Below are 57,385 nucleotides of genomic sequence, written 5' to 3'. Positions count from 1 at the left end.
GTTGGTGTCCGAGGCGCCCGAGCAGCCGCTGCCGAAACTGAAGCCGCAACCGGAGCGCTCGGCGAAGGCGTCGCTCATCGCCTCTTCGCGGTGCGCGGTCGGGATCACGTAGCGGTCTTCGTAGTTGGCGATGGCCAGGTAGCGGTACATGTCCTCCACCTGGGCCACCGACAGACCGACACTCTCCAGCACCTTGAGGTCCTGCACGCCATCGACCTGCTCGGCGCGCTTGTAGGCGCGCATGGCGAGCATGCGCTTGAGCGCCAGCTTGACCGGCTCCTCGTCACCTGCGGTAAGCAGGTTGGCCAGGTAACGCAGCGGGATGCGCAGGCTGTCGACGTCCGGCAGCACGCCGTCCATGCTGACGTGACCGGCGCTGGCAGCGTTCTGGATCGGCGACAGCGGCGGCACGTACCACACCATCGGCAGCGTGCGGTATTCCGGGTGCAGCGGCAGGGCCAGCTTCCAGTCGACCGCCATCTTGTAGACCGGCGACTTCTGCGCAGCTTCGATCACCGACATCGGTACGCCGTCGTTGAGCGCCTGCTCGATGACCTTCGGATCGAACGGATCGAGGAAGATCTCCAGTTGCTTGGCGTACAGGTCCTGCTCGTTGACGGTGCTGGCCACTTCATGGATGCGGTCGGCGTCGTACAGCAGCACGCCGAGGTAGCGGATGCGGCCTACGCAGGTCTCGGCACAGACGGTCGGCATGCCGGCCTCGATGCGCGGGAAGCAGAAGATGCACTTCTCGGATTTGCCGCTCTTCCAGTTGAAGTAGATCTTCTTGTACGGGCAGCCGCTGATGCACATGCGCCAGCCGCGGCACTTCTCCTGGTCGATGAGGACGATGCCGTCCTCCTCGCGCTTGTAGATCGCACCGCTCGGGCAGGACGCGGCGCAGGTCGGGTTCAGGCAGTGCTCGCACAGGCGCGGCAGGTACATCATGAAGGTGTTTTCGTACTGCCCGTAGATGTCCGCCTGGATGTTGTCGAAGTTCTTGTCCTTGCGACGCTTGGCGAACTCGGTACCGAGAATTTCTTCCCAGTTCGGGCCCCACTCGATCTTCTCCATGCGCTGACCGGAGATCAGCGAGCGCGGACGTGCAACCGGCTGGTGATCGGAGATCGGCGCGGTGTGCAGGTTCTGGTAGTCGAAGTCGAACGGCTCGTAGTAGTCATCGATGGTCGGCAGGTCCGGGTTGGCGAAGATGTTCGCCAACACGCGGAACTTGCCACCGATACGCGGATTGATGGTGCCATCGCCATTGCGCACCCAGCCGCCCTTCCACTTGTCCTGGTTCTCCCACTCTTTCGGGTAGCCGATGCCAGGCTTGCTCTCGACGTTGTTGAACCAGGCGTATTCCATGCCTTCGCGGCTGGTCCAGACGTTCTTGCAGGTGATCGAGCAGGTGTGGCAGCCGATGCACTTGTCCAGGTTCAGGACCATGCCCACTTGTGAACGAATCTTCATGGCCTATTCCTCAGATGTCTTGCGGCAGGGGTTGCGGCAGGTCGTTGCCGTTCGGGCCGTCGAGCCAGTCGACCTTGGCCATCTTGCGTACCACGACGAACTCGTCACGGTTGCAACCCACGGTGCCGTAGTAGTTGAAGCCGTACGCCTGCTGGGCGTAACCGCCGATCATGTGGGTGGGCTTGAGCACCACGCGGGTCACCGAGTTGTGGTGGCCGCCGCGGGTCTTGGTGGTCTCGCTGCCGGGCACGTTCACGATGCGTTCCTGGGCGTGGTACATCATCACCATGCCTTCCATCACGCGCTGGCTGACCACCGCACGGGCGGTCAGGGCACCGTTGGCGTTGAAGCACTCGATCCAGTCGTTGTCCTCGATGCCGGCCTTCTTGGCATCGACTTCGGACATCCACACGATCGGGCCACCACGGCTCAGGGTGAGCATGATCAGGTTGTCCGAGTAGGTGCTGTGGATGCCCCACTTCTGGTGCGGGGTGATCCAGTTCAGGACGATCTCGGGGTTGCCGTTGCTCTTCTTGCCCTTCACGTAATCGATGGTGCGGGTGTTGATCGGCGGCCGGTAGCTCATCAGCTGCTCACCGAAGGCCTGCATCCAGGGGTGATCCTGGAAGAACTGCTGGCGACCGGTGATGGTGCGCCACGGGATGTACTCGTGGACGTTGGTGTAGCCGGCGTTGTACGACACATGCTCGTCTTCCAGGCCCGACCAGGTCGGGCTGGAGATGATCTTGCGCGGCTGCGCCTGGATGTCACGGAAGCGGATCGCCTCGTGCTCCTTCGGCAGCGCCAGGTGGCTGTGGTCGCGGCCGGTGAATTCCGACAGCGCGGCCCAGGCCTTCACGGCGACGTGACCGTTGGTTTCCGGAGCCAGGCTGAGGATTACCTCGGCGGCGTCGATGGCCGACTCGATCTGCGGACGCCCTTGGCTGACGCCCTCCTCGCGCACCTTGTAGTTCAGCTCGCCGAGGAAATCGACTTCATCCTGGGTGTTCCAGTTGATGCCCTTGCCGCCGTTGCCGAGCTTGTCGAGCAGCGGGCCGAGGGAGGTGAACTTTTTGTAGGTGGCCGGATAGTCGCGCTCGACCACCGCCATGTTCGGGCAGTTCTTGCCCGGCTGCGGATCGACGCCAGCGGTCTTCCAGTCGGTGCCGCCGAACGGCTGGGCCAGTTCGCCGGGACTGTCGTGCAGCAGCGGCACGGTGACCAGATCCTTCTCCACGCCCAGATGACCTTCGGCCATCTTCGAGAACGCCTTGGCGATGCCCTTGTAGATCTCCCAGTCGGAACGCGCTTCCCAGGCCGGGTCGATGGCTGCCGACAGCGGGTGGATGAAGGGGTGCATGTCCGAGGTGTTCATGTCGTCCTTCTCGTACCAGGTCGCGGTCGGCAGGACGATGTCGGAATACACGCAGGTCGAGGACATACGGAAGTCGAGGGTGGTGACCAGGTCGAGCTTGCCGATGGCGCCCTCGTCCTGCCATTCGGCTTCGAGCGGCTTGAAGCCGTCGCGCTTGCCGAGATCCTCGTTCATCACGCCGTTCTTGGTGCCCAGGAGGTACTTGAGCATGTACTCGTGGCCCTTGCCCGAGCTGCCCAAGAGGTTGGAACGCCAGACGAACATGTTGCGCGGGAAGTTATCCGGGTTGTCCGGCTGCTCGCAGGCGAACTTCAGCGAACCGTCCTTCAGCGACTGGGTGACGTAGTCGACCGGCGACATGCCGGCCGCTTCGGCGTCACGGCAGATCTGCAGCGGGTTGCGGTTGAGCTGCGGTGCGCTCGGCAGCCAGCCGGCGCGCTCGGCGCGGATGTTGTAGTCGAGCATGTGCTCGGGGAACTGCGACTTGTCGGCCAGCGGCGAGAGCACTTCGTGGATGCTCATCTTCTCGTGGCGCCACTGCGAGCTGTGGTTGTAGAAGAAGCTGGTGCCGTTCATCTGGCGCGGCGGACGGCTCCAGTCGAGGCCGAAGGCCAGCGGCAGCCAGCCGCACTGCGGACGCAGCTTTTCCTGACCGACGTAGTGCGCCCAGCCACCACCGGTCTGCCCCACGCAACCGCACAACATCAGCATGTTGATCAGGCCGCGGTAGTTCATGTCCATGTGGTACCAGTGGTTCATCGCCGCACCGACGATGATCATGGAACGGCCATGGGTCTTGTCGGCGTTGTCGGCGAATTCACGGGCGATCTGGATCGCCTTCTCGCGCGAGACGCCAGTGATGACTTCCTGCCAGGCCGGGGTGCCGGGCACGCTGGCGTCGTCGTAGCTGGAGGCGACGTTGCTGCCACCCAGACCACGGTCGATGCCCAGGTTGGCGGCCATCAGGTCGAACACGGTGGCGACCTTGGTGGTGCTGCCATCGGCCAGGGTGATGGTACGGACCGGCACGCGGCGCAACTGGATGCTTTCGCCTTCGGCGTGCTGGAAGTGCTCATGCATGATGCCGCCGAAGTACGGGAAGGCGACCTCGGCCGTTTCGCCACCATCGATCTGGCTCAGGCTCAGGTCTACATCACGGCCGTCCTTGCCTTCGCGGGCTTCGATGTTCCACTTGCCCTTCTCGCCCCAGCGGTAGCCGATCGAACCCAGCGGCGAAACCAGCTCGCCAGTGCTGCCGTCGACGGCGATGGTCTTCCACTCGGGGTTGTTTTCCTGACCGAGGTTGTCGGCCAGATCGGAGGCGCGCAGGAAGCGGTCGGCGATGTAGCTGCCGTCCTTCTCGTTCAGGCGCACCAGCACCGGCAGGTCGGTGTAGCGCTTGGCGTAGTCGCGGAAGTACTCGCTCGGCTTCTCGAGGTGGAATTCCTTGAAGATGACGTGGGCGAAGGCCTGGGCCAGCGCGGCGTCGGTGCCCTGCTTCGGGTTGAGCCAGAGGTCGGTGAGCTTGGCGACTTCGGCGTAGTCCGGGGTGATGGCAACGGTCTTGGTGCCCTTGTAGCGGACCTCGGTGAAGAAGTGCGCATCCGGCGTACGGGTCTGCGGGACGTTGGAGCCCCAGGCGATGATGTAGTTGGAGTTGTACCAGTCGGCCGATTCCGGCACGTCGGTCTGCTCGCCCCAGATCTGCGGCGAGGCCGGCGGCAGGTCGCAGTACCAGTCGTAGAACGACAGGCACACACCACCGATCAGCGACAGGTAACGGGAACCTGCGGCGTAGGAAACCATCGACATGGCCGGGATCGGCGAGAAGCCGATGACGCGGTCCGGACCGTACTGCTTGACCGTGTAAACGTTGGCCGCGGCGATGATCTCGTTGACTTCTTCCCAGCTCGAGCGGATGAAGCCGCCCATGCCGCGCTTGCTCTTGTAGGACTCGGCCTTGGCCTTGTCTTCGACGATGCTGGCCCAGGCGTCCACTGGGGACATGTTGCGCCGCGCTTCGCGCCACAGCTTGAGCAGCGGCTTGCGCACCTTGGGGTACTTCAGGCGGTTGGCGCTGTAGATGTACCAGCTGTAGCTGGCCCCGCGCGGGCAGCCGCGCGGCTCGTGGTTGGGCAGGTCGTTGCGGGTGCGCGGGTAATCGGTCTGCTGGGTTTCCCAGGTGATCAGGCCGTTCTTCACGTAGATCTTCCAGGAGCATGATCCAGTGCAGTTCACCCCGTGGGTGGACCGCACGATCTTGTCGTACTGCCAGCGCGAGCGGTAGACGTTCTCCCAGTCGCGGGATTCGATGCGGGTTTCGCCATGACCATCGGCGAACTCGCCTTGCTTCCTGTTGAAGAAGCGCAGTTGATCGAGCAAGTGGCTCATTGGTTTCTCTCCTCACTCCGGTTGCGAACCACTGGCCCGACCGGTCGGCTTATCAATCTCGGCTTGCGCCAGCCGATGTGGCTGGCGCATTCATTCGTTGAAACGTCAGGACGCGAGCTTCTGGCGGGCCTCCAGCTCCCGGTCGACGCTGGATACGTAGTACTCATCGGAGAACGCGCCCTCGGGCTCCTTCAGCCAGAGCAGGCAGAGCCCGAAGCTGACGAAGGCACCGGCGGCAATCACCATGAAGAACTGCGAGGGGGTCACGAAGGTGAACAGGGTCAGGTAGCAGACGGCACCGACGTTGCCGTAGGCCCCGGCCATGCCGGAGATCTGCCCGGTCACCCGGCGCTTGATCGACGGGATGATCCCGAAGGTCGCGCCCTCGGCACCCTGAACGAAGACCGAGCAGAGCACGGTGATCGCCACGGCGACGATCAGCGGCCACTTGGAGTTCATCAGCCCCATCAGCAGGAAGCCGACGGCGATACCGAACATGTAGGCCAGCATGACGAAGCGGCGATTGCCGAAGCGGTCGGAGACCAGGCCACCCATGGGCCGCGCCACCAGGTTCACGAAGGCGAAGGAGGCGGCGATGATGCCGGCGGTGGTCGGTGTCAGGCCCCAGGTCTGCTCGAAGAACATCGGCAGCATCGAGACCACCGCCAGCTCCGCACCGAAGTTGGCGAAGTAGGTGGAGTTCAGCGCGGCCACGGTGTTGAAGGGGTACTTGTCGTCTTCCGGCACGCCCTTCTTCAGGATCGGCACGTTGACCCGCAGGATCTGCACCACTTGGAAGATCACCACCAGGGCGATCACCGCATAGCAGATCAGCGCGCCGGTGGAGCCCAGGTAGCCCAGGCCCTCGATGCGCCAGACCAGGATGCCGAGCACGCCGACCATGGGGATGGTCCAGATGATCAGCTTGATCATGTCGGCCCAGGTGCTGACTTCCAGCGCGCTGGCCTTGTGCGGCTTGCGGTGGATGGTGCCGACCGGGCCATCGGTGAGCGCGAACCAGTAGTACACGCCGTAGACGGCCATGATGATCGCCGAGCTGGCGATCGCCCAGCGCCAGCCTTCCGGACCGCCGAAGGCGTGGATGGCAATGGCTGGCAGGCTCATGGCAGCGGCCGCGGAACCGAAGTTGCCCCAACCGGCGTAGAAGCCTTCGGCAAAACCGATGTCCTTGGGCTTGAACCACATGGCGGTCATGTGGATACCGACCACGAAGCTGGCACCGATGGAGCTGAGGATCAGGCGCGACACCAGCAGCTGGGTGCGACTGTCACCGAAGGCGAAGAACAGCGCAGGCGCAGCCATCACCACCAGCAGCACCGAGAACACCCGGCGCGGGCCCCAATGGTCGAGCGCCATGCCGACCAGGATGCGCGCCGGGATGGTCAGCGCCACGTTGGCGATGGCAAACAGCTTGAGGTCCTCGGGCGTCAGCCAGTTCACGCTTTTCAGCATGCTCGAGGCCAGCGGCGCCATGCCGAACCAGACGAAGAAGCAGATGTAGAAGGCGATCCAGGTCAGATGCAGGGCACGGATCTCGGGGCGCTTCCATTCGAACAGCGTAGAAACTCTCATGTTGAGCTCCTCACTCAGGGGCAGGCTTGGATCAGGACCGGGCAAGGCGCCCGGCGGGCCAGGAATGCGCTGACGCTGCCGAAGGTCATGTAGTCGAGCTCGTCGACCAACAGATTCAGCGAGCGGGAAATGAAGCCGCCGTCCGGTTCGTTGGAATGCCGCGCAATCACCAGCAGGTCGGGCTTCTTGTGCTCGGCTGCTTTGAGAATCATCTTGCGGGCGTCGCCTTCGGCGAGGATCACGTCGGCATCCAGGCCGAAGGCGCTGACCTTGTCAGCCGCCTCCTGCAGGAAACCGCGGAACTCGTTGCGCTCGCGCTCGTAGAGCTCGACGGCTGAATCGCTGGTGTCGCGGGTTTCTTCCACCACGCCGATGAGCATGATCAGCGGCTTGAGCGGGCCGAACATGTCGAGGGTGGCGTCCAGGGCTTTCCTGGCGTTACGCGAGTTGTCGTAGGCAATCATGATCTTCATGGCGGCACTCCAGACTCAGGGGTTCTTCACGTAGGCGTTGGGGCGTAGGTAGAACCACCAGTTGAGGACCAGGCACAGCGCGTAGAACACCGCGAAGCCGTACATGGCCACCTCGGGGGTGCCGGCCTTGACCTGCTCGCCGATCACGATCGGGGCGACGAAGGAGCCGTAGGCGGCGACAGCGGAAGTCCAGCCGAGTACCGGACCGGCCTTCTCGCGGTCGTAGATCACGCCGATGGTGCGGAAGGTGGAGCCGTTGCCGATGCCGCTGGCGGCGAACAGCACCAGGAACAGCACCAAGAACAGGAAGAAGAACTCTTCAGGCTGGGCCGAAGCGTAGGCCTGATGCATCACATAGCCGGCCGCGACCGAGGCGCCGACCATGACCACCGAGATCACCTGGGTGACGATGGAGCCGCCGACCTTGTCGGAGATCCAGCCGCCCAGCGGACGGATCAGGGCACCGACGAAGGGGCCGATCCAGGCGTATGTCAGGGCGCTCGGCGCATTCTGATTGGCGACACGAGTCACCACGCCATCGGCGCCGACCTCGTTCATGAAGCCGAAGATCACCGTGATCGACAGCGGCAGCGCCATGGAGAAGCCGATGAAGGAGCCGAAGGTCAGGATGTAGAGGATGCTCATCGACCAGGTGTGCTTGTCCCGGAAGATGGTGAACTGGCGCTTGATGTTTGGCTTGATGCTACCTGGCAGCATGCGCAGCATGCCGAGGGTCAGGCCGATGGTGAGCAGCATCACGCCCCACATGTTCAGCACGCCCAGGCCGATGGGCGCCGGCAGGTAGAGGTACAGCCCGACCGCAGCGGCAACGAAGGCCACGGCGTAGAGGCCAAGGATCTTGCCGAAGGCGTTCAGCGGGTAACCCGGAGTCGGCGAAATCACCAGCAGGTTGTTCATGCCCTTCCAACCGGCGAAGGCCAGCGGAATCAGGAACAACAGCCATACCCAACCGGCGTTTTGAATCCAGGTGTCGGTGCCGGCGGGAATCTTGCCGATCAGCGTACCGCTGTCCTTGAGCAGTTCCATCGGCGCTCCGGCCACGGCGCCGAACACGCCGGCGGTCATCACCAGCGGGATCAGGATCTGCATGGTGGTGACGCCGAAGTTGCCCAGGCCGGCGTTCAGGCCTAGAGCCAAGCCCTGCTGATTCTTCGGAAAGAAGGTGCTGATGTTGCTCATGGAGCAGGCGAAGTTGCCGCCGCCGATGCCGGAGAGGAAAGCCAGCAGCTGGAAGACCCACAGCGGCGTGTCCTGGCTCTGCAAGGCGAGACCGGCACCCGCGGCCGGGATCATCAGCAGTGCGGTGGTCAGGAAGATGGTGTTACGTCCGCCGGCGATGCGGATCATGAACGACGCCGGAATGCGCAGCGTGGCGCCCGTGAGGCCGGCGATGGCGGTCAGGGTGAACAGCTCAGCGGGCTCGAAGGGAAAGCCCAGGTTGAGCATCTGCACCGTGACGATGCCCCACATCAGCCAGATGGCGAAGCCCATCAGCAGACTCGGGATGGATATCCAGAGATTGCGATTGGCGATCCGCTTGCCGGTGGTGTCCCAGAACGTCTGGTCCTCCACGTCCCACTTTTCGATATTGCTCATGGTCGATCCTCTTGGCGCCAGGACCCTGCTTGCAAAGGCAGCGGGATCAGGAATGGCTCGCACGCTAAGCGGAGGGGACCGTCCCGAATTTGACTCAGATCAATACACGACCGGTGGCAATTTGCTTTGGGGTGCCTTTCTACCTCTTTCGGGCTATTCCGGTTTACTCAATAAAAAACTCTACTTATCAATAACTTAAGAACTGACAACACTACACGTCAGCCGACCAGACATAGCCCCAAAAGCATTGGGAGTACCCCCCTCACCATGGCAAGCGAATGCCACAAGGCGCAGAATGAGGCACCGCCGACCGACGAGCCGCCCATGCCTCAATCCGATAGCGATCAGCTCTCCACCCGCCACTCGATCGTGTTCAACACGCTGGTAGCGTTCGTCGTGATCATCGGCTTCTCGCTGATCAGCATGCTTGCAAGCCTTTACCTGGCCGATGCACTGGAAGGCGATGCCGAGGCGATCAATCAGGCCGGTAGCTTGCGAATGCAGGCCTACCGGCTGGCATTCACTGCCGAACACGGGCCGCAGACGTTGCTCGCCGAGCGGATCGAAACCCTCGAGAGCACGCTGCGCTCGGCGTCGTTGCGTTCGGCCCTGCATCGTCACGGCAGCTCTGCCCTGCCGGGCCTGCATGCGGGCGTGCTGCAGCACTGGGAAGAGCGCATGCGTCCCCTGCTGGATAGGCAACCGGCACTGGTCGATGATTACCGCCGCGAAGCTCCGGAATTCGTCAGCGAGTTGGACGTCTTCGTGCGCACCCTGCAGGAAGCATCCGAGGGCAAGCTTGGCGTCATCCGCGCGCTGCAGGCCGGCACCCTGTTCATCATCGTGCTGATCGCCTTCGTGCTGGTCTACGGGCTGCACAACAACCTGGCCACGCCGCTGCGCAGCCTGACCAAGATGGCCCGCGATATCGGCAAGGGCGACTTCAGCGGCCAGGTGCAGATACCCGGCGACACCGAGCTGAGCCTGCTGGCCCGCACGCTGAATCAGATGAGCCAGGAGCTGGCCGGGCTTTACGCTGAAATGGAGCAGAAGGTCGACGACAAGACCGCTGCCCTCACCCGCAGCAACGCCACCCTGCAACTGCTGTTCAACAGCGCGCGAATGCTCTACAGCCAGCCGGATGACCCGTCACAGATGATGGGCTCGCTGCTGGCGAAGGTGCAGCAGATCCTCGGCACCGGCCCGATCTCGCTGTGCCTGAACCGCACCGCCGAGACCGGCAGCCACACCGCGATGACCTCGAACGACCTGCAACCGCCGGAGTACTGCAAGCTGCCGCAGTGCGAGGTGTGCCCAGTCAACCAGAGCGGGCTGCTGCCCAGCGGTGAAGAGCTGGTCACTTTCGAGCTGCGCTCCGGGCAGGACGATCTCGGCTCGCTGCGCGTCGCGCATCCGGCCGGCGAGTCGCTGGAGTCCTGGCAGCAGCTGCTGCTGACCACGCTCGCCGACCTCTTCGCCGCGTCGCTGAGCCTGGCGCAGCTGGGCCAGAAGCAGGCGCGTCTGGCGCTGATGGAGGAGCGGGCGGTGATCGCCCGCGAGCTGCACGATTCACTGGCCCAGGCGCTGTCGGCGCAGAAGCTGCAGCTGGCACGCCTCAAGCGGTTGATGCAGAAGGAAAGCAGTCAGGCGCAGCTGGACGACAGCGTGCAGCAAATCGACCGCGGCCTGAATTCGGCATATCGCCAGTTGCGCGAGCTGCTCACCACCTTCCGCATCAAGGTCAACGAGCCGGGGCTGAAACCGGCCCTGCTGGCAACCGTCGAGGAGTTCAGCGCCAACTCCGGCCTGCACATCGAGAACGACTTTCGCCTGGACCACTGCCCGCTCACCCCCAACGAGGAGGTGCATTGCCTGCAGATCATCCGTGAAGCCCTGAGCAACGTGGTCAAGCATGCCGAGGCCGATCACTGCTGGCTGAAGCTGACCCAGGACGAGATCGGTACCATCCATGTGAAGATCGAGGACGACGGCATCGGCATCAGTGCCGAGGAACAGCGCGCCGGCCACTACGGCCTGATCATCCTGCGCGAACGCGCCAACAGCCTGAATGGCAGCATCAGCATCGGATTGCGACCGGGCGGCGGTACCTCCGTCCATCTCCGCTTCCCGCCCGCCTATCGCCACATTCCCCTGATACAGGAGCCTGTCACGCATGAACGAAGGGACAACCACCCGAATCCTGCTGGTCGACGACCATCCCATGATGCGTCGGGGTCTGCGTGACCTGCTGGAGCTGGAAGACGACCTCGAGCTGATCGGCGAGGCCGGTAACGGCGAAGACGCCATCAGCCTGGCGCTGCAGATCGAACCCGACCTGATCCTCATGGATCTCAACATGCCGGGCATCGATGGCCTGGAGACCACCCGGCGCATGCGCGATGCCGATATCGACGCACGCATCGTCATGTTCACCGTGTCCGACGAACAGAGCCATGTGCTCGAAGCCCTGCGCAACGGTGCCGACGGCTACCTGCTCAAGGACATGGACGCCGATCAGCTGATCGAGCAGATCCGCATTGCCGCCACCGGGCGCATGGCCCTGAGTCCGGAACTGACCCAGGTGCTCGCCGAGGCGATCCGGGTGCGCCCGAAGCCATCCGGACAGGTGCAATTCTCCAGCCTGACCAAGCGCGAAAAAGAAGTGCTGCGCCAGATCGCCAAGGGCCAGAGCAACAAGATGATCGCGCGCAAGCTCGGCATCACCGAGGGCACGGTCAAGGTCCACGTAAAGAACCTGCTGCATAAGCTCGGCCTACGGTCGCGGGTCGAGGCGGCAGTCTGGGTACTGGAAAACGAGGCGAAAGGCTGACCCCGCCGCCGCCGACCGCTGCCGCGTTTCTGTGCGCCAAGCCCCAACTCCCGGCAACGGCGGTAAGCCCTTGACGATCATCAATGCCATCGCAGTGAAGCGCTCTATCGTCTCGTCCTCGCCGAGCTGACTGCACAGTCAGCATCGCGCCCCGCCCGGACGTAAGGAGCGCCCATGTTCAAGATCCTGCTACCTGCCTCACTGCTGCTCGGCCTGCTCGCCGGCAGCCTTTCCTGCCAGGCCGCCATTAGCGACGCCGAGGCGGTCAACCGTGCCGGCATGCAACGCATGCTCAGCCAGCGCATCGCCAAGAACTACCTGATGATCGGCACCGATACTCGTGTCGACCTCGCCGCCAGCCAGCTCGACAGCAGCATCGCCAGCATCGAGGAAAACGCTCAGCTGCTGGATGCCTATGCGCCGAATGACGGTATCCGCAAGGCACTCGGCGAGGCCGCCCAGACCTGGAGCCAGTACCGCCAACTGGCGCTCACCCGCCCGGATCGCGAGCAGTCCGCCGAACTGCTGCGCCTTGCCGAGCGTTTTCTCGCCCAGAGCGAAGCCCTGGTTCAGGAGATCGAACGCCACAGTGGCAACCAGGCGGCGCGACTGGTGAACCGCAGCGGACGGCAGCGCATGCTCACCCAGCGCATCGCCATGCTCTACCTGGCCATGAGCTGGAAGCTGCCGGAGCAGCGTCTGCGGGAGGACTTCAACGCCGCCGTCGCGGAATTCGAGCGCGGCCTGGAGGAGCTGAACAAGGCACCGCAGAACAGCGAAACGATCAACCACCAGCTCGAACAGATCGCCGCCCAGTGGCGCTTCGCCCGTGCCGGTTTCAGCCTGGCGGAGGATTCACGCTACGTACCGACGGTAATCGTCACTACCAGCGACTCGCTGCTGCGCAGGATCGAGCAACTGACGCTGGATTACGAACGCCTCGCCGGCAGTGCGCGCTGAGTGCGACTACCCCCCCTGCCCATAAAGAGGTATGGCTTAGGAGAAATGGGATAGAGGCACCGTGCAACCTAGCATGCCCCCATCAAAAGGAAGGGGATGGCCATGCTGACGGGCTCCGCAGTGCTCAACACCTTGCGTCGTCATCATCTGTTCAGTGGGCTGGCAGAAGGGGCTCTGCAGGACATCGCGGCACATACCACGGTCAAGCGTTTGCCCGCCGGCTGCACGCTGTTCCATCAGGGTGATGCGGCTGAACATTTTCACGTGCTGATCAACGGCCAGGTGAAGCTGCACCGGATCACTTGCGACGGCCAGGAAAAGGTCATCGAGGTGGTCCGCCCCGGTGAAGCCTTCGCCGAGGCGTTGCTGTTCAACAAGCTCCCCGAGCATCCGCTGAGCGCCACCACGCTCAAGGAAAGCCTGGTGCTCAACGTGCAGAACAGCCACTACCTGCGCTTGCTGGAAACCCAGCCGCAACTGTGCATGCAGCTGCTCAGCAGCCTGAGCGACCGGCTGGACCAGCGGCTGCACCAGATCGACAACCTGACCTCGTCGAATGTCTGCCAGCGCGTCGTGCGCTACCTGTTTCAGGAGTTGCAGGCGACACGCAGCGGCGTGATCGATCTGGACCTGCCCAAGCGCCTGATCGCCTCACAGCTGGGCATCCAGCCGGAAACCCTGTCACGCATCCTGCATCGCCTGACCGACGCAGGGCTGATCGCAGTGCAGCGTCGGCGCATCGAAATCCTCGACCAGCACAGTCTCTCGGCCTATCTCGAAGCGGCTGCCTGAGCCCTACTCGGACGGATCGCCACGACGAAAGGGTTGGGCTGCCGGTTCGGCCGGTGTTGGTGCGAGTGTCGGCGGCACTTCGCCGAGCTGGAAAGGTTTCGGTGCTTCGCTGACATGTCGGCGCGTGGCAGGCTCGATGCGCTCGGGTTCAGGTTCCGGACGCTCGCGAACGAGGTGCCAGGCGACACCCGCCAGCGCGGCAGCGAAGATCCGGTAGATCAGCGAAGCCAGGTCGAAGCCGACCAGCGCGCCGCCATCCAGCCACAACGACACCAGCCTGCCCAGAACCAGCGCGGTCATGGTGATCATCAACATCATCAACGCGGGTCGCGCTCGCTCCGGCGCCCGCGCTGCCCAGAGCAGAAACAGCGCTAGGCCCAGCTGCAGCCCGCCGTAGTAGACGCGCATATGACTGACCGAGGCGCTCTCCATCAGCAGCATGCCGTTCAGATTGGCCATCTCGTAGGGGCGGAGCCAGTAAGCAAGGCTCAGGCTGGCCATCACCAGCGCCTGCGCAAGCAGAACCAAACGGGCAAAACGCATCGAAAACTCTCCTGATGTGCGACTCGGTATCCCGGTAGGTCAGAGACTGTTTCAAATGCACTTGGTTCGCTCGAATACGGCCGTAGTGGCGCCCCAGCGATGCACTCGGCCTCGCCCAACGACCAGCTTGTTCGCAGCCCCTCCCATCTCTACGAAAGTAGTACCTCATCGGCAGAATCGACCACCTACCGGCCACTTACTAGCATCCGACGCCGGAGGTAACTGATCATGTCCAAACTGTCCACACACCTGGCCGTGCTTTGCAACCATCCTCTTTTCAAAGGGCTGCCGGAATCGGCACTCGACGAACTTGAACAGGCAACCTGCAGCAGACGTCTGCAAGCCGGTCAGACCCTTTATTACCAAGGCGACAGCGCCCAGAACTTCTTCATCCTCGTGCATGGCCAGCTCAAATTGCACCGCCATAGCAGCGACGGCAACGAGCATGTCCTCGGCATCGTGCGTCCTGGCGGCGCACTGGGCGAGACGCTGCTGTACGACAAGCGGCCGAGCCATCTGCTGACCGCCACGGCACTGCGCGATTCGCTGGTAATCCAGATACACAACGCCAGCTACCGCAACTTGCTGAAGCGCTACCCGCAACTGGCACCGGCGTTGCTCACCCGGCTGAGCGAGCGGCTCAACCAGCGCCTGGAAGACATCGACAACCTGGCTACGTCCAGCGCTAACCATCGCGTTGCGCGCTTCCTCATGCTTCGGCAGAAGGGCACCAGCGGCGTGGTCGAGCTGGACATACCCAAGCGGCTGATCGCATCCAAACTGGGCATTCAACCGGAGACGCTTTCGCGCATCCTGCATCGTCTGTCCGATGCCGGGCTGATCAGCATGCAGAGCCGGCGTATCGATATACTCGATCAGCGCAAGCTTGCAGCCTTTTTGCACGACTCGGCCGATCAGAGCTACCGTTCGATGCGTTCGGATAGCCGCGCCGAACTCCGCAAAGCCGGCTGATGCCAGCCGGCGCCGACCGTCGGAACCTGCACACTCTGAAACATGCGGTACGCAGGAATTCCGGGGCGGCTGCCGGTCGAGCGCTATGCTTCCCTCCTCGCCTGCCGGAGTAATCCTATGCGCCGCCTTCTTCTCCTACCCGTCCTGCTCGCCGGCTTTGCCCAGGCGGCCGAGCCCATAGCCATCGATGTCTACCGCGATCCCAACTGCGGCTGCTGCGAAGCCTGGATCGACCACCTGGAAGACAACGGCTTTGCCGTCACCGACCATGTGGTCAACGACATGACCTCGGTGAAAATGGAACATAACGTCCCGCACCGCCTCGGCTCCTGTCACACCGGCGTGATCGACGGCAAGTTCGTCGAAGGCCACGTACCGGCCGCCGACATCCTCAAGCTGCGTGCGCAGCCGGATCTGATCGGCGCCGCGGTGCCGGGCATGCCGGTCGGCTCACCGGGTATGGAAATGGGCGAACGCAAGGACGCCTTCAAGGTCATCGGCGTCAGCAAGCAGGGCAAGGAAAGCGTGCTCTCCGAGTACCCGGGCAACTGATCAATCCGCCCCATCGCCAAGGCCCGCAGTTGCACCTGCAGCTTTTTCGCGCCGAACGGGTCTGAGTGGAAAGCAGCGGCCGCTTCGATGCGGCTGCGATCTACCGCAAAACCGTTAGAGGGGCAACTCATGCGCTGGAATCGAGCCCGACGCAGCGACAACGTAGTGGACGCCCGAGGCCGCAGCGGCATGCGCCTCGGCGGCGGCCTGGGCCTCGGCGGCATCGCCATCGTGGTGATCATCGGCCTGCTCTCCGGCCAGGACCCGCTACAGATTCTCGGTCAGTTGGCCAACCAGAGCGGGCCTGCGGTTACCCAGCAAAGCCAGCGTCCGGCCGGCGATGATCCACAGACCGAATTCGTCCGGGCCATCCTCGGCGACACCGAAGACACCTGGCGTGCCCTGTTCCAGCAACACGGCGCGCAGTATCGCGACCCGACACTGGTGCTGTTTCGCGGAGGGGTTAATTCGGCCTGCGGCTTCGCCAGTTCGGCGGTGGGCCCGTTCTACTGTCCGGGCGACCAGCAGGTCTATCTCGACCTGCAGTTCTTCGACGAAATGGCCCAGCGCTTCTCAGCCGCCGGTGACTTCGCCCAGGCGTACGTGATCGCCCATGAAGTCGGCCATCACGTGCAGACCCTGCTCGGCGTTTCCCAGCAGATGCAGGGCGCCCGCCAGCGCGGCGCGAAGATGGAAGGCGACAACGGCCTGCTGGTGCGCCAGGAACTGCAGGCCGATTGCTTTGCCGGGGTCTGGGCCTATCACGCGCAGCAACGCCACGATTGGCTGGAGGAAGGCGACCTGGAAGAGGCGCTGAACGCTGCCAACGCCATTGGTGACGACAATCTGCAGAAACGCAGCCAGGGCCACGTGGTGCCAGACGCCTTCACCCACGGCACTTCGGCGCAGCGGGTACGCTGGTTCCGCGACGGCTTCGAGCATGGCGACCCGACACGCTGCGACACGTTCAAGGCGGCGCGGCTGTAGGTAACGGGACACGCAAACGCTGGCTGCGAATCGCTGCAGCGCTGCAGTGTCCCACTTGCGCCTAACCCGCCTTCAAGCCGAGGCCAGCATGCCGTGCAGCACCCGGCAATCCGGGGCATAGAGATCGGCCAGCTCCGGCCATTCGTTGTGCGGCACATTCACCAGCACGCCACGCGCGCCAGCCGCCCGGGCGCATTCCAGGTCGAAGCGGTAGTCGCCGACCATCAGCATCGCCGAAGGCGCCACGCCCCAACGTGCGGCCAAATGCAGCAGCCCGCCCGGGTGCGGCTTGGGCGGCGCTTCGTCGCGGCCGAGGATGTCTTCAGGCAGAAAGCAGTCGCCCATGCCGACTGCTTCCAGGGTCACCCTGGCCAACTCGTGGGCATTGCGGGTCAGCACGCCGAGCCGGCAGCCGCGCTCGCGCAAGGCATGCAACAGCTCGCGCGCGCCTTCTGCCGGACGCGCCGCATAGGCCAGTTCACGCTCGTGTTCGAGCAGCCAGGCGTGCTTGGCCGCAGCCTGGTCCGCCGGCAATGCCGCCAGGTGATGCAGGATGTCGTCTTCCTCGGGAATCTCCAGCGCGCGGCGGATGGCAGCGAAATCGTGTACGGCGATGGTTAGGGTGCCGTCCATGTCAAATACCCAGTGACGGACCTCAGCGATCTTCACATCCAGTCCTCGCACACCCGGATCAGCCCTTCCTGCGCCACCGAGGCAACCAGCTGCCCCTGGCGATTGAAGATGCTGCCGCGGGCAAAACCGCGCGCATTGCCGGCCCAGGGGCTGTCGATGGAGTACAGCAGCCAGTCGTCCATCTTCACCTCGCGGTGGAACCAGATAGCGTGATCGAGGCTGGCGAGCTGGATGAACTTGCTCCACGAGCTGACGCCGTGGGGCTGCAGCGCGGTACCGATAAAACTGAAGTCCGAGGCGTAGGCCAGCAAATATTTGTGCAGCGCCGGGCTGTCGGGCAGCGAGCCGTCGGCGCGGAACCACAGGTGGCGTACCGGTTCGATCGGCTGCGGGTTGGCCGGATCGATCAGAGTGACCGGACGAATCTCGATGGGCTTGGGCCGGCGCAGCTTTTCCATCACCCGCTCCGGCACCATCGGCGACAGCTTGTGCAGCAGCTCCCATTCGTTGGGCAGGTCGTCCGGCCCGACCACGTCCGGCATCGGCAACTGATGCTCGTAGCCACTCTCCTCGGCCTGGAAGGAGGCGATACCGGTAAAGATGGTCTGCCCCTTCTGGATCGCGCTGACCCGGCGCGTGGTGAAGCTGCCGCCATCGCGCACGCGATCGACGTCGTACACCACCGGCTGGTGCGAGTCGCCCGGGCGCAGGAAGTAGCCATGCAGCGAATGCACATGGCGCTCCGGCGTCACCGTCTGGCTCGCCGCGGAAATCACCTGGCCGAGTACCTGGCCGCCGAACAGCTGGGGAAAGCCGAGATCCTGGCTGGCGCCGCGGAAGAGGTTCTCCTCGATGCGTTCCAGGGTCAGCAGGTTGACCAGGCCGTCGAGTATCTGAGTCATTTCGGCTTCCTTCATAGGGGGCATGCAGGCGCGCCATGTTACGGATTTCGCCAAAATCGCTCCAGTAACAGTGGTTATTGTCGCCAATCGTCTCGCTGTAGCCGGTACAGCAACTGCGGATGCAGCGGGTGTTCGGGCACGAGGTCCGGATGGCCGAACGCAGTGGCCTGCTCCGGGCGCATGCCAAGCCCCTCCAGTAGCTGCCTGGCCGGCTCGTTGAGCTGCGCGGCGCAGGCCACCACCTCGTCCAGACCCAGCGTATCGAAGGCACACTGCAGCACGGCATTGGCAGCCTCGTGGACCAGCCCCTGCCCCCACTGATCGCAGGTCACAGCCCAGAGCAGTTCGACCGTAGGTGACGGCATAGGCAAAGCGCACGAAGCGAGGCCGCAATAACCGATGAAGGCGTCGCTGTCCTTGCGCTCCAGCGCCCACAGGCCGACACCATGCCGGACAAAGTGCAATCGGCTGCGCACCATCAGCGCCGCACAGTCGTCACGGGACATCAGCGCCGGGTAGTAGCGCATCACCTCCGGGTCGGCACATAGCCGCGCCAACGACTCGAGATCGTCGTCATGCCAGTGGCGCAGCCTGAGCCGCGGCGTCTCGAGTGCGATTCGTTCGACCATCCTTGCTCCCTTGAGCGCTCCGACGGCCAGCCTGCATACTGCGGCGCACATCCATCGAACACGCGTGGTTCATGTCGCTTCCCCTGGTCTTCCACGATGATTACAGCCCGCCGCTGCCACCGGGCCATCGCTTCCCCATGGAGAAGTTTCGTCTGCTGCGCGACCATCTGGTCGCCCTGGGTTTGACCACAGACGCCGCGCTATTGCGCCCCGAACTGTGCAGCCACGACATTCTGGCGCTGGCACACGACCCTGACTACGTCGCGCGCTACTGCAGCGGCGAGATGGGCCGCGACGAGCTGCGCCGCCTCGGCCTGCCCTGGAGCCAGGAGCTCGCCCGGCGTACGGTGCGCGCGGTGGGCGGTTCGCTGCTGGCGGCCGAACAGGCGTTGCAGCATGGCCTGGCCTGTCATCTGGCGGGTGGCACCCACCATGCCCACCGCGACCACGCCTCCGGTTTCTGCATCTTCAACGATCTGGCAGTGATCGCGTTGTATCTGCTGGAAAGCGGACGCGTCGGCCGCGTGCTGATCTTCGATTGCGATGTGCATCAGGGCGACGGCACCGCGCGCATCCTGGAGAACGTGGCGGATGCCGTCACCGTCTCGCTGCACTGCGAGAAGAACTTCCCCACCCGTAAGGCCCACAGCGACTGGGACATTCCACTGCCGCCCGGCATGGGTGATGACGCCTACCTCAAGGTGGTTCATGACACCCTGAACTACCTGCTGCCGATCTATCAGCCTGACCTGGTGCTCTATGACGCCGGCGTCGACGTACACCGCGACGACGCCCTGGGCCTGCTCTCGCTGACCGACGCAGGACTCGCCGCACGCGACCGCGCTGTGCTCGATCACTGCCTCGGCCGCGACATTCCGGTAGTCGGCCTGATCGGCGGTGGCTACGACAAGGACCGCGCCCTGCTCGCCCGCCGCCACGCCACCTTGCACGTCAGTGCCGCCGCGGCCTGGCAGCGCCACGGACTCGGCTGAGCATCCGGCAGCGGCTACAATGCCCGCCCCGTGATGTTCGCCAGGCTACCGCCATGACCCCGCCCGCCCCTTCCTATCGTGTCGCCATCATCGGCGGCGGCCCCGCCGGGCTGATGGCCGCCGAAGTGCTCGGCCAGGCCGGGGTCGCCGTCGATCTGTACGACGCCATGCCTTCGCTGGGTCGCAAGTTCCTCCTCGCTGGGGTCGGTGGCATGAACATCACCCATGCCGAGGACTACCCCGCCTTCGTCAACCGCTACGGAGCACGCGCCGGCGAGCTGCGCCCGCGGCTGGACGCCTTCACCCCGGGCGCGCTACGCGAATGGATTCACGGGCTGGGTATCGACACCTTCGTCGGCAGCTCCGGCCGGGTTTTCCCGACCGACATGAAGGCCGCGCCGCTGCTGCGCGCCTGGCTCAAGCGTCTGCGCGAAAGCGGCGTGCAGCTGCACACCCGCCAGCGTTGGCTGGGCTGGGATGAGCACGGCGCGCTGCGTATCGCCGGCCCGGAAGGCGAAACCCGAGTCGAGGCACACGCCACCCTGCTCGCCCTCGGCGGCGGCAGCTGGGCGCGACTGGGCTCGGATGGCGCCTGGGTGCCGTTGCTGCAAAACCGCGGAATCACCATCGCACCGCTGCAGCCGGCCAACTGTGGCTTCGAGGTAGCAGGCTGGAGCGCCCACCTCATCGAGAAATTCGCCGGAGCGCCGCTGAAGACGGTCAGCCTCGCGCTGCCGGGCGCTGCGCCGCGCAGGGGCGAGTTCGTGCTCACCGCCAGCGGCATCGAGGGCAGCCTGGTCTATGCGCTCTCGTCGCCGATCCGCGAGACGATCAATCGCGACGGTGCCGCCACAGTGCTGCTCGACCTGCTCCCGGATCGCAGCCAGGCGCAGATCGCTGATGCGCTGGCCAAACCGCGGGGTTCGCAGTCGATGGCCAAGCACCTGCACCGCCAACTGAAGCTCGATGGCGTCAAGGCGGCACTGTTGCGCGAGCTGACCGATGCCGCGACCTTTCAGCAGCCGCAGGCCCTGGCGGCGGCGATCAAGGCGCTGCCCATCCGCCTGCTGCGCCCGCGCCCGCTGGACGAGGCCATCAGCAGCGCCGGCGGCGTGCCATTCGAAGTGCTGGATGACAACCTCATGCTGCGCCAGCTGCCCGGCGTGTTCTGCGCCGGCGAGATGCTCGACTGGGAAGCCCCCACCGGCGGCTATCTGCTGACCGCCTGTTTCGCCAGCGGCCGAGCGGCTGCCGAAGGCATGCTGCGCTGGCTGCGCGACCACTAGCCACCTCGCCTTGCCGGCATTGCGCTGCTAGCTTCAGTGGTATCGAGCGCGCCATTGCACCCCCATCGGCGCACCGCACACACGCGAGGCAACCCGATGGCCGTCAACGCAATTCCGGTGGATCAACGCGTCATCGACATCGACTCCCGGCGCTTCGCCTCGATCGAGAAGGCGCTGGTCGAGCTGATCACCAACAGCGACGACAGCTACGCCCGACTGGAGGCGGAGGGTGTGGCAGTTTCCGGGCAGATCCTCGTGCAGTACGAGCGTCACAGGCGCGGCGCTCTGCTGGCCGTCACCGACCAGGCCCAGGGCATGCCGTTTGCCACCGCCTGCTTCATTCTCAGCTATGGCGGCGCGCACAGCCCGCTGGCGAAGGGCACTGGTGGCGGGCGCGGCTATTTCGGCCGCGGCCTGAAACAGGCGATCTTCGGCCTCGGCTACGGTTGGCTGGAAACCATCCATGAAGGGCGGCTGTCGCGGATCGAGCTGTTCCGTGCGGAAAACGGAGGCTACCTCTACGACGACGGCGGCCAGGACCGCGCGGTGACCGAGCGCGACCGCGAACGCCTCGGGATCGCCGGCAATGGCACGCGCGTGGCCATCGTCATCGAAAGCAGCCAGGTCAGCATTTCCCAGTTCGGCGCACTGGTCGACTCGCTGGCCAACAACATCTACCTGCGCGACGTGCTGAACCGCCGGTACCTCGAGCTGGCGCATCTGCGCGATGGTGTGGAGATCGAGCGCAGCGGGCGGATTCGTTTCGAGGAGCCGCCATCGCTGCTGCTGCTCGGCCCCGAGCTGCCATGCGAGTTCCACTGCAACGGGCAGACCTTTCCCTTCAGCCTGACGCTCAAGCGCGCGCTGGATGCGCAACTGGTGCCGCGCGGAGACGAGCGCACCAGCGGCCTGCTGGTGCTGTCGGGCACCGCGGTACTGGACTGCCAGCTGTTCGACCACGAAAACCAGGTCGGCACCGAATACCTGTTCGGCACGCTGAGCTGCCCGGCATTGATCGAACAGCTAGGCCAGGGCGTGGCGGTGATCAGCGACGAGCGCGCCGGGCTGAACCTGAAGACACCTTTGGTGGCCGCGCTCGCCCACGCCGTCAGTCAGCTGATCGCTCCCTTCGTGATGGCCGAGCAGGAAAAGCTCAGGCACCTGGAGCGCGCCACCACTTCCGGGCGCACCGCGCACATGATCGAGCACCTGTTGCAGCGCATGAACCAGGCGGCCATCCACGACTTCGGCATCCTTGCGCCGGCCAGCACGCCGACGGCAAACCTTTCGTCCGCCGACAGCTCGCCAGCCGCGCTGCGCTTCAGTACGCCGTTCTACTACCGCCAGCCGGGTCACCCGTTCCACATCCGCTTGCTGCTCGATCCGCAGCAACTGCCACCGGACGCGATCCTGCAGGTAGACGCTACGCTCAGCGAGGGGCTGAGCATCGATCCGCCACCCGCGGCGATTCCGCTACAGACGGTACGCGACAAGCCTTGCATGGAATGGACGCTCAGCGGCCAGTCGACGGCCGACCACGGTGAGATCGTCGTGCGCGCCGGCAACTACCTGGCCTGGTGCGAAATCGTCATCGCCGAACACGCCTCCGCGCATCCCCATCACCACCGAAACGGGCAACACCCGTCCGCGCAGCAGCGCAAATCGCGCGATCACGGCGAAGCCATGTTCACCGGCTACGAGTTCCGCTATCTGGGCGAGGACGTGGATCGTGCGGTGTACAGCGCGGAAGAACGCAAGATCCTGATCAACACTGCCGCGCCCACTGTACAGCTGTACGTCGACGGCCACGGCAACTTCCGCGATTCCGCCCGCTTGCTGCTCGCCGAGCTGTTCATGGACGTGATCGCCGAGGAACTGGCACGCTGGAAACTCGACAGGATCGGACAGGCCGGCGATGTCGCCGCGTTCCATGCGGCCAAGGGCGAGATCATCCGCCGCTACGGCAGCGACATCCACCTGTCCTTCATGCGCGGCTGAGGCCAACCGCCGGGCGATTGGCCGCGCGGTGCCCTACATCTTCAGCACGATCCGCCCTTCGATGCGGCCGGCGCGCATGTCATCGAGGATCTGGTTGATGTTGTCGAGGCTGTCGGTGTGGATGGTCGCCTTGACCAGTCCCTCGCCCGCGAAGTCCAGTGCCTCCTGCAGGTCGGCGCGGGTGCCGACGATGGAGCCGGTGATGCTGATCGCCTTGAGCACCACATCGAAGATCGGCGTCGGGAAATCTCCCGGCGGCAGGCCGACCAGGGCCACGGTGCCACGCCGGCGGGCCATACCGATGGCCTGGCCGAAGGCGCTGTTGGACACGGCGGTCACCAGCACGCCATGGGCACCGCCGATGTCGCGCTGCACCACTTCCACGGGGTTTTCCGTGCGCGCGTTGATGGTCAGATTGGCGCCCAGGCGCTTGGCCAGCTCGAGCTTGGCATCATCTACATCCACCGCCACCACGTGCAGCCCCATGGCCTTGGCGTACTGCACGGCGACATGGCCAAGGCCGCCGATACCGGAGATCACCACCCATTGCCCGGGTCGGGCCCCGGTGACTTTAAGGCCCTTGTAGACGGTGACCCCAGCACAGAGGATCGGCGCGATCTCGTCGAACTCCACGTTCTTCGGCAGGATGCCTACATAGTTCGGATCAGCCAGCACGTACTCGGCGTAGCCACCGTTCACCGAATAGCCGGTGTTCTGCTGGCCCTCGCAGAGGGTTTCCCAGCCGGTTAGGCAGTGCTCGCAGCAACCGCAGGCGGTATACAGCCAGGGCACACCGACGCGATCACCCTCCTTGACACGTGTTACGCCGGCGCCAACGGCCGCCACATGACCTACACCTTCGTGGCCGGGAATGAACGGCAGGGCTGGCTTGACCGGCCAATCGCCCTCGGCGGCATGCAGGTCGGTGTGGCATACGCCGGAAGCGGCAATCTTCACCAGGATCTGTCCTGGGCCGGGCATCGGCACCTTGACTTCCTCGAGGCGCAGCGGCTCACCGAAGGCGTGAACGACTGCAGCTTTCATGGTTTGGGTCATGGGCTTGCTCCTTGATTCGGGACGTTCGAGTCTGCATTGGGCAGACCGGAGCAAGCCTAGACCCAGATCAATCATCACGCGACGCTCTAGACCGCCCGTCGAGCGGTATCGGCCTCATATCCGACGGCCGCGGCCCGGGGCAGTACCTATTGCTGGCAACCGCCTGCACCTGGCGAACCCGAGATGTGGATGGTGGCTCTGGCAGTGATTGGCGCATTCACCAGCGCCGACGCACAAGCGGGCCCGGCCCGGGCTACGCCGTAACCGGCAGATTCCCGTGTAGCCAACTCAGCGTATCCGCGCCCTACGGGTTACGCTCCATGCGGATTTCAACCAGGCTGCCGTCAATGACGCGCAGATGGTGGTGCGCGCCGTATCGCGGGCCGTAGGCCCAGCGGTCGATCCTGACGGCACCCGGTTGTACGACGCCGTCGCTGCGCAGCGACGGTTCTTCGAAGGTTTGGCTATCGGCGGGCCCGCACTTGGCCTCGACCTGCTCACGTGTGTCACCCAGATGAACCAAGCGCGTGCCACACCTCATGGAAGCCTCTGCAGCCGCGCCAAACAGCGCGCCAGCCAGCAGTATGAGTGCGGCCGTCTTGCTACCCATGCATCGTTATCCCCACATGCAGCGCCTTAGCACCTGGTTCGAAAGAGCTTAGCCCGTGCCTCTACGATGCTCAGCGCTTCTTCGCAGGCTTGCCACCACCCAGGCTCGGCACCTTGCGAATGGGTTTGGCGTTGGGCTTTTCGCTCTCGTCGAACCAGTTGCCGAGATGGATCTTGCCCTTGCCGCCGGCATCCTTGGGCTTTTTCGGTTTCTTCGGCTTCTTGATGATCTGCCCGCCCAGTGTGGTGGTCGGCACACGATGGTCCGGCACGAAGCCCAGCTCGTCGTGGCGCGGCAGCACCTGGTTGATCAGGGTTTCGATGGCGGCGAGCTGATCGACTTCATCGGCACTGACCAGGGAAACCGCTTCGCCCGTGGCGCCGGCGCGACCGGTACGGCCGATGCGGTGCACGTAATCCTCGGCGACGATCGGCAGGTCGAAGTTGACCACCTGCGGCAGATCATGGATGTCCAGCCCGCGCGCGGCGACATCGGTCGCCACCAGCACCTGCACTTCGCCCGCCTTGAAGCGCTCCAGCGCCCGCAGTCGAGAGGCCTGTGGCTTGTCGCCGTGGATCGCATCGCTGGAAATGCCCGCAGCCTGCAGCTCGTCGACCAGCTGATCGACGCCCTTGCGCGTCTTGACGAACACCAGCACCTGGCCCCAGCGCTTATCTGCCAGCAGGTGCAGGAACAGTTCGCTCTTGCGCTTCTTGTCCACCGGCACCAGCCATTGCTTGACCGTCTTCGCCGCGGCATTGCGCGGGCTGACCTCGACTGACAGCGGATCGCGCAGCAGCTCGCGGGCCATCTGCCGGATCGGCTCGGAAAAGGTCGCGGAGAACAGCAGGGTCTGGCGCTTCTTCGGCAGGGCTGAGAACAGCTGGTCCAGCTCATCGGCAAAGCCCAGATCGAGCATGCGATCGGCCTCGTCGAGCACCAGCGCCTGCAGCTGATTGAAGCCCACCGCATTCTGCCGGTACAGATCGAGCAGGCGACCGGGCGTCGCCACCAGCACGTCGATGCCCTTGCGCAGCGCCATCATCTGCGGATTGATGCTGACCCCGCCGTACACCGCGTAGGTGCGCAGCGGCAGATTCTGCCCGTACACGCGAAAGCTCTCGTGGACCTGCTCGGCCAGCTCGCGGGTCGGCACCAGTACCAGCGCGCGCACCGAATTGCTTGCCACCTTGGCGCCGTGCATGGTCAGGCGCTGCAGCAATGGCAGGGCGAAACCGGCGGTCTTGCCGGTGCCGGTCTGCGCCGCCGCCATCAGGTCGCGGCCCTTGAGCACGGCAGGTATGGCTTCGGCCTGAACCGGCGTCGGCTTGCGATAGTCGAGGGTTTCCAGGGTCCGCAGCAGCGGATCGATCAGGCCCAGGGAGGCGAAAGTCATGGCAGGCTCGCAGCGCCGTTTCGGCGGGATGAAAAAAGAGCGGATTCTAGCAGCAGCCCGGCAGCGCTCGCTCAGCCACACCTCATGGGCGAGAAAAACCGCTTGAGCGGATTTACGTTTTGCCACCACCCGACGGTGGCGGCGAACAACGCACTGCCGCAGGATAGGCGCGGCGCCGCGGCGTCAAACAATTACCTTCACGGAGACATCGATGGAAGCGCTGCTCGCCCACGGCCCCTTTGCCGAATTCGCCCTGTTGCTGATCATCTCGGCGGTGGTCGGCGCGATTGCCGTGAGCTTGCGTCAGCCTTTGCTGATCTCCTACATCGTGGTCGGCATCCTGCTGGGCCCGGCGGTGTTCGGCCCGGTCAACGCCACGGATCAGATCCATCTACTGGCCGAAGTCGGCGTTGCCGTGCTGCTGTTCGTCGTCGGCCTCAAGCTCGACCTCGCGCATATCCGCAACATCGGCCCGGTGGCGCTGGCCACCGGGCTCGGGCAGCTGACGTTCACCATTGTGTTCGGCTTCGCGCTGACCCTGCTGATGGGCAAGAGCGCCATGGAGGCGATCTACATCGCAGTGGCGCTGACCTTCTCCAGCACCATCATCATCGTCAAGCTGCTCTCGGATAAACACGAGCTGGACTCGCTGCACGGGCGCATTGCGGTCGGCTTCCTGATCGTTCAGGACCTGGCCGTGGTGCTGGCGATGATGACCATGAGCGCCCTGCGCGGCGCCGGCGATGCCGGCTGGGCCGAGGTGTCCGGCTCGCTGCTGCTGCGCCTGGGCGGTGCGGCCGTGCTGCTCTACCTGCTGATGCGCTACGTGCTGCCGAATCTGGTCAGCCGCATGGCGCGTTCGCAGGAGCTGCTACTGATCTTCGCCATTGCCTGGGGCACCGGGCTGGCCGCGCTGGGCGAGTACAGCGGCTTCAGCAAGGAGGCCGGGGCCTTCGTCGCCGGCTTCTCGCTGGCCTCCACGTCCTACCGTGAAGCGATGAATGCGCGACTGACCGGCATCCGCGATTTCATGCTGCTGTTCTTCTTCATCGACCTGGGCGGAAAACTGGATTTCTCCACCCTCGGCAACGAGATCCTGCCGGCGATAGTGCTGGCGCTATTCGTACTGATCGGCAACCCGCTGATCGTCATGGCGATCATGGGCTACATGGGTTATCGCAAGCGCACCGGCTTTCTCGCCGGGCTGACCGTGGCGCAGATCAGCGAGTTCTCCATCGTCTTCGTCGCCATGGGCATCACCCTTGGCCATGTCGGGCCGGAGGCGCTGGGGCTGACCACTCTGGTCGGGCTGGTCACCATCATGCTCTCGACCTACATGATCCTGTTCTCGCAACCGCTCTACGAACGGCTGGCGCCCTGGCTCGGCGTGTTCGAACGCAAGCGCCCCTATCGCGAACTGGAAGTGGAGGCGCAGGGCAAACCGCAGGGCCATCCGCGCATCATCATCTTCGGTCTGGGCCGTTATGGCTCGCGCCTGCTGCAGCAGCTGGCGGCGGCGCGGATGCCGGTGCTCGGTGTGGACTTCGACCCGGAAGCCGTGCGCACCCTGCGTCGCAGCAGGCTGCCGGTGCGTTTCGGCGATGGCGAGGACCCGAGCTTTCTCGAGTCGCTACCGCTGCAGCATGCCGAATGGGTGGTCACCAGCTTTCCGCAGTGGGAGGCCAATCGTGCCTTTCTGCATGCACTCAAGCATGCCGGCTTCCAGGGCAAGATCGCCGGTGTGGTACGTGATGACCAGCATGGCAAGGCACTGAATGCGGCAGGCGTCGCCCGTGTGCTAAACCCCTTCACCGATGCGGCGGACTTCGCCGCGCGCAGCCTGATCGAGGAGCTGGGGCAGAAGCCAAACCACTGACCCGCGGCGGCAAGGGATTCGAGGCCGTCATGCACACAGTACTGGCAGACCAGTGGCCTTCAGTGATCGAATGCACAGCCGCTAACCTGCTATCAGCCGGTCCAATCGAGTGCGCCCATGAGTTCGAGCAACACCAGCAACAACCCTGCTCCAGCCGGATCTCCGTGCCACGGCGCCGCCGAGCATGGAGCCTGCCCCAGTTGCGCCAGTGGCGAACGCCTGGGCTTCGGCTTCAGCTACGCCTTCCAGCCGATCGTCGACCTGCGCAGCCGGCAGATATTCGCCCATGAGGCACTGGTACGCGGTCTCGGCGGCGAGCCGGCGTCCAGCGTGCTGTCACAGGTCAACGAAGACAATCGGTTCCGCTTCGACCAGGCCGGTCGGGTCAAGGCGATCAAGACCGCTTCCAGGCTGGGCATGCAGAGCAGACTGTCGATCAATTTCATGCCCAACGCGATCTACCGCCCAGAGCTGTGCATCCGCTCCACACTGGAAACCGCCCGCGCCCATGACTTTCCCATCGAGCGGATCATCTTCGAGACCGTCGAAGGCGAGCGCATCAGCGATGGAAGATGGCTGACCGAAGTGTTCCGCGAATACCAGCGCATTGGCTTTCTCACCGCCATCGACGACTTCGGTGCGGGCTTCGCCGGGCTCAACCTGCTGGCCGACTTCCAGCCGGACATCATCAAGCTGGACATGGACCTGATCCGCGGCATCGACCAGAGCCGCACACGCCAGGCCATCGTCAGGGCGACGGTGGCGATGTGCGAAGAACTGGGCATTCAGGTGATCGGCGAGGGTGTCGAAACCGCAGACGAATGCAGCGCCCTGTTCGATCTGGGCATCCATCTGATGCAGGGTTATCTGTTCGGCAGGCCGTTGTTCGAAGCCTGCGGTCAGGCGGAACAGCTCGCCTGGCCGCAGTGAGGCGTCAACCGCGCAGCAGCTTGAGCAGTTCCTGCGCCGCCGCTTCCGATGAGGCTGGGTTCTGCCCGGTCACCAGCAAACCGTCGACCTGCACATAGGGCTTCCAGTCCTCGCCCTTACTGTACTGGCCACCGCGTTCACGCAGGCGGTCTTCCAGCAGAAACGGCACCACTTCGGTCAGCTCCACACCGGCTTCCTCGCCATTGGTGAAGCCGGTGACCCGCTTGCCCTTGACCAGATACTCGCCATCCTTGCCGCGCACCTCGGTCAGCGCCGCCGGTGCATGGCAGACCGCGGCCACCGGCTTGTCGGCCTTGACGAAGGATTCGATCAGCGCGATGGAGGACGGGTTATCCACCAGATCCCACAACGGGCCGTGGCCGCCCGGGTAGAACACCGCATCGAAGTCCTCGGCGGAAACCTGATCCAGACGATAGGTGTTGGCCAGCAACGTCTGCGCCTCGCCATCGCCGTTGAAGCGCTCGGTCGCTTCGGTCTGGGCGTCAGGCTCGTCGCTTTTCGGGTCGAGCGGCGGCTCGCCACCCTTGGGCGAGGCCAGCACCACCTGCGCGCCGGCATCCAGGAAGACGTAATACGGCGCGGCGAATTCCTCCAGCCAGAAGCCGGTCTGTTTGCCGGTGTCACCCAGCTGGTCGTGGGACGTGAGCACGATGAGAATTTTCATGGAGCCTCCTTGTTGAAGCGCGACGTGAACAGTTGAGACTGCCGCCACGAGCACATTGCTCCGCGAGCAAAACACATCCATGAAAAAGGGCGCCGCAGCGCCCTCTAGAACCACCGTTCCGGTCAGATACGGAAGCTGTCCACCAGCTGCTTGAGCCGGCGCGCCTGCTGGTCCAGGTCGCCGCAGGCGCGCAAGGTCGACTGCAGGTTCTCCACGCCCTGCTGGTTCAGCGTGTTGATCTCGGTGATGTCCATGTTCAGCGACTCGATCACCGCGGTTTGTTCCTCGGTGGCGGTGGCCACCGACTGGTTCATGCCGTCGATCTCGCCGATGCGCTGAGTGACCTCGCCGAGGCGCTCGCCGGCGCGGTCGGCGATTGAGACGCTCGACTCGCTCTGGCGCTGGCTTTCGGTCATGGTCTGCACCGAGGCGCCGGCGCCGACCTGCAGCTGTTCGATCATCTGCTGGATTTCCTGCGCCGAACTCTGGGTGCGGTGCGCCAAGTTGCGCACCTCGTCGGCGACCACGGCGAAACCGCGTCCCGCCTCACCGGCCCGTGCCGCCTCGATGGCGGCATTCAGCGCGAGCAGGTTGGTCTGCTCGGAAATGCCCTTGATCACCTCGAGAATCTGGCCAATGTCGACGGTCTTGGCGTTGAGCGCTTCGATCTGCGCACAGGACGCACTGATCTTCGCCGACAGCTCGCGCATCGCGGCAATGTTCTGCTCCACCACCTGGCGACCGTCCTCGGCCTGATGCCGCGCACCGCTGGCCTGCTGCGAGGCATCGGCCGCGTTGCGCGCGATCTCCTGCGCGGCGGCGCCGAGTTCGTTGATCGCTGCCGCCACGCTGTTGGTGCGGCTGGCCTGCTCATCGGAGTTGGCCATCGAGGAGTTGGACGCTGCCAACACCCGGGCGGCAACCTCATTGACCTGCTGCGTCGCGGAGGACACTTCGCGGATGGAGGTATGAATACGCTCGACGAAGCGGTTGAACGCCGAGGCCAGTTCGCCGAATTCGTCCTTCGACTGCACCGCCAGCCGCCGGGTCAGATCGCCCTCACCTTCGGCGATGTTGGCCATGGCGCGGCCCATGTCAGTCAACGGACGCATCAGCACGCGCATCAGCATGCCGAGCAACAGCAAGATGAACGTTACGGCGGCAATGGTAGCGATCAGTGCAGTGGTACGAAAACTGGCCAGCGCGGCATAGGCCTTGTCGCGATCCAGCGATATGCCGACATACCACTGCACCGAAGGTAGGCCCTTGACCGGGCTGAAACTGAGGATGCGCGGCGCCCCATTGAGCTGCACCTCGACATAGCGGCTGTCGAGCGACGGAGTGTTTTGTGGATAGATGTCACGCAGCGACTGCATCACCCGCTTGCTGTCTGGATGGACCAGTACCTTGCCATCGGCACTGATCAGAAAGGCATAACCCAGGCCGTCGAAGTCCAGTGCGTTAAGCATCTCCACCAGCGTCTTCAGTCCAAGATCCCCGCCGACCACGCCCAGCGTACGCCCACCGTTCTTTGCTGGCGTGGCTACTGTTACCACCAGTTCGTCCAGCGTGGCATCTACATAGGGCTCGGTCAGCGTCGTGCCATTTGCGGACAAGGCGTCCTTGTACCAGGGGCGCGTACGCGCATCGTAGTCAGCCGGCATTTCCTCGTAGGGACGCAGGATGTAGCTGCCATCCGCCCCGCCGAGATAGGTAAACATGAAGGTTGAGGCCAGCGCGCGCTGCTCGAACAGATCGCCTGCACGTTCCGTACTACCGTCACTGCCGATGGTCTGCGCCGCGCTTTCCACCAGAAGGATGCGCCCAGACAGCCAGTTCTGGATGTTATGCGCCGTCACCTCACCCATCTCGTCGAGATAGCTTTCCAGATTCGCGCGGATGGCGTTGCGCTGCAGATAATCGTTGTACAGCGTGAAGAGTGCGAAGGTAGTGATAACCACCAGAGAAGCAGCCAACAGAATCTTCTGGCTGAACTTGAGATTTAAGGGCATGGGACGTCCTGTGTGACTTCTAAAACCGGCGTCCTGCAGGTGCTTGCCGTCCCTGTATCAGTTCCCTTCGGCTGCCGCAGAGGAAACTTGAGCATTTGCCTCATCCATCTTTCAGTCCACCACCTTCTCGCAATCGCAGAAACAAAAACGCCAGCCTCGCGGCTGGCGTTTAGCAGGCTTGTGCAGTGGCCTCAGCGCCCGGCCAGCGCCGGCATCACTCGCGGGCGCAGCAGCTCGCCGACCAGGGTGAGTGCACCGATCGCGCCGGCGATCCAGTACCAGCGCTGCAGCGGGTCGAAGCCCAGCCAGCCGAGGGCGTGCAGGAACACCATCAGGATCAGCACCGGGCAGACGTAGCGGACCATGAACAGCCATAGCGCGTAGCCCAGCGGCGGCAGATTGAGCTCGTCGCGCATGATCTCGCTGCGCAGTGCGTAACCGGCCAGCAGCACAGTGAAGATCCCGCCCAGCGGCATCATCCAGCGCGAGGTCAGGTAATCCAGCCAGTCGAAGAAGTTCTTGCCCATCGGCGTCCAGCCGGACATGAGGTTGAACGAGAGCATCGCCAGCATGCTGATCACCAGCAGTACCGCACCCGAGCCCATCGCCGCCTTCAGGCGCGAGATGCCGTGCTTCTCATTGAGATAGGCAACGGTGGCTTCGATCATCGAGATCGCCGAGGTCAGCGCTGCAATCGATACCATGGCGAAGAACAGCACGCCGAACGCAGTGCCGAACGGCATCTGCTGGAAGGCCAGCGGCAGGCTCATGAAGATCAGGCCGGGGCCGGCGGTCGGGTCCATGCCATTGGCGAAGATGATCGGGAAGATCGCCAGGCCCGCCAGCAGCGCCACGCACGTGTCGGCGATGGCGACCATGAAGGTGGTGCGGGCGATGGATTGGTCATCCGGAATATACGAGCCGTAGGTAAGGATCGCCCCGGACGCCAGACTGAGGGTAAAGAAGGCGTGACCGAGCGCGGCCAGCAGCGCCTCGCCGGTGATCTTCGAGGTGTCGAAGCTGAACAGGAAGGCGAAGCCCTGATCGAAGCCGCCACTGGTCACCGCGTAGCCCACCAGGATCAGCAGCAGCACGGCCAGGCCCGGCATCATCCAGCGCACCGCGTTTTCGATGCCCTTCTGCACGCCCTTGGCGACGATCCACAGGGTCAGCAGTGCCACCAACAGGCTCCAGCCGCCGAGCTGCCAGGGGTTGGAGTTGTGCGCCTCGAATACGCCGCCCAATGCCTCGACACTGGTCGCGGCCAGGGAGCCGTCGAGCATCTTCACCGTGTAGGCGAAGGCCCAGCCGGCGACCACGACATAGAAGCAGAGGATCAGGAAGCCGGCCGTCATGGCCATGCCGCCAACCGCCTTCCACAGCGGGTTGCCGTTGTTCTCGCGGACCACCCGGCCGATGGCGTCGATCGGGCTGCCACGGCCGCGGCGACCGATGGCGATCTCGCACATCATTACCGGTACGCCGATGGCGAGGATGCACAGCAGGTACATCAATACGAAGGCACCACCGCCGAACTCGCCGGTGATGTAGGGGAATTTCCAGATGTTGCCCAGGCCCACGGCGGAGCCGGTTGCCGCGAGGATGAAGCCCCAGCGCGACAGCCAGAGGTTCTTCGGTTTTTCACGAGTCATACGTCACCTGTTTGTTGTTATCTGTGACGGGATCGGGACCGTCGCGCAGGGCGCGACGGCGTGCAAGGCGGATTCAGTCGTTCATTGAGCGTCGGGCTGCACCTCCGGCGCGGCCTGCTGGAAGGCCGGAAGCGTCTCGCAGCGGGCAACGATCTCGAGAATGCGTGGATACGCCGCGAGGTCACAGGCAAAACGGCGCGCATTGTATACCTGCGGCACCAGGCATGCCTCCAGATAACCTGGCCGATCGTTCAGGGAAAGCTTGTCACCAAAGGTTTCCAGGCCCTGCTCCACCGCCGCCAGCCCCTGGCTGACCCAATGCCGATACCAGGCATTCTTCGCCTCGTCATCGACGCCCAGTTCGGCGCTGAGGTACTGCAGCACGCGCAGGTTGTTCAGCGGATGGATCTCGCAGGCGATGTGCATGGCCAGCGAGCGCACCTGGGCGCGCTCGACCGGATCGGCCGGCAGCAGCGCCGGTACTGGAAACACCTCGTCGAGGTACTCCAGGATCGCCAGCGACTGGCTGATGCGCGCGCCGCCATTGCCTTCGTCCACCAGCAGCGGCACCAGCTGCTGCGGGTTGAGGGCGCGGTAATCGGCCGCACGCTGCTGGCCGCCATCCTTGACCAGATGCACCGGCACCTGGCGGTAGACCAACCCCTTGAGGTTCAGCGCGATGCGCACCCGGTACGCAGCGCTGGAGCGCCAGTAGCCGTAGAGCGTCAGCTCAGTGCTCATAGCGCTCGACCTGCTGATCGATGGCGCCGAAGATGCTCTGCCCGGCGGCGTCGAACATCTCGATGCGCACCCGGTCGCCGAACTTGAGGAACGGCGTCTTCGCCTCGCCATACTCGATGACCTCGAGCATGCGCTTCTCGGCCAGGCAGGACGAGCCGGCGCTGCGGTCGTAGTTCGACACCGTACCCGAACCGATGATGGTGCCGGCGCCCAGCGGACGGGTGCGCGCGGCGTGGGCGACCAGGGTCGGGAAGTTGAAGGTCATGTCGGTGCCGGCATCCGGCTGGCCGAACAGCTCGCCGTTGATGTGCGAGACCAGCGGCCGATGCACCTTGCCGTCGCGCCAGGTTTCGCCTAACTCGTCCGGCGTCACCGCCACCGGCGAGAAGCTCGACGACGGCTTGCTCTGGTAGAAGCCGAAGCCCTTGGCCAGCTCGCCGGGGATCAGGTTGCGCAGCGACACGTCGTTGACCAGCATCAGCAGCTGGATGTGCGACGCCGCCTCGGCCGGCGTCGCACCCATGGGCACGTCGTCGGTGATCACCGCCAGCTCGCCTTCCAGGTCGATGCCCCAGGCCTCGTCGGCCAGGCTGATCGGGCTGTGCGGCGGGATAAAAGCATCGGCGCCGCCTTGGTACATCAGCGGGTCGTGCCAGAAGGATTCCGGCATCTCCGCACCACGCGCCTTGCGCACCAGCTCGACGTGGTTGACGTAGGCACTGCCGTCGGCCCAGTGATAGGCGCGCGGCAGCGGGCTGTGGCAGGCGGCCTGGTCGAAGGCGAAAGCGCCCTCCTCCAGCCCGTCGTTGAGACGCTGGTAGACCGCCTCCAGCTTCGGCTTGCAATAGTTCCAGTCATCCAGCGCGGCCTGCAGCGTGGCGGCGATCTGCGGCACTTTCACCGCCTGGGCGAGATCACGGGAGACGACGACGAGCACGCCGTCGCGGCCCTGGTTGAGGGTTGCGAGTTTCATCAGGATTCCTTGCCCGGCGCACGCCAGGAGTTGACGTATTCGGGAACATCGACGGCTGCGGCGGCCTCGCCGACTTCCAGCGCGCGGCGGGTGTCGATCATCACCGCCACCTCGTCGGCAAATGTCGCCGGGTCGTCGTGCGCCTTCTTCAGCGCCTTCGGATGCGGCCCGTGGGGGAAGCCGCAAGGGTGGAAGGTCACCATGCCCTGCTCGATGTTGTCGCGACTAAAGAAGTTGCCGCGGTGGTAGAACAGCACTTCGTCGTAGTCATCGTTGTTGTGGAAGAACGGCACCTTCAGCGCACCCGGATCGGATTCCACCGGCCGCGGGGTGAAGGTGCAGACCACGAAACCGTTGGCGACGAAGGTGGTGTGCGCTGACGGCGGCAGGTGGTAGCGATGGCTCATCAGCGGGCGGATGTCGCGCCAGTTGAGCCGTACCACGGTGTTGTCGCCGTGCCAGCCGACCACGTCCAGCGGGTTGTACGGGTAGGTCACGGTGGTGATCTGGTCGCGCCGCTTGATGCGGATCTGCCAGGGGTTCTCGTCCTGCTGCGCGCGAAAGGCATCATCCAGGCGCGGATGGTCGAGCACCGCGGCGTCGAAGATGGCATGCGGGCCCACCAGTCCCTTGTCCGGCAGCTGGTAGGCGCCGTCGGTGTTCTCGATCAACAGCATGAACACCGGCTGCGTCGCCTCAATGCGCCAGGCGGTGCCGCGCGGGATCATCAGGTAGTCGCCGTCGCGGAATTCCAGGTGACCGAAGTCGCAGTAGAAATGCCCGGCGCCTTCGTGGATGAACAGCAGTTCGTCACCGTCACCATTGCGCACCAGATGACGCATGGCGCCGTTGGTCTTCCACAGGCGCAGCTTGACGTCAGCGTTGTGCAGCGCCAGCGGCGCCTGCAGCGGGCAGTCGCCTTCGCTGGGGATCTGATTGAAGTTGAAGGCGTGCGGACGCAGCGGGCCTTCCCAGTCGATCCAGCCGGTCGGCGGATGCTTGTGATGCAGGTGCGAAGCCGGGCCGAAGAAGCCTTCGCGGCCCATTTCGCGCTCGTAGGTGCCCTGCGGAAAATCGCAGTGCGCCTGACGCGAAGTCTCACCCTCGCGGATGGGGAAACTGATCCATTTGCGGCTCATGTGCCTCTCCTCGTGATACCGCGTGATCTCAATGGCGGGGCAGTGGGTGCCGATGCGTAGGGTGGATGTCGCGAAGCACATCCACGCGTTGGTCGGCCCGACACAGACGCGTGGAAGATGCTTCGCAGTCTTCCACCCTACGCTCCGAACTTACTCGTCCGCCTTGATCACGCCGCGGCGCACCTGGTCTTCCTCGATGGATTCGAACAGCGCCTTGAAGTTGCCTTCGCCGAAGCCCTGGTTGCCCTTGCGCTGGATGATCTCGAAGAAGATCGGGCCGATCACCGTGTTGGTGAAAATCTGCAGAAGGATGCCGTCATCGCCCGGCGCGCCGTCAATCAGCAGGCTCAGCTCGCGCAGCTGGTCGAGCGGCTCGCCGTGGCCGGCGACGCGGGTGTCGACCTTCTCGTAGTAGGTGTCCGGGGTGGTCATGAAGTCCACGCCGTTGGCACGCAGGCGGCGCACGGTCTCGTAGATATCGTCGGTGGACAGCGCGATGTGCTGGATGCCCTCGCCGTGGTACTCGCGGATGAATTCCTCGATCTGCGACTTGTCGTCGGCCGACTCATTGATCGGGATGCGGATCTTGCCGCACGGCGCGGTCATGGCACGGGAAAACAGGCCGGTCAGCTTGCCCTCGATGTCGAAGTAGCGAATTTCGCGGAAGTTGGCGATGCGCTCGTAGAAGCCGGACCAGACATCCATCTGCCCGCGCATGACGTTGTGGGTCAGGTGGTCGATGCACATCAGGCCGACGGCGTTGTCGTTCGGCGTGCGCCCTTCGATGTACTCGAAGTCGACGTCGTAGATGCTCTTGTCGCCGTAGCGATCGACGAGATACAGCAGCGAGCCGCCGATGCCTTCGACACAGGGGATGTTCAGCTCGCCGAAGTTGGCGTGGCTGCCGACCAGCTTGGCGCCCTGGGATTCGACGTAGGCGGCGGCCTGGGCGGCATTCTTCACCCGGAAGGCCATGGCGCAGGCGCTCGGGCCGTGCTTTTCGCCGAAGGCGCGCACATGCCCGGTGGGGCTGCCGTTGAGCACGATGTTGATATCGTGCTGCTGGAACAGCCAGACCTCCTTGGAGCGGTGCTTGGCGGTTTCGGTAAAGCCCATCTGGGTGAACAGCGTGCGCAGCTGTTCGATGCCCTCGGCATTCGGCGCGGTGAATTCGACGAACTCGAAGCCGTCGGTACCGATGGGATTGTGCTGTTCGACCTTGTTCACGGCGTTCATATCGCCTCCTGATTATTGTTGTGAGGACTGCCGCTGCACGGCTTGGCTGGCCCCATCACACCCCAGGGCCGAGCGCCGAACAACGCTGTTTACGGGTACGGCAAGCATCCGGCGCCATCCCTGCTGTCAGGTTTTCCTTACAGCGCCTGTTTCGCTGGAAAGCCTGGCCCGGCGGCTTGCCAGGCGTAACGAAAAGCTGACAGAGCGGAGCGACAACCTGCCGCACATGTCATCTCCCGCTTAACCTGGCGCATAAAAAGGTGGGCTGAAGCCCACCCCATGAAGGCTTGCGTTGGCCTGCCTATGGGATGGACCTGAGCCCACCGAAACGGCTTCCTGAGAAGCCCGCAGCATTCTTGTAGGGTGGGCTTCAGCCCACCAGGCGACCCGCTAGATCAAGCCGAGCAGGTTGAGAAACACCAGCACGATGGCCACCGGCGTGCCGTAGCGCAGCAGGTTCCACCAGGCCTGGAACAGCCCGGCGTTGCGAATGCCGATGGCCTCGCTGACCACCTGACGCTGCAGCACCCAGCCGGTGAACAGCACGGTGCCCAGCCCGCCCAACGGCATCAGCCAGTTGGTGGTGAGGTAATCGAGGGTGTCGAAGAACGTCTTGCCGAACAGCTGGTAGTCCGCCCAGTGATTGAAGGAGAACACGCTGCCCAGGCTCAGCAGCCAGAGCACCAGACCACTGCCCAGCACGGCCTTGGTCCGGCTGATACGGAAGCGTTCGGTGAGCCAGGCGATGCTCGGCTCGGAGAGCGAGATGGCCGACGTCAGCGCGGCGATCACCAGCATCACGAAGAACAGCCCTCCGACGATTTGCCCCAGCGGCATCTGGCCGAAAGCTATCGGCAACGTGACAAAGATCAGCCCCGGCCCGGCACCCGGCTCCAGACCGTTGCCGAATACCAGCGGGAAGATCGCCAGGCCGGCCAGCAGCGCCACCGCGGTATCGGCCAGCGCCACCAGAATCGAAGTCTTGGCGATCGAGGTGCCTTCCGGCAGGTAGGAGCCGTAGACCATCATCGCGCCGCAGCCCAGGCTCAGGGTGAAGAAGGCATGACCGAGGGCGATCAGCACGCTCTGCGCGGTCAGCGCGGAGAAATCCGGCACGAAGAGAAACTGCAGCGCCTGGGCGAATTCGCCTTCGATGGCGGCGTAAACGACCAGCACCAGCATCAGCACGAACAGCCCTGGCATCAGAAAGCGCAGCGATCGCTCCAGCCCGCCGCGCACGCCGAAGCCGACGATCAGCATGGTCGCCGCCAGCACCAGCGTGGCGCAGACCACCAGGCGCAGCGGGTCCGCCAGCAGCGCGCCGAACAGCTCGCCGCTGGCCTCGCCGCTGACCCCGGCGAAGCCGCCGCTGAAGGTCGCCGGCACATAGGCCAGCGCCCAGCCAGCCACCACCAGATAGAAACTCAGGATGAGAAAGCCGGTCAGCCCGCCGAGCCAGCCGACCACGCGCCAGCGCGAACTGGCTCCGGCCTCGCGAGCCAGCCGAGCGACGGCGCCATCAGGGTTCGCCCGACCGCGACGGCCGATCATCACCTCGGTCATCAGCAGCGGAATGCCGATCAAGAGGATGCAGGCGAGGTAGACCAGAACGAAGGCGCCGCCGCCGTTCTGCCCGGTCACGTAGGGGAATTTCCAGATATTGCCCAGGCCCACCGCCGAGCCGGTGGCGGCGAGGAAGAACACCCAGCGCGAGGACCACAGGCCGCGGCTGGCGTTGTCTTGGATGCGTGCGCGCGCGCCGGCGAAGGTGCCGGCCGCGAGGCTGGTTTTATCGGTCATTGCGGATTCCTGCTTGTTGTTTTTGTCAGGGATGGTGCGAACGAACGGAGCGGGCGCAGCGCTGGCATTCAGAGCCCGCCGCCCCGCTCAGCGAAGGCCGGCGCACTCAGGCGCCCGGCCGGGATCACTCATGAAGCCTGGCGCTTGAACGCTTCGGTTTGCGGCACGCCACCGGCGTGCAGCCGCTCCAACGCCAGGCGATCGGCGATCACCGAAGTCGGTTCACCGCTGGCAGCGGAGCGGGTGAAGATCTCGCCCAGCGTGTCGCCGATGGCTTTCACATGGGCGTCGATCTGCGCGGCGCTGCCGCCGGTGCGCTGGTAGTAGACGTCGATGATGCCGCCGGCGTTGATCGCGTAGTCCGGCGCGTAGAGCTGGTTGCGCCGCTGCAGTTCGATGCCGATCTCGGCGGTTGCCAGCTGGTTGTTCGCCGCGCCGGCGATCACCGGGGCGCGCAGCACTTCCAGGGTCTGCTCGTTGAGGATGCCGCCCATGGCGCAGGGCGCGAAGACATCTACATCGAGCCCGTAGATGTCCTGCGGGCGCACCACGTTCGCGCCCACTTCCTCCATCGCCTGCTTGACGTTGGCGTCGAAGATATCCGCCACCCACAGTTCGGCACCGGCCGCCTTCAGGTGTCGCGCCAGACCCAGGCCGACATGGCCGACGCCCTGGATCGCCACCTTCAGCCCGGTCAGCTCGTCGCGACCGAGGCGCTGGCGCACCGCTTCCTTGAGGCCGACGAAAACGCCGTAGGCGGTAGACGGCGACGGGTCGCCGCTGGCGACGCTGCCGTCGAGCAGGGTGCGCGGCGTGGCGCCGACCACATGGCGGGTGCGCTGGGCAAAGGCCTGCATTTCGGCATCGCCGGTGCCGGAGTCGGCCGCGGTGATGTAGCGCCCGCCGAGGCTGTCGACGAAGTCGCCCATGGCGTGCAGCAGCGCCTGGCTCTTGCCGGTATGCGGGTCGCCGATGATCACCGCCTTGCCGCCGCCGAGCTTGAGCCCGGCCAGCGAGGATTTCAGCGTCATCCCGCGCGACAGCCGCAGCACATCGCGCAGGGCGTCGTCGTCACTGGCATAGGGGAACATCCGGCAGCCACCCAGCGCCGGCCCGAGGCGCGTGTCGTGGATGGCGATGATGGCTTTCAGACCCGACGCTTGGTCATGGCAGAAGACCACCTGCTCGTGGCGATCGAAGTCGGGGTGAGCGAAGACGGACATTTGGGTTACCTCGTTCATTGTTATTGGATTCAGGGCCTTGCTGTCGGGCCCCTCTGAAAACGGTTCTGGCTGAAAAGCATCGCCCCGAGGGCGGGCCTCCCACAAAAGCGGCCGGTGCACACCGAGCCCTGTGGGAGGCGCGACCTCTCAACGACTGAGAGCGAGGGCCTCTCACAAAAGTGGCCGGCACATACCGAAGCCTGTGGGAGGCGCGCCCCCGCGGCGATTGCAGGCCGCAGGGCTGCCCGAGGCCAATCCACCAGCGGACGTCTCATCACGCCGCAGGCTGGAACAGCCGCACGCTCTGCACCTCGTCGCCCTTGGCCAACTGCTCGCGCAGCAACTTCTCCTGCTGGCGGGCCTTGGCGATGGAGCGCTCCTTCACCGGGCCGTAGCCGCGGATCTGTTCCGGCAGCGCGGCGATGGCCACGGCGGTGCGGTAGTTGGTCGGCTTGAGCTGGGCCAGCAGCTCGTCCACGGTCTTCTCGTACTCGCTGATCAACTGGCGCTCGACGCGGCGGTCGTGGCCATAGCCGAACGGGTCGAGCGGCGTACCGCGCAGGAAGCGGAACTTGGCCAGCACGCCAAACAGGTTCAGCACCCACGGCCCCAGCTCGCGCTTGCGCGGTTCACCGGTGACGGGGTCACGCTTGGCCAGCCAGGCCGGGGCGAGGTGGAACTGCAGCCGGTAGTCGCCCTCGAACTGCGCCTCGAGCTGCTGGCGGAATTCCGGCTCGCTGTAGAGGCGCGCCACCTCGTACTCATCCTTGTAGGCCAGCAGCTTGAAGTAGTAGCGCGCGACGGCCTTGGACAGCGCCAGATCATCGGCGCTATCGGCATCGCGCACGCGCTCGACCAGCTGGCGGTAGCGGCGCGCCAGCCCGGCACTCTGGTAGTGGGTGAGGAAGTCCACGCGCCACTCGACGATCTCTTCCAGCGTCTTGCAGATTGGCTCGACCGCCTCGACCGGGCGCGCCAGTTGTTCCACTGCGTCCCGCTCGACTACGGCGCGACGGCCCCAGCGGAACGCCTGCAGATTCAACTTGGCGGCAACGCCATTGAGCTCGATGGCCTTCTCGATGGCCTCGGCGCTGATCGGCAGCAGCCCCTGCTGATAGGCGAAGCCGAGCAGGAACAGGTTGGTGGCGATGCTGTCGCCCAACAGCCGCGTGGCGAGGCGGGTGGCGTCGACGAAGTGGGTCTTGTCGGCACCGACCGCATCGCTGATCGCCTGGCGCATGGCGCCACCGGGCACCTGGGCATCGGGGTTGCGGGTGAACTCGGCAGTGGCGGACTCGTGGCTGTTCACCACGGCATTGCTGATCTGCTCGTTGAGGCGGGTCAGCGATTCATCGCCAGCGGCGACGATCAGGTCGCATCCGAGCAGCAGGTCGGCTTCACCGGCGGCAATGCGCACGGCGTAGATGTCGCTCTGCTTGGCGGCGATGCGCACGTGGGTGGTCACCGGGCCGAATTTCTGCGCCAGACCGGCCTGGTCGAGCACCGTGCAGCCCTTGCCTTCCAGATGCGCGGCCATGCCGAGCAGCGCGCCAAGGGTGGTCACACCGCTGCCACCGACGCCAGGAATCAGCACATTCCACGGACGATCCAGCGTTGGGTGCTGCGGCTCGGGCAATGTCGCCGCCTCGATACCGCCGGCTACGGCTTCGGGCTTGCGCAACCCGCCGCCATGCACGGTGACGAAACTCGGGCAGAAGCCCTCGACGCAGGAGAAATCCTTGTTGCAGGCGTTCTGGTCGATCTCGCGCTTGCGGCCCAGTTCGGTTTCCAGCGGCAGCACCGCCAGGCAGTTGGACTTCTCACCGCAGTCGCCGCACCCCTCGCACACCGCCGGGTTGATAAAGGCGCGCTTGGCCGGGTCTTCCATCTTGCCGCGCTTGCGCCGGCGACGCTTCTCGGTGGCGCAGGTCTGGTCATAGATGATCACCGAGACGCCCTTGAACTCACGCAGCTCACGCTGCACGGCATCCAGTTCACGGCGGTGGTGGAAGCTGGTGATCGGCGCGAAGGTATCGCGGGATGGGTACTTGTCCGGCTCGTCGCTGACCAGGGCGATGCGCTTGACGCCCTCGTGGAAGATCTGCCGGCTGAGCTGATCGACGCGCAGCTCGCCGTCGATGGGCTGGCCGCCAGTCATGGCCACGGCATCGTTGTAGAGAATCTTGTAGGTAACGTTCACACCGGCCGCGACGGCGGCGCGCACCGCCAGGCTGCCGGAGTGGAAGTAGGTGCCGTCACCGAGGTTCTGGAACATGTGCGGGGTGTCGGTGAACGGCGCCTGGCCGATCCAGTTGACACCCTCGCCGCCCATCTGGGTAAAGGTCTCGGTGCGCCGGTCCATCCACTGCACCATGTAGTGACAGCCGATGCCGGCCGAGGCGCGGCTGCCCTCGGGCACCTTGGTCGAGCTGTTGTGCGGGCAACCGGAGCAGTAGTGCGGAGTGCGCACGGTGGTGTAGCTGCGCGCGGCCAGGGCCTTTTCCTTGGCATCGAGGAAGGCCAGGCGGGTGAGGATGCTTTCGCTGGTGTAGATCGGCGCGAGGCGCTTGGCGATCACCCGGGCGATCATCGCCGGGGTCAGCTCGGAGAGGTTCGGCAGCAGCGAATTGCCCTGTTCGTCGAACTCGCCGACCACCCGCGGGCGCTTGCTGACTGGCCAGTTGTAGAGCTGCCCGGTGAGCTGGTCCTCGATGATGCTGCGCTTCTCCTCGACCACCAGAATCTCGTCCAGCCCTTGGGCGAACTCGTGCACCGAGACCGGCTCCAGCGGCCAGCTCATGCCGACCTTGAGCACGCGCAGGCCGACCGAGGCGCACAGCGCTTCGTCGAGGCCAAGGTCATCCAGCGCCTGACGCACGTCGAGATAGGATTTGCCGGTGGTGATGATGCCAAGCCGCGGATTCGGCGAATCGAGCATCACCCGGTTCAGGTTGTTGGCCCGGGCGAAGGCGCGGGCGGCGTAGATCTTGTACAGGTTGAGGCGTTTTTCCTGAGCCAACGGCGGGTCCGGCCAGCGAATGTGCACGCCGTCCTCGGGCAGTTCGAAGTCGTCCGGGATACGCGTCTGCATACGCAGCGGATCGACTTCCACCACGGCGGAGGAATCGACGTTCTCGGCAATGGTCTTCAGCGCCACCCAGCAGCCTGAGTAGCGCGACAGCTCCCAGCCGATGATGCCGTAGTCGAGGATTTCCTGAACGTTGGCCGGATTCAGCACCGGAATCGAAGCGGCGATAAAGGCATGCTCGCTCTGGTGCGGCAGCGTCGAGGACTTGCAGCCATGGTCGTCACCCGCCAGCAGCAGCACGCCGCCGTTGGGTGCAACGCCTGCCGCATTGCCGTGTTTGAACACGTCGCCGGCACGGTCGACGCCCGGCCCCTTGCCGTACCACATGGCGAACACGCCGTCGTACCTGGCGCCGGGGAACAGGTTGGTTTGCTGGCTGCCCCACACCGCGGTGGCGGCCAACTCTTCGTTGACGCCCGGCTGGAAGTGGATGGCGTGTTGCTTGAGGTAGTCGCGGGCTTCCCAGAGGCTCTTGTCCAGCCCGCCCAATGGCGAGCCGCGATAGCCGGAGATGAAGCCGCCGGTATTCAAACCACGGGCCTGATCACGCTGATGCTGCAGCATCGGCAAGCGGGTCAGCGCCTGGGTGCCGGTGAGGTACAGATGACCGGTTGCAAGCCGGTACTTGTCGTCCAGACGGATCTCGGCCAGAGACATGGGGCGCTCCTAATTTGTTGTTATCGGAGTCAGGGTGGCGTTGTTCGCTACCCGCCTGACGCAGTCATGAAGAAACCGCACGGTTGTCTCTTCATGCCGGCAATCGGCAGGGGATCACCCCACCGTCGCGTGTCGATTAACAGTCTGGCCGTGACGAAGAGAGATTTTCTTTCTACTTTTGCGGTAGAACAGCGCTTCAGTGCATGACCCATTCGCTAACAACAAGAAAACAGGCACGACCATGCAGACTTCGCCTCTAAGCAGCATCGATCGCAAGATTCTCCTGTTGCTGCAACACAACGCCGATCTCTCCGCGGCGGAAATCGCCGAGAAGGTCGAACTGTCGCAATCGCCCTGCTGGCGGCGCATCCATCGCATGCAGGAGGAAGGGCTGATCGAGCGCAAGGTCGCCCTGCTCAACCCAAAGAAGCTCGGGTTGAACATGACGGTGTTCGTCAACATCAAGCTCTCCGCCCACGGGCGCAGCAACCTCGACGAGTTCGAACGAGCGGTGGTGGGTTACCCCGAGGTGCTGGAGTGCCACACCATGGCCGGCGAGTCGGACTACCTGCTCAAGGTGGTAGCCAAGGACATCGACAGCTACGAGCGCTTCCTGCGTGATCAGCTGCTACAGCGCCCCCACGTCCAGGAAGCGCATTCGCATATCGCCATGAGCGAGGTGAAGCGCACCACGGAGTTGCCGCTGGATTGAGTCCGGCGGTTGGCTGGCGAACAGCAGCGCCTCATCCACCGCGGGTTTCGCCACGTTACGCGCGCAACCGACAGCGTGTTCCATAAGAAAAATTTAAGCGCCCGCCTCCGCTGGTCGATATTACGGCTAAGTCTGGAATGCCCCTCCGGCAGCCTCTCCCACACCCCATCATCCATTCCCTATCGGCAGCGAACACCACTGCCGGGAGCCCCAGTGCATGCTCGCCAATATCCGAATCGGACAGCGCATCGCGATCAGTATCGTGCTGTTGCTGATCGTGACCGTCACCACCCTCGCCTCCCTGTTTTTCGGCCGTTTCGAGAGCCTTCTGGCCGATGCCGAACGCCGCGAGCTGCGTAGTATCTTCGATAACGTCAGCACCACGATCGCCGCGGAAAGCCTCACGGCCGAGCGCCTTTCGGCACTGGTGGCGAGCATTCCCGAGGTTCAGCAGGCGATGGCTGAAGGTGACCGGGAGCGCCTATCGATGCTGTTCATGCCCGGCTATACAAAACTGGCGAACGACTATGGCCTGACCCAGTTCCAGTTCCACAAGGCGCCGGCGACATCCTTCCTGCGCGTGCACAAGCCAGCCCAGTACGGTGATGACCTCTCCGCGATCCGCCAGACCATCGTCAAAACCAACACCCAGCGGGCACCGGTGCGCGGAGTTGAATCCGGGGTCGCGGGGCTGGGCATTCGCGGCCTGGTGCCGATCAGTCATCAGGGGCAGCACGTGGGTTCGGTGGAGTTCGGCCTGTCCTTTGGCCAGGCGTTCTTCGACGCCTTCAAGGCGCGCTACGACGTCGACGTCGGCCTGATCCTGCGCGACGAGGCCGGCAGCTTCAAACCCTTCGCCACCACCCTCCGCAATAACGCCGCGATCAGCGAGAGTCAGCGAGCCCAGGCCTTCGCCGGGCAGGACGTGCTGTTTCAGACACAGGCCGACGGCGTGCCGGTGGCGATACTCGTCTCGGCGATTCAGGACTTCTCCGGCAAGCCCCTGGGCGTGCTAGAGGTTGCCATGGATCGCACCCGCTACGCGGACGCGCTCACAGCGATGCGTAATACCGCCCTGATCGTCGCTGGCATCGCCCTCGCCATCGGCCTGCTCGTAGCCGCCCTGGTGGCCCGCGGCATCGTCAGCCCGATCCGCGTCGCGGTCGAGGCCATGCGCGACATCGCAGCCGGCGAAGGCGACCTCACCCGCCGCCTGGACGAACGCGGGCGCAACGAGGTGGCCGAGCTGGCCGGTGCCTTCAACCAGTTCGCCGAGAAGGTCCGCCGACTGGTCAGCGAAGTGGCCGGCTCTACCACTCAGGTCGCCGCCGCAGCCGAGGAAATGTCGGCGATTACCGAAGAGTTCAACCGCGACGTCGCACAGCAGCGCCACGAGATCGAACTGGTAGCCACGGCGATGAATGAAATGACCGCCACCGTGCAGGACGTCGCGCGCAATGCCGCACAGGCCGCGGAGTCAGCCCAGGCGGCCGACCAGCAGGCCCTGCAGGGTCAGCAGATCGTGCAGCAGACGGTCAGCTCGATCGAGAACGTCTCGACCGAGGTCGAACGCACCGCCGCTGCCATCCAGCGCCTGGAAGCAGACAGCCAGAGCATCAGCGCCGTGCTGGATGTGATCCGCGGTGTCGCCGAACAGACCAACCTGCTGGCCCTGAACGCGGCCATCGAAGCGGCCCGGGCTGGCGAACAAGGTCGCGGCTTCGCCGTGGTGGCGGATGAGGTTCGCACGCTCGCCTCGCGCACCCAGCAATCGACTCTGGAGATCCAGCAGGTGATCGAGCAGCTGCAGACTGGTGCGCGGAACTCCGCCGCGGTGATGCACCAGGGTCGTGCCCAGGTGGATGCCAGCGTGCGCCAGGCCCAGCAGGCCGGCGCATCGCTGACCAGCATCACCAGCGCGGTCACCAGCATCAGCGACATGAACACCCAGATCGCCAGCGCGGCCGAGCAGCAGAGTGCGGTGGCCGACGAAATCAGCCAGAACGTGGTGAACATCAACCAGGTGGCCGATCGCGTGACCGAGTCCGCCGGCCAGACCGCCCAGGCCAGCAGCCAGCTCGCTCATCTGGCGGCGGGCTTGCAGACGCTGGTCGGGCAATTCCGATACTAAGGCCAGAGGCGCACCCCGGAGGATGACTGATCCGGGGTCAGCCGCTAGGCCCCGGGCAACCCCGTCACCCGATCCCCCGCGCGGATACCCTGCGCCTCGAACCAGCCCTGGTTGACCTCCAGCGCATAGCGCGCCGGCGCCTGCGAGCAGCGGATCTCGGTGCTCAGCGGCTCCAGGTCGATCACATCGACGATCACCCCGTCCTCGTCAAGGAACGCCGCCGACAGCGGCAGCGGCGTGTTCTTCATCCACAGGCAGTGCCGGCGCACCTCGTCGAAGCGGAACAGCATGCCGCTGTCGGCGGCCAGTTCGCTGCGGCCCATCAGGCCACGTTCACGCTCGGGCGGGGTCTGCGCATATTCGGCGTGCACTTCATGCTCACCCAGACGCAGTAGCAGAGGCCCGGCCGCCTGAACGGTGCTCGCAACCACCAGCAGTGACAGCAAAAGCGCAACACGCATCGACCAACCTCCTCAAGCGAAGCACAGCGGGAACAGCCGGGCCCGGACGCACTCATAAGCGAAGCACCGCACCCGCGCGGCGCACATAACGACAACAAGGGAGAACCCCATCGTGCTCAACAGAATAACTGCCGCCAGCGTCTATCTGGTGCAACGCTTCCTCCCCTCGCCCTTTGTCTTCGCCATCCTGCTCACGCTGATCGTGCTGATCGCCGCCATGCTCAGCACCGGTCAGGGCCTGCCGGCGATGGCGCAGCACTGGGGCAACGGCTTCTGGAACCTGCTGGCCTTCACCATGCAGATGTCGCTGATCCTGGTCACCGGCCATGCCCTGGCACGGGCCCCGGCAATCAATCGCCTGCTCGACCGCATGGCCCGCATCCCGCAGTCCCCGGGCCAGGCCATCGTGCTGGTCACACTGGTGGCGCTGGCCGGCTCCTGGATCAACTGGGGCTTTGGCCTGGTGATCGGCGCGGTGTTCGCCCGCGCGCTGGCGCGCCAGGTGCGCGGCGTTGACTATCCGCTGCTGGTGGCCTCGGCCTACTCAGGCTTCCTGATCTGGCACGGCGGCTTTTCCGGCTCAATTCCGCTGTCGCTGGCCAGCGGCGGCGCCGATCTGGAAAAGATGACCGGTGGCGCACTGACCGAGGCCATCGGCGTCGGCCAGACGCTGTTCGCCTCCTACAACCTGATCATCATCGCCGTGCTGGTGGTCGGCCTGCCGCTGCTGAACTGGGCCATGCAGCCGAAGACGCCGAAAGTGGTCGACCCGGCGCTGCTGGAGGAACCCCAGCCGAGCGACATCCCGCGGGAAACCGCCACCCAGCGCCTGGACGACAGCCGCATCCTCGGCCTGATCATGGTTGCCCTGGCGGTGCTGTTCTTCTACCAGCACTTCAGCAATAACGGTCTGGCACTGAGCCTGAACATCGTGATCTCGATCTTCCTCTTCGCCGGCCTGCTGATGCATGGCACGCCGGAGCGCTACATGCGCGCCATCGAGGAAAGCATTCGCGGCATCGCCGGCATCGTCGTGCAGTTCCCCTTCTACGCCGGGATCATGGGCATGATGGTCGGCGCCAATGCCGCTGGCGTGTCGCTCGGCCGTCAGGTCACCGACACCTTTATCGCCTGGTCGTCGGCCGAGAGCTTCCCGGTGTTGGCCTTCCTAAGCGCCGGACTGGTCAACGTCTTCGTGCCCTCCGGCGGCGGACAATGGGCGGTGCAAGGCCCGATCATGCTGCCGGCAGGTGCGGCTTTGGGCGTAGCGCCAGAGGTGACTGCAATGGCCATCGCCTGGGGCGATGCCTGGACCAACATGATCCAGCCGTTCTGGGCCCTGCCGCTGCTGGGCATCGCCGGGCTCGGCGCCCGGGACATCATGGGCTATTGCCTGCTCAGCCTGGTGTTCTCCGGCGTGGTGATCGCGGGCGGACTGTACTTCCTGACCTGATACGCCTCTGCATTCCGGACGGCGCTGCTGTCCGGAATGCTGGACGGTACTGTCCAGCGCTCCAGACATAAAGGCCGTCCATCATTCTGGACACTTACAACAAACTCCATCTAAATCAGCGAGTTGCGTATCTGGCACGGAACTCGCTAAATCACCGTGCGGCCTGTCCGCAGCCGAAACAAGAAAAACAATGCGCCTGCCGTGCAGCAGCGAGTCCCCGAATGCCCTCGGCAGCGTTCGGTCGTGCCGCACGGGGCCAGGAGATCGTCCCCGATGAGCGTCGTCATCGCCCTTGCTGCATTGGCCCTGCTGATGCTCGCCGCTTACCGCGGCTACAGTGTCATCCTGTTTGCTCCCATCGCCGCCATGGGTGCGGTGCTGCTCACCGACCCGTCCGCCGTGGCGCCAGCCTTCACCGGCATCTTCATGGAGAAGATGGTCGGCTTCATCAAGCTCTATTTTCCGGTGTTCCTGCTCGGTGCGGTGTTCGGCAAGCTGATCGAGATGTCGGGTTTTTCGCGCTCCATCGTCGCCGCGGCGATCCGCCTGCTTGGCACCAGCCAGGCGATGCTGGTGATTGTGCTGGTCTGCGCGCTGCTGACCTACGGCGGCGTATCGCTGTTCGTCGTGGTATTCGCGGTATACCCGTTCGCCGCCGAGATGTTCCGCCAGAGCAACATGCCCAAGCGGCTGATCCCGGCGACCATCGCCCTCGGCGCGTTCACCTTCACCATGACCGCCATTCCCGGCACGCCGCAGATCCAGAACATCATCCCCACCACCTTTTTCAAAACCACCACCTGGGCCGCACCCTGGCTGGGCCTGATCGGCACGATATTCGTCTTTGGCCTGGGCATGCTCTATCTCAAGTGGCAGCTCGGCAAGGCCATTGCCGCCGGCGAAGGCTACGGCACCAACCTGCGCAACGAGCCGGAGACGCCGGCCGATATCGCCATGCCCAACCCCTGGCTGGCGCTGTCGCCGCTGCTGCTGGTGCTGGTCGCCAACCTCCTGTTCACCCGCTGGATTCCCGAGTTCTACGGCACCAGCCACAGCCTGCAGCTGCCCGGCATGAGCGCACCGCTGGTGACCGAAGTGGGCAAGCTCACCGCCATCTGGGCGGTGGAAGCGGCGCTGCTGCTGGGCATCGCCCTGGTACTGGCGACCAGCTTCGGCACCCTGCGCGGCAAGCTCGCCGAGGGCAGCCGCACGGCAGTCGGTGGTTCGCTGCTGGCGGCGATGAACACCGCCTCGGAATTCGGCTTCGGCGCGGTGATCGCCTCGCTGCCGGGCTTCATCGTGGTGGCCGATGCGCTCTCGGCGATCCCCAACCCGCTGCTCAACGAAGCCATCACCGTCAACCTGTTGGCCGGCATCACCGGCTCGGCTTCCGGCGGCATGAGCATCGCCCTGGCCGCGATGGCCGACAGTTTCGTCGCTGCGGCGAATGCCGCGCAGATTCCGCTGGAAGTGCTGCACCGGGTCGCCTCGATGGCCTCCGGCGGGCTCGACACCCTGCCGCACAACGGCGCGGTGATCACCCTGCTGGCGGTCACCGGGCTGACCCACCGCGAATCCTACAAGGACATCTTTGCCATCACCCTGATCGCCACGGCCGCGGCCTTCTTCGTGATCGGCGTGTACTACGCTACCGGCATCGTCTGATGGTGGCGGCCGCTCGCCGTTATCGGCGAAGCACCACGCGATCAGCGATTGCCTTCCGACAACAAAAAAAGCAAAGGCACCGCCCTCGGGCGGTCGCCGCCAAGCGGGAGAAACCATGAACCTCACAGGCAAGACCGCACTGGTCACCGGCTCCACCAGCGGCATTGGCCTCGGGATCGCACTGAAGCTGGCCGAAGCTGGCGCCGACCTGATTCTCAACGGTTTCGGCGATGCCTCGGCAGCGCTGGCCGAAGTCGGCCGCCATGGCCGCAAGGTCGGCCACCACGGTGCTGACGTGTCCGATCCGGCACAGATCGCCGAGCTGTTCGCCTATGCCGAGCGCGACTTCGGTGGCGTCGACATCCTGGTCAACAATGCCGGCATCCAGCATGTGGCGCCGGTGGAGGAATTTCCGGTCGAACGCTGGGACGCCATCATCGCCATCAACCTGTCCTCGGCGTTTCACACCACACGCCTGGCGCTGCCCAGCATGCGCCAGCGCGGCTGGGGGCGGATCATCAATATCGCCTCGGTGCACGGGCTGGTCGGCTCGGAGCAGAAGGCCGCCTATGTCGCCGCCAAGCACGGGCTGGTCGGGCTAACCAAGGTCGTCGCGCTGGAAACCGCCACCACGCCGATCACCTGCAATGCCATCTGCCCCGGTTGGGTGCTGACCCCACTGGTACAGCAGCAGATCGACGAGCGCGCGCGGGAGAGCGGCGACGAACAGCAAGCCCGCCACGACCTGCTGGCCGAGAAGCAACCCTCGCTGGACTTCGTCACCCCTGCACAGCTGGGCGCCTTGGCGCTGTTCCTCTGCAGCGAGGCCGGTGACCAGGTGCGCGGTGCGGCATGGAACATGGACGGCGGCTGGGCGGCGCGCTGAATACGGTTTTTTGCTGACCTGCGGCAACGCACCAGAGCAAAACGCGCGCGGCCGCTTGGCAAGGGACGCCACGCTGAGGCTAGATAGCCATCATCCCTCCAGCGAATGCGCGCGCATGACCACCATCAGCAGTGAAACACCGATCAATGGCAAGTCTCCGGTGCACCTGGCGCTGCGCCGGGTGGCGATCGATACCTACCGGGAAAACGTCGCCTACCTGCACCGCGACTGTGCCGCCTGCCGCGCCGAAGGTTTCCAGGCGCTGGCCAAGGTGGAGATACGGGTCAACGGCAAGCGCATTCTGGCCAGCCTCAACCTGGTGGACGACCCGGCCATCGTCGGCTGTGACGAGCTCGGTTTGTCCGAAGATGCCTTCGCCCAGCTTGGCGCCGAAGCCGGCGTGCCGGCATCGATTTCCCAGGCTGAACCGGCGGCGTCCATTCCCGCCCTGCATCGCAAGATCGCCGGCGAACGCCTGCGCCGCGAGGACTTTCTGGCGATCATGCGCGACATCGCCGAGCACCGTTATTCGAAGATCGAGCTGACCGCCTTCGTGGTCGCCTGCAACCAGGGCGAACTGGACCGCGAGGAGGTGTTCTTCCTTACCGACGCGATGATTCAGGTCGGCCGCCGCCTGGACTGGCGCGAGCACCCTGTGGTGGACAAGCACTGCATCGGCGGCATTCCCGGCAATCGCACCTCGATGCTGGTGGTGCCCATCGTCGCCGCCCACGGCATGCTCTGCCCGAAGACCAGCTCGCGGGCAATCACCTCACCGGCCGGTACCGCCGACACCATGGAGGTGCTGGCCAACGTCGAACTGCCGTTCGAGCGCCTCTGCGAAATGGTCCGCGAAGAACGCGGCTGCCTGGCGTGGGGCGGCAGCAGCGAGCTGTCGCCGGCCGACGATGTGCTGATCGCCGTTGAGCGACCGCTGTCGATCGACTCCCCCGGGCAGATGGTCGCTTCGATCCTGTCGAAAAAGATCGCCGCCGGCTCCACCCATCTGCTGCTCGATATTCCCATCGGCCCGACCGCCAAGGTGCGTTCGATGGCCGAGGCGCAGCGCCTGCGCAAGCTCTTCGAGTTCGTTGCCTCGCGCCTGGGTCTGACGCTGGACGTGGTGATCACCGATGGCCGCCAGCCGATCGGCAACGGCATCGGCCCAGTGCTGGAAGCACGCGACGTCATGCAGGTGCTGCAGAACGACCCTGCGGCGCCGATCGACCTGCGCCAGAAGGCACTGCGCCTCGCCGGACGCATGCTGGAGTTCGATCCCGATGTGCGCGGCGGTGACGGCTATGCCATTGCCCGCGACATCCTCGACTCCGGCCGCGCACTGAAAAAGATGCATTCGATCATCGCCGCCCAGGGCAGCAAGTCCTTCGATCACAACCATCCACCACTCGCCCGCCTCAGCTTCGACGTGCTGGCCGAGCGCAGCGCGGTGGTCATCGGCATCGACAACCTGCAGCTGGCACGCATTGCGCGGCTGGCCGGCGCACCGAAGGTGCAGGGTGCCGGCGTGGACATTCTGCGCAAGCTCGGCGAACCGGTGCAGGCTGGTGACTGTCTGTATCGCGTTTACGCGGATTTTCCCGCCGACCTCGCCTTCGCCCGCCAGGCCACCGAGCGCGCCAGCGGCGTCAGCCTCGGCAGTGCCGACCAGGTTCCCAGTGTTTTCGTGGAGTTCTGATGCAAAGCCAGCTGCTGTATTTCGATGATGAGCGCGCCGCCGCCCTGCGCCTGGCCGAAGCCTCTGGCCTGACCGCCGCCGCAATCGAGCGCCACCGCTTTCCCGATGACGAACTGCGCCTGCGCCTGCCGCTGGCCGACGGCGAAGCGATCGCCGAGCAGCTGGTGCTCTACCGCGGCCTCGATCATCCCAACGAGAAGCTGGTCGAGCTGCTGCTGATCGCGGGCGAGGCGCGCCGTCTGGGTGCCAAGCGCCTGATTCTGGTCACGCCCTATCTGGCCTACATGCGTCAGGATATCGCCTTCAACCCGGGCGAGGTGGTCAGCCAGCGGGTGATCGGCCAGCTGCTGGCCGGGCAGTTCGACGGACTGATCACCGTCGATCCGCACCTGCACCGCGTTGCCACCCTGCAGGAAGCGGTGCCGGTGGAAGATGCCGTCACCCTCTGCGCGGCACCGGCACTGGCACGGCTGGTAGCCGAACGCCATCCCGACGCCCTGCTGATCGGCCCGGACGCCGAGGCGCTGCAATGGATCGAGGCGGCGGCCGCCGAGCACGGTTTCGCCCATGGCGTGTGCAGCAAGGTGCGCCACGGCGACCATGACGTGGACATCGCCCTGCCGTCGCTGGAGTTTGTCGGTCGCCATGTGGTGCTGCTCGATGACGTCGCCAGCTCCGGCCGCACCCTCGCCCAAGCCGCGGAGAAGCTGCTCGCTGCCGGTGCCGCCTCGGTCGACGTGGCCGTGACCCATGCGCTGTTTGCCGGCGATGCGCTGCAGGTTATACGCGACGCCGGCGTCGGCCATGTCTGGAGCACCGACTGCATCGCCCATGAAAGCAACGCGGTCAGCATGGCGGCGCAGCTGGCCGAGGCGCTTCGACCGCTGCTGCGCTGAGGCGATGCGCAACGGCGCATGTCGCGCCGATGCCGTCTCTCCCACCCGGGCGAGGCGCTGCCGCTTCCCACCCCGACCAGAGCAACGTAACGCTGCGCCGCCTGCTAGCTCAGGGGTTCACGCCCCGGCGGCCTGCGCCCGTCCGGCCGCGGCGACTTCCTCGCCAGCGCCTTGCAGCAGTTTCCACAGCCAGCTCGGCAGGGTGTCGGGATCGAGGCTGTCGATCAGATTCTTGATTGCCAGGCCCAGCTCGGTATCGCCCTCGATGACCAGCCGGCGGCGAAAGAACAGCGTATCCGGGTCTTCCTGACGGCTGGCCAACAACAGGAATTCGCGCCAGTTGCCGCGAATGGTCACTTCCACCGGAGCCTGCGCGGCGATGCGCAGCTGCTCGCGTTCGCAGGTCAGGCACCAGGCGAGACCGAGGTCGGCGACCTCCAGTCTCATCCAGTGGCCATCGAGCACATCGAAGGCGCCGTCGCTCAGCGCTTCGGCAAACACCTGATTGAGGCTGCGCTCCAGGGCCAGGCGCTGCAGCAGGAATGGCGTCTTGGCCGCAAGCGGCAGCAGGCGCCCGCCGAGATTCACCAGATGGGCACGTGGGTTCAGCATAAGCCAGCCTCCTCGGCGCGCAGCATGCCCGGCTGGCCATGCCAATAACCATTGCAACCGTCCACCGCCAGCGGCGGCAATGCACCCTTACGCACCGCGTCGAAGGCGCCGATCACCTCTTCCATACCAGCGGCACGCGGGCTCAGGCGCAGCAGATCGGCACCGCTGTCGACCAGCCCCGCGTAGTCGGCAAGCAGGTTGCTGACCGCCGCGGACATGGTCTGAATGCCGTTTATGGTGAACAGCGCCTCGCCTTCCTGGCTCAGCAGCGGAATCCCCTCTGGGTAGTTCTGGCAGCAGAACTGGCAATCGTCCTTGGGCCGGTTCTCGGCGCGCGCGGTGAAGCAGCGCGCCGAATAGGCCAGTGGCAGATGACCGTAGGCGAAGATCTCGATTTCCGGCAGCGCCACGTCCAGCTCCTGCAGCTGCGTGCGAGCGCTCTTGATCAGCTTGCCGGAGGCTTCCACCGGTGGCACCCAGCGAGTCATCCCGCTGGCCACCAACTCGGCCAGCGCATGACCGTTATAGAGGTTGAGCGCCGGACCGCCGACGAAGGGCAGCTTGCGCTCGGACATCAGCTGCACCGCGCCCATGTCGTTGGCTTCGACCAGCAGCTCGCCGTTGTCGCAAAGGCGACGCAGGCTGGACAGCTCGGAAGCAGCCTCGACCAGGGTCAGGCCGGACAGCACCAGTTGCGCCGAGGAGGCTTCCGACAGGTCGCGAGCCAAGCCCAGCCAGTCGTCGAGCATCATCGCGCGGCGCTTGGAGCAAACGGTTTCGCCGAGGTAGATCACGTCCAGCGGCTGCTCCGCCATGTTGGCGTAGAAGTCCAGCGTCTGCTGGCGATCCCAATAGAACAGCACCGGACCCAGAGAAAGTTTCATGCGTGGCTCCTCGTTCATTGCCAGGCCCGGTGGTAGGCACCCAGGGTGGTCTGCGAGCCTTCGGAAAGGCCGTCCAGCACCTGCCGCCAGCCGGGCTCGACCGCATAGCGCTGCGGTGCCTTGAGGTAGCTGTCCAGCGCGGCGCGCCAGACGCGGGTGACCTGTTCGACGTAGGCCGGGCTGCGCTGGCGGCCCTCGATCTTCATCGCGGTGACACCAATGGCGGCGAGCTCGGGGATCAGGTCCAGGGTGTTCAGGCTGGTCGGCTCCTCCAGCGCGTGGAAACGCTGGCCGTTGACCATGAAGCGGCCCTTGCACAGCGTCGGGTAGCCGGCCGACTCGCCTTCGGCGTAGCGGTCGATCAGTACGTTGTTGAGGCGCGAGGTCAGCCCTTCCGGCTCCTCGCTCCAGCGCACCGCCTTGGCCGGCGAGCAGACGCCGCAGAGATTGGGTGATTCACCGGTGAGATAAGAAGACAGATGGCAACGCCCCTCGGCCATGATGCACAGACTGCCGAAGGCAAACACTTCGATCGGCACCGGACTACTGGCGGCGACCTGCTTGACCTGCTTGAGCGAAAGGACCCGCGGCAGCACCGCGCGGTTGATGCCGTAGCGCTCCTGGTAAAAACCCAGCGCCGCTGCATTGGTCGCCGAGCCCTGTACCGACAGATGCAGATTGAGTTTGGGATGACGCTTGCTGGCGTAGCCGAGCACACCCGGGTCGGCGGCGATCAGCGCATCTACGCCCATGTCGGCGGCCTGATCGACGGCGCGCTGCCAGCGGTTCCACCCATCGGGCTGGGCATAGGTATTGACCGCGATATACAGCTGGCGGCCCTTCTCGCGAATCAGCTGCAGCCCCTTTTCGAGCTGCTTTTCATCGAGATTGAGACCGGCGAAATGGCGGGCGTTGGTGTCGTCGCGAAATCCGACGTAGATGGCATCGGCGCCCTGCTGGACGGCGGCTTTGAGCGCAGGCAGGCTTCCTGCCGGGCAGACCAGGTGCATGACAACTCCTAGACATTCGGGTACCCGCGCCACGCACCAGTGGCGCGGCGGTCGTTCGGCTGAACGGAAAACAGCCGGCAGTCTAGGCAGCTGACCAATGGCCAGCATTGATAGGGGTCAAGATTGCTCGGACGTTGCGCCTGCGACGAAACGCAGCAGCAAGGTGCGCGTCAGCAGCGCCGTTCCAGGCAGAGCAACGGGTTCAAATGCCCTCGTCGCCCTCGAACTCCTCGGTGGCACGGGCAACCATCTGCCGCCATGCGCCAGACTCTTCACCCAGCAGGCGAATGGCCTTGAGGCTCGCGGCAAAAGCGTCACGGTAGTGCAGCGGATTGTTCTCGCTGGCGGCGCGCTCGGCAAAAGTCTGCGCCTCGCTCAACAGCGCTTCGAATTGGTTCTGGTCCAGGGCCATTGGGCTCTCCTCGGGTGGTGATGTGAGGTTAGACCATGGCGCGGCGCCGGCGACTCTCGCCGGCCGACGGGCGCTACTTGAGCCTCAGTCGCCGCGCCAGCTTGTGCAGATTGCTCGGATCGACATCCAGCAACCGCGCCGCCTGCGCCCAGTTCTCGCCGCTGGCCTCCAGCGCCCGGATGATGGCCTGACGCTGCGCGGCATCGACGCTCTGCCGCAGCGGCATGACCTCGTCAGTCGGCGCCGGCGTCTCGTCCACGTGGGTCGGCTGCATGCCGGCGGCGTGGTTATCCAGATCCAGAAGGTCGGGCTCGAGGGTGAGAATCTCGCTGCGCGACGCGCCACGGCTGAGCAAACGCAGCGCCGCGCGGCTGACGACGTGCTCCAGCTCGCGCACGTTGCCCGGCCAGGAGTAAGCCAGCAGGGCACGCTCGGCGGCCGGCGACAGACGCATGCTGCGCAGGCCCAGGCGTGCGCGATTGAGTTCGAGGAAGT

47 protein-coding genes (2 of these 47 cut by a window edge) are annotated in these 57,385 nt (G+C 64.9%); 19 read left to right on the top strand and 28 right to left on the bottom strand.

Annotated elements, in window-relative coordinates:
- The 5 genes from narH to UIB01_RS03835 all read right to left on the bottom strand — a co-directional run.
- A protein-coding gene (gene narH, locus UIB01_RS03855) for a nitrate reductase subunit beta (protein ID WP_038657047.1) crosses the window boundary here: on the bottom strand, positions 1-1,473 show its 5' portion. It extends 66 nt beyond the left edge of the window; the window shows 1,473 of its 1,539 coding nt (coding positions 1-1,473); it begins with the start codon at positions 1,471-1,473; its stop codon lies beyond the left edge, outside the window.
- 10 nt (positions 1,474-1,483) lie between these two features.
- The gene (locus tag UIB01_RS03850; protein WP_038657045.1) at positions 1,484-5,239 is read right to left on the bottom strand and encodes a nitrate reductase subunit alpha; all 3,756 of its coding nucleotides are present in this window, start codon (positions 5,237-5,239) and stop codon (positions 1,484-1,486) included.
- Between the two features lie 105 nt (positions 5,240-5,344).
- Positions 5,345-6,832 carry an MFS transporter gene (locus tag UIB01_RS03845; protein ID WP_038657043.1) on the bottom strand — a complete coding sequence of 496 codons (1,488 nt, stop codon included), beginning with the start codon at positions 6,830-6,832 and terminating at the stop codon, positions 5,345-5,347.
- 14 nt (positions 6,833-6,846) lie between these two features.
- A complete protein-coding gene (locus tag UIB01_RS03840) occupies positions 6,847-7,305 on the bottom strand; it encodes a universal stress protein (protein WP_038657041.1) in 459 nt (152 codons plus the stop codon).
- A 15-nt stretch (positions 7,306-7,320) separates the two neighbouring features.
- Positions 7,321-8,922 carry an MFS transporter gene (locus UIB01_RS03835; protein ID WP_038657039.1) on the bottom strand — a complete coding sequence of 534 codons (1,602 nt, stop codon included), beginning with the start codon at positions 8,920-8,922 and terminating at the stop codon, positions 7,321-7,323.
- A 267-nt stretch (positions 8,923-9,189) separates the two neighbouring features.
- On the opposite strand from UIB01_RS03835, the gene UIB01_RS03830 reads away from it, so the two are divergent.
- From UIB01_RS03830 to UIB01_RS03815, 4 genes are all read left to right on the top strand, one after another.
- On the top strand, positions 9,190-11,166 hold the full coding sequence (locus UIB01_RS03830) for an ATP-binding protein (RefSeq protein ID WP_038657037.1): 1,977 nt from the start codon (positions 9,190-9,192) through the stop codon (positions 11,164-11,166).
- The gene (narL, locus tag UIB01_RS03825) at positions 11,144-11,752 is read left to right on the top strand and encodes a two-component system response regulator NarL (protein WP_230585307.1); all 609 of its coding nucleotides are present in this window, start codon (positions 11,144-11,146) and stop codon (positions 11,750-11,752) included. The genes UIB01_RS03830 and narL overlap by 23 nt, the downstream gene beginning before the upstream one ends.
- A 174-nt stretch (positions 11,753-11,926) precedes the next feature.
- The gene (locus UIB01_RS03820; protein WP_038657033.1) at positions 11,927-12,712 is read left to right on the top strand and encodes a type IV pili methyl-accepting chemotaxis transducer N-terminal domain-containing protein; all 786 of its coding nucleotides are present in this window, start codon (positions 11,927-11,929) and stop codon (positions 12,710-12,712) included.
- A 96-nt stretch (positions 12,713-12,808) separates the two neighbouring features.
- Positions 12,809-13,504 (top strand): Crp/Fnr family transcriptional regulator, encoded by a 696-nt coding sequence (locus UIB01_RS03815; RefSeq protein ID WP_080695046.1) that lies wholly within the window; start codon positions 12,809-12,811, stop codon positions 13,502-13,504.
- A 3-nt stretch (positions 13,505-13,507) separates the two neighbouring features.
- Here UIB01_RS03815 and UIB01_RS03810 read toward each other — a convergent pair whose 3' ends face one another.
- Complete coding sequence (locus UIB01_RS03810) at positions 13,508-14,047, bottom strand: DUF4345 domain-containing protein (RefSeq protein ID WP_038657029.1); 540 nt, start codon at positions 14,045-14,047, stop codon at positions 13,508-13,510.
- Between the two features lie 228 nt (positions 14,048-14,275).
- Here UIB01_RS03810 and UIB01_RS03805 point away from each other — a divergent pair, with 228 nt between their 5' ends.
- From UIB01_RS03805 to ypfJ, 3 genes are all read left to right on the top strand, one after another.
- Positions 14,276-15,019: a Crp/Fnr family transcriptional regulator gene (locus UIB01_RS03805; protein WP_038657027.1), complete on the top strand. Its 744-nt coding sequence runs from the start codon at positions 14,276-14,278 to the stop codon at positions 15,017-15,019.
- A gap of 117 nt (positions 15,020-15,136) precedes the next feature.
- The gene (locus UIB01_RS03800; RefSeq protein ID WP_038657025.1) at positions 15,137-15,571 is read left to right on the top strand and encodes a DUF411 domain-containing protein; all 435 of its coding nucleotides are present in this window, start codon (positions 15,137-15,139) and stop codon (positions 15,569-15,571) included.
- A 129-nt stretch (positions 15,572-15,700) separates the two neighbouring features.
- Positions 15,701-16,558: a KPN_02809 family neutral zinc metallopeptidase gene (gene ypfJ / locus UIB01_RS03795; protein ID WP_038657022.1), complete on the top strand. Its 858-nt coding sequence runs from the start codon at positions 15,701-15,703 to the stop codon at positions 16,556-16,558.
- A gap of 72 nt (positions 16,559-16,630) precedes the next feature.
- Here the strand turns inward: ypfJ and UIB01_RS03790 are convergent, their stop codons facing one another.
- From UIB01_RS03790 to UIB01_RS03780, 3 genes are all read right to left on the bottom strand, one after another.
- Positions 16,631-17,227, bottom strand: coding sequence for an HAD family hydrolase (locus tag UIB01_RS03790; RefSeq protein ID WP_038657021.1), 597 nt, complete (start codon positions 17,225-17,227; stop codon positions 16,631-16,633).
- The gene (tesB, locus tag UIB01_RS03785) at positions 17,224-18,093 is read right to left on the bottom strand and encodes an acyl-CoA thioesterase II (RefSeq protein WP_038657019.1); all 870 of its coding nucleotides are present in this window, start codon (positions 18,091-18,093) and stop codon (positions 17,224-17,226) included. The genes UIB01_RS03790 and tesB overlap by 4 nt, the downstream gene beginning before the upstream one ends.
- Before the next feature lie 74 nt (positions 18,094-18,167).
- Positions 18,168-18,722 carry a GNAT family N-acetyltransferase gene (locus UIB01_RS03780; protein ID WP_038657017.1) on the bottom strand — a complete coding sequence of 185 codons (555 nt, stop codon included), beginning with the start codon at positions 18,720-18,722 and terminating at the stop codon, positions 18,168-18,170.
- A 71-nt stretch (positions 18,723-18,793) separates the two neighbouring features.
- On the opposite strand from UIB01_RS03780, the gene UIB01_RS03775 reads away from it, so the two are divergent.
- The 3 genes from UIB01_RS03775 (at position 18,794) to UIB01_RS03765 (ending at position 22,998) form a co-directional block, all read left to right on the top strand.
- Positions 18,794-19,714 (top strand): histone deacetylase family protein, encoded by a 921-nt coding sequence (locus UIB01_RS03775; RefSeq protein ID WP_038657015.1) that lies wholly within the window; start codon positions 18,794-18,796, stop codon positions 19,712-19,714.
- 53 nt (positions 19,715-19,767) lie between these two features.
- A complete protein-coding gene (locus UIB01_RS03770) occupies positions 19,768-21,000 on the top strand; it encodes a TIGR03862 family flavoprotein (RefSeq protein WP_038657013.1) in 1,233 nt (410 codons plus the stop codon).
- Positions 21,001-21,096: 96 nt separating this feature from the next.
- The gene (locus tag UIB01_RS03765) at positions 21,097-22,998 is read left to right on the top strand and encodes an ATP-binding protein (protein ID WP_038657011.1); all 1,902 of its coding nucleotides are present in this window, start codon (positions 21,097-21,099) and stop codon (positions 22,996-22,998) included.
- 33 nt (positions 22,999-23,031) lie between these two features.
- On the opposite strand, the gene adhP is transcribed toward UIB01_RS03765, so the two are convergent.
- From adhP to rhlE1, 3 genes are all read right to left on the bottom strand, one after another.
- Positions 23,032-24,054 (bottom strand): alcohol dehydrogenase AdhP, encoded by a 1,023-nt coding sequence (adhP, locus tag UIB01_RS03760; RefSeq protein WP_038657009.1) that lies wholly within the window; start codon positions 24,052-24,054, stop codon positions 23,032-23,034.
- 304 nt (positions 24,055-24,358) lie between these two features.
- Positions 24,359-24,664: a DUF2845 domain-containing protein gene (locus UIB01_RS03755; RefSeq protein ID WP_038657007.1), complete on the bottom strand. Its 306-nt coding sequence runs from the start codon at positions 24,662-24,664 to the stop codon at positions 24,359-24,361.
- Between the two features lie 70 nt (positions 24,665-24,734).
- A complete protein-coding gene (rhlE1, locus tag UIB01_RS03750) occupies positions 24,735-26,060 on the bottom strand; it encodes an RNA helicase RhlE1 (protein ID WP_038657005.1) in 1,326 nt (441 codons plus the stop codon).
- A 211-nt stretch (positions 26,061-26,271) separates the two neighbouring features.
- Between rhlE1 and UIB01_RS03745 the strand changes: the two genes are divergently transcribed.
- Both UIB01_RS03745 and rimA read left to right on the top strand, forming a co-directional pair.
- The gene (locus UIB01_RS03745) at positions 26,272-27,936 is read left to right on the top strand and encodes a cation:proton antiporter (protein ID WP_038657003.1); all 1,665 of its coding nucleotides are present in this window, start codon (positions 26,272-26,274) and stop codon (positions 27,934-27,936) included.
- Between the two features lie 117 nt (positions 27,937-28,053).
- Positions 28,054-28,866, top strand: a complete 813-nt coding sequence (gene rimA, locus UIB01_RS03740) for a S6 modification regulatory phosphodiesterase RimA (RefSeq protein ID WP_038657002.1) — start codon at positions 28,054-28,056, stop codon at positions 28,864-28,866.
- A 4-nt stretch (positions 28,867-28,870) separates the two neighbouring features.
- On the opposite strand, the gene UIB01_RS03735 is transcribed toward rimA, so the two are convergent.
- From UIB01_RS03735 to UIB01_RS03690, 10 genes are all read right to left on the bottom strand, one after another.
- Positions 28,871-29,551 (bottom strand): type 1 glutamine amidotransferase domain-containing protein, encoded by a 681-nt coding sequence (locus UIB01_RS03735; protein WP_038657000.1) that lies wholly within the window; start codon positions 29,549-29,551, stop codon positions 28,871-28,873.
- Between the two features lie 122 nt (positions 29,552-29,673).
- Positions 29,674-31,563: a methyl-accepting chemotaxis protein gene (locus tag UIB01_RS03730; RefSeq protein ID WP_038656998.1), complete on the bottom strand. Its 1,890-nt coding sequence runs from the start codon at positions 31,561-31,563 to the stop codon at positions 29,674-29,676.
- A 191-nt stretch (positions 31,564-31,754) separates the two neighbouring features.
- Complete coding sequence (locus UIB01_RS03725) at positions 31,755-33,215, bottom strand: sodium-dependent transporter (protein ID WP_015278220.1); 1,461 nt, start codon at positions 33,213-33,215, stop codon at positions 31,755-31,757.
- Between the two features lie 81 nt (positions 33,216-33,296).
- On the bottom strand, positions 33,297-33,956 hold the full coding sequence (gene maiA, locus UIB01_RS03720) for a maleylacetoacetate isomerase (RefSeq protein ID WP_038656994.1): 660 nt from the start codon (positions 33,954-33,956) through the stop codon (positions 33,297-33,299).
- Complete coding sequence (locus UIB01_RS03715; RefSeq protein WP_038656991.1) at positions 33,946-34,929, bottom strand: fumarylacetoacetate hydrolase family protein; 984 nt, start codon at positions 34,927-34,929, stop codon at positions 33,946-33,948. The genes maiA and UIB01_RS03715 overlap by 11 nt, the downstream gene beginning before the upstream one ends.
- Positions 34,929-36,068 (bottom strand): homogentisate 1,2-dioxygenase, encoded by a 1,140-nt coding sequence (locus UIB01_RS03710; protein ID WP_038656989.1) that lies wholly within the window; start codon positions 36,066-36,068, stop codon positions 34,929-34,931. Before UIB01_RS03710 ends, UIB01_RS03715 begins: the two co-directional genes overlap by 1 nt.
- Before the next feature lie 150 nt (positions 36,069-36,218).
- Complete coding sequence (gene hppD, locus UIB01_RS03705) at positions 36,219-37,304, bottom strand: 4-hydroxyphenylpyruvate dioxygenase (RefSeq protein ID WP_038656987.1); 1,086 nt, start codon at positions 37,302-37,304, stop codon at positions 36,219-36,221.
- 390 nt (positions 37,305-37,694) lie between these two features.
- Positions 37,695-39,104, bottom strand: coding sequence for a sodium-dependent transporter (locus UIB01_RS03700; RefSeq protein WP_038656985.1), 1,410 nt, complete (start codon positions 39,102-39,104; stop codon positions 37,695-37,697).
- Between the two features lie 128 nt (positions 39,105-39,232).
- The gene (locus UIB01_RS03695) at positions 39,233-40,327 is read right to left on the bottom strand and encodes a Glu/Leu/Phe/Val dehydrogenase dimerization domain-containing protein (RefSeq protein WP_038656983.1); all 1,095 of its coding nucleotides are present in this window, start codon (positions 40,325-40,327) and stop codon (positions 39,233-39,235) included.
- A gap of 274 nt (positions 40,328-40,601) precedes the next feature.
- A complete protein-coding gene (locus UIB01_RS03690; protein ID WP_038656981.1) occupies positions 40,602-44,072 on the bottom strand; it encodes an indolepyruvate ferredoxin oxidoreductase family protein in 3,471 nt (1,156 codons plus the stop codon).
- A gap of 241 nt (positions 44,073-44,313) precedes the next feature.
- On the opposite strand from UIB01_RS03690, the gene UIB01_RS03685 reads away from it, so the two are divergent.
- Entirely contained in the window at positions 44,314-44,784 is a 471-nt protein-coding gene (locus tag UIB01_RS03685) for an Lrp/AsnC family transcriptional regulator (protein WP_038656979.1), read from the top strand.
- 217 nt (positions 44,785-45,001) lie between these two features.
- Complete coding sequence (locus UIB01_RS03680) at positions 45,002-46,915, top strand: methyl-accepting chemotaxis protein (protein WP_038656977.1); 1,914 nt, start codon at positions 45,002-45,004, stop codon at positions 46,913-46,915.
- Positions 46,916-46,959: 44 nt separating this feature from the next.
- Here the strand turns inward: UIB01_RS03680 and UIB01_RS03675 are convergent, their stop codons facing one another.
- Entirely contained in the window at positions 46,960-47,376 is a 417-nt protein-coding gene (locus UIB01_RS03675; protein WP_038656975.1) for a DUF192 domain-containing protein, read from the bottom strand.
- 112 nt (positions 47,377-47,488) lie between these two features.
- Here UIB01_RS03675 and UIB01_RS03670 point away from each other — a divergent pair, with 112 nt between their 5' ends.
- The 5 genes from UIB01_RS03670 to UIB01_RS03650 all read left to right on the top strand — a co-directional run bounded on the left by UIB01_RS03670 (position 47,489) and on the right by UIB01_RS03650 (position 53,972).
- Positions 47,489-48,829 carry a short-chain fatty acid transporter gene (locus tag UIB01_RS03670; protein ID WP_038656973.1) on the top strand — a complete coding sequence of 447 codons (1,341 nt, stop codon included), beginning with the start codon at positions 47,489-47,491 and terminating at the stop codon, positions 48,827-48,829.
- Positions 48,830-49,102: 273 nt separating this feature from the next.
- On the top strand, positions 49,103-50,494 hold the full coding sequence (locus UIB01_RS03665; RefSeq protein WP_038656971.1) for a GntP family permease: 1,392 nt from the start codon (positions 49,103-49,105) through the stop codon (positions 50,492-50,494).
- Positions 50,495-50,609: 115 nt separating this feature from the next.
- Positions 50,610-51,380 carry a 3-hydroxybutyrate dehydrogenase gene (locus tag UIB01_RS03660; protein WP_038656969.1) on the top strand — a complete coding sequence of 257 codons (771 nt, stop codon included), beginning with the start codon at positions 50,610-50,612 and terminating at the stop codon, positions 51,378-51,380.
- Positions 51,381-51,495: 115 nt separating this feature from the next.
- Positions 51,496-53,076, top strand: coding sequence for a thymidine phosphorylase family protein (locus UIB01_RS03655; RefSeq protein ID WP_038656967.1), 1,581 nt, complete (start codon positions 51,496-51,498; stop codon positions 53,074-53,076).
- Complete coding sequence (locus UIB01_RS03650) at positions 53,076-53,972, top strand: ribose-phosphate diphosphokinase (RefSeq protein WP_038656965.1); 897 nt, start codon at positions 53,076-53,078, stop codon at positions 53,970-53,972. Before UIB01_RS03655 ends, UIB01_RS03650 begins: the two co-directional genes overlap by 1 nt.
- Positions 53,973-54,089: 117 nt before the next feature.
- Here UIB01_RS03650 and ubiT read toward each other — a convergent pair whose 3' ends face one another.
- The 5 genes from ubiT to norR all read right to left on the bottom strand — a co-directional run.
- Positions 54,090-54,584, bottom strand: a complete 495-nt coding sequence (gene ubiT, locus UIB01_RS03645; RefSeq protein WP_038656963.1) for a ubiquinone anaerobic biosynthesis accessory factor UbiT — start codon at positions 54,582-54,584, stop codon at positions 54,090-54,092.
- Positions 54,578-55,468 (bottom strand): U32 family peptidase, encoded by an 891-nt coding sequence (locus UIB01_RS03640; protein ID WP_038656961.1) that lies wholly within the window; start codon positions 55,466-55,468, stop codon positions 54,578-54,580. Before UIB01_RS03640 ends, ubiT begins: the two co-directional genes overlap by 7 nt.
- 14 nt (positions 55,469-55,482) lie before the next feature.
- Positions 55,483-56,478 (bottom strand): ubiquinone anaerobic biosynthesis protein UbiU, encoded by a 996-nt coding sequence (gene ubiU, locus UIB01_RS03635; protein WP_038656959.1) that lies wholly within the window; start codon positions 56,476-56,478, stop codon positions 55,483-55,485.
- A 202-nt stretch (positions 56,479-56,680) separates the two neighbouring features.
- Positions 56,681-56,890 carry a hypothetical protein gene (locus tag UIB01_RS03630; protein WP_038656957.1) on the bottom strand — a complete coding sequence of 70 codons (210 nt, stop codon included), beginning with the start codon at positions 56,888-56,890 and terminating at the stop codon, positions 56,681-56,683.
- 73 nt (positions 56,891-56,963) lie between these two features.
- Positions 56,964-57,385, bottom strand: the end of a protein-coding gene (norR, locus tag UIB01_RS03625; protein WP_038665381.1) for a nitric oxide reductase transcriptional regulator NorR. It continues 1,105 nt past the right edge of the window; only the last 422 of its 1,527 coding nucleotides appear in the window; its start codon lies off the right edge, out of view — the gene reads right to left on this strand; its stop codon occupies positions 56,964-56,966.

The organism is Stutzerimonas decontaminans (assembly GCF_000661915.1).
Taxonomy (GTDB): Bacteria; Pseudomonadota; Gammaproteobacteria; order Pseudomonadales; family Pseudomonadaceae; genus Stutzerimonas; species Stutzerimonas decontaminans.
The sequence above is the reverse complement of the archived record's forward strand: the minus strand, read 5'-3'. Positions and strand labels throughout refer to the sequence as shown.

Bases quoted from the DNA above. Each gene is read 5' to 3' on its own strand.
- tesB (WP_038657019.1), bottom strand. From the start codon at position 18,093: ATGACTCAGATACTCGACGGCCTGGTCAACCTGCTGACCCTGGAACGC.
- UIB01_RS03765 (WP_038657011.1), top strand. From the start codon at position 21,097: ATGGCCGTCAACGCAATTCCGGTGGATCAACGCGTCATCGACATCGAC.
- UIB01_RS03840 (WP_038657041.1), bottom strand. From the start codon at position 7,305: ATGAAGATCATGATTGCCTACGACAACTCGCGTAACGCCAGGAAAGCC.
- UIB01_RS03745 (WP_038657003.1), top strand. From the start codon at position 26,272: ATGGAAGCGCTGCTCGCCCACGGCCCCTTTGCCGAATTCGCCCTGTTG.
- ypfJ (WP_038657022.1), top strand. From the start codon at position 15,701: ATGCGCTGGAATCGAGCCCGACGCAGCGACAACGTAGTGGACGCCCGA.
- UIB01_RS03800 (WP_038657025.1), top strand. From the start codon at position 15,137: ATGCGCCGCCTTCTTCTCCTACCCGTCCTGCTCGCCGGCTTTGCCCAG.
- UIB01_RS03690 (WP_038656981.1), bottom strand. From the start codon at position 44,072: ATGTCTCTGGCCGAGATCCGTCTGGACGACAAGTACCGGCTTGCAACC.
- UIB01_RS03850 (WP_038657045.1), bottom strand. From the start codon at position 5,239: ATGAGCCACTTGCTCGATCAACTGCGCTTCTTCAACAGGAAGCAAGGC.
- UIB01_RS03630 (WP_038656957.1), bottom strand. From the start codon at position 56,890: ATGGCCCTGGACCAGAACCAATTCGAAGCGCTGTTGAGCGAGGCGCAG.
- UIB01_RS03700 (WP_038656985.1), bottom strand. From the start codon at position 39,104: ATGACCGATAAAACCAGCCTCGCGGCCGGCACCTTCGCCGGCGCGCGC.
- UIB01_RS03810 (WP_038657029.1), bottom strand. From the start codon at position 14,047: ATGCGTTTTGCCCGTTTGGTTCTGCTTGCGCAGGCGCTGGTGATGGCC.
- UIB01_RS03695 (WP_038656983.1), bottom strand. From the start codon at position 40,327: ATGTCCGTCTTCGCTCACCCCGACTTCGATCGCCACGAGCAGGTGGTC.
- narL (WP_230585307.1), top strand. From the start codon at position 11,144: ATGATGCGTCGGGGTCTGCGTGACCTGCTGGAGCTGGAAGACGACCTC.
- UIB01_RS03715 (WP_038656991.1), bottom strand. From the start codon at position 34,929: ATGAAACTCGCAACCCTCAACCAGGGCCGCGACGGCGTGCTCGTCGTC.
- ubiU (WP_038656959.1), bottom strand. From the start codon at position 56,478: ATGCACCTGGTCTGCCCGGCAGGAAGCCTGCCTGCGCTCAAAGCCGCC.
- UIB01_RS03660 (WP_038656969.1), top strand. From the start codon at position 50,610: ATGAACCTCACAGGCAAGACCGCACTGGTCACCGGCTCCACCAGCGGC.
- UIB01_RS03770 (WP_038657013.1), top strand. From the start codon at position 19,768: ATGACCCCGCCCGCCCCTTCCTATCGTGTCGCCATCATCGGCGGCGGC.
- UIB01_RS03685 (WP_038656979.1), top strand. From the start codon at position 44,314: ATGCAGACTTCGCCTCTAAGCAGCATCGATCGCAAGATTCTCCTGTTG.
- UIB01_RS03835 (WP_038657039.1), bottom strand. From the start codon at position 8,922: ATGAGCAATATCGAAAAGTGGGACGTGGAGGACCAGACGTTCTGGGAC.
- UIB01_RS03680 (WP_038656977.1), top strand. From the start codon at position 45,002: ATGCTCGCCAATATCCGAATCGGACAGCGCATCGCGATCAGTATCGTG.
- ubiT (WP_038656963.1), bottom strand. From the start codon at position 54,584: ATGCTGAACCCACGTGCCCATCTGGTGAATCTCGGCGGGCGCCTGCTG.
- adhP (WP_038657009.1), bottom strand. From the start codon at position 24,054: ATGACCCAAACCATGAAAGCTGCAGTCGTTCACGCCTTCGGTGAGCCG.
- UIB01_RS03710 (WP_038656989.1), bottom strand. From the start codon at position 36,068: ATGAGCCGCAAATGGATCAGTTTCCCCATCCGCGAGGGTGAGACTTCG.
- hppD (WP_038656987.1), bottom strand. From the start codon at position 37,304: ATGAACGCCGTGAACAAGGTCGAACAGCACAATCCCATCGGTACCGAC.
- UIB01_RS03730 (WP_038656998.1), bottom strand. From the start codon at position 31,563: ATGCCCTTAAATCTCAAGTTCAGCCAGAAGATTCTGTTGGCTGCTTCT.
- UIB01_RS03675 (WP_038656975.1), bottom strand. From the start codon at position 47,376: ATGCGTGTTGCGCTTTTGCTGTCACTGCTGGTGGTTGCGAGCACCGTT.
- rimA (WP_038657002.1), top strand. From the start codon at position 28,054: ATGAGTTCGAGCAACACCAGCAACAACCCTGCTCCAGCCGGATCTCCG.
- UIB01_RS03845 (WP_038657043.1), bottom strand. From the start codon at position 6,832: ATGAGAGTTTCTACGCTGTTCGAATGGAAGCGCCCCGAGATCCGTGCC.
- UIB01_RS03775 (WP_038657015.1), top strand. From the start codon at position 18,794: ATGTCGCTTCCCCTGGTCTTCCACGATGATTACAGCCCGCCGCTGCCA.
- UIB01_RS03650 (WP_038656965.1), top strand. From the start codon at position 53,076: ATGCAAAGCCAGCTGCTGTATTTCGATGATGAGCGCGCCGCCGCCCTG.
- UIB01_RS03820 (WP_038657033.1), top strand. From the start codon at position 11,927: ATGTTCAAGATCCTGCTACCTGCCTCACTGCTGCTCGGCCTGCTCGCC.
- UIB01_RS03725 (WP_015278220.1), bottom strand. From the start codon at position 33,215: ATGACTCGTGAAAAACCGAAGAACCTCTGGCTGTCGCGCTGGGGCTTC.
- UIB01_RS03665 (WP_038656971.1), top strand. From the start codon at position 49,103: ATGAGCGTCGTCATCGCCCTTGCTGCATTGGCCCTGCTGATGCTCGCC.
- rhlE1 (WP_038657005.1), bottom strand. From the start codon at position 26,060: ATGACTTTCGCCTCCCTGGGCCTGATCGATCCGCTGCTGCGGACCCTG.
- UIB01_RS03830 (WP_038657037.1), top strand. From the start codon at position 9,190: ATGGCAAGCGAATGCCACAAGGCGCAGAATGAGGCACCGCCGACCGAC.
- UIB01_RS03735 (WP_038657000.1), bottom strand. From the start codon at position 29,551: ATGAAAATTCTCATCGTGCTCACGTCCCACGACCAGCTGGGTGACACC.
- UIB01_RS03805 (WP_038657027.1), top strand. From the start codon at position 14,276: ATGTCCAAACTGTCCACACACCTGGCCGTGCTTTGCAACCATCCTCTT.
- UIB01_RS03655 (WP_038656967.1), top strand. From the start codon at position 51,496: ATGACCACCATCAGCAGTGAAACACCGATCAATGGCAAGTCTCCGGTG.
- UIB01_RS03640 (WP_038656961.1), bottom strand. From the start codon at position 55,468: ATGAAACTTTCTCTGGGTCCGGTGCTGTTCTATTGGGATCGCCAGCAG.
- maiA (WP_038656994.1), bottom strand. From the start codon at position 33,956: ATGAGCACTGAGCTGACGCTCTACGGCTACTGGCGCTCCAGCGCTGCG.
- UIB01_RS03780 (WP_038657017.1), bottom strand. From the start codon at position 18,722: ATGGTCGAACGAATCGCACTCGAGACGCCGCGGCTCAGGCTGCGCCAC.
- UIB01_RS03755 (WP_038657007.1), bottom strand. From the start codon at position 24,664: ATGGGTAGCAAGACGGCCGCACTCATACTGCTGGCTGGCGCGCTGTTT.
- UIB01_RS03815 (WP_080695046.1), top strand. From the start codon at position 12,809: ATGGCCATGCTGACGGGCTCCGCAGTGCTCAACACCTTGCGTCGTCAT.